Raw genomic sequence first — 55,499 nt, 5'->3', positions numbered from 1 at the left:
GTCTCGGCGTCGGGGTCGCCCGGCGTGTCCACGACCGCGCTCGGGATGTCGCTGCAATGGCCCCGGCCGGTGCTGTTCCTCGAGGCAGACCCGACCGGCGGGTCAGGTCTCCTGTCGGGCTACTTCCGCGGCACTCGCCCCTACACCCGCGGGATGATCGAGCTCGCGCTGAGCGCCTCATCGATGAGTGATGGTTTGGCCGAGGTGGTCGGGAGGATTGAGAACACCGACGTGTCGTTCGTCGCGGGCACCCGTACCCACGCACAGGCTCCGGCGCTGCGTGGTTTGTGGTCTCCATTGGCCCAGGAACTCCTCGAACTTGAGGGTCGAGGCCAGGACGTCATCGTCGATGCCGGCCGGTTGGGCATGGTCGCCTCCCCCCGGCCGCTACTGGCGGCAGCGGACCTGGTGCTGCTGACGATACGCACGGATCTCCCGTCGGTCTCGGCGGCACGGTCATGGGCTGATGCGGCCGTACGCGGGGATCTCGACTGGCCCGCCACCGCACTGCTGCTCGTCGGCAAGGGACAGCCATATGCACCTCGTGAAGTGTCCGGAGTGCTCGGGCTACCGGTCGCCAGCAGCATCGTGTGGGATCCGACCGCGGCCGCCGTGATTCACCGTGGCGCTCCCACGCCCAAACGGTTCGACACGGGGCCGTATGTACGCAGTCTCGGCGCCGCCGTCGCTGCCGTTCAGGCGATCGTGACTCGGCGCCACGACGATCTCGCCGGCACTGATACCCATGGTGTCGGGGTCACCGAAGGGGTAGTCCCATGAACACGCCCACCTCATCCTGGACCAACTCCCCCGATGGTGCTTCCACACCGGACCTGACGTCGTTGCCGTTGCTGACGCAGCCCCTGCCCGCGTCCGAGCCGCCGTCTCGGGAGCAGAAGAGCGTCCGTCGGCCGCGGTTGGTCACCCTGCTCGACGAGTTCCCAGCACCAGCACACGAGGACGCGGCAGTGGACTGGGCTTTGGTCGCAGCACTGCGGGCACAGGCGTCGGATCAGTTGAGTCAGGCGGCAACTGCTGGACGTGTCCGCCACGACAAGGCGACGCAGGAGGAATTGGGTCGCGCGATCGTGCTGGATCTGATCGACACCACGGTGACCGAGCGGGTCGATGCTGGTGAAGAAGCCTGGTCACAGGCGACGCAGGAGGCACACGCGCGGGCGGTGTTCGATGCGTTGTTCCGACTAGGTCGGTTGCAGCCCTTGGTGGACGACGATCGGATCGAGAACATCGTCATCACGGGCCACGACCGCGTGAAACTCGAACTCGTCGACGGTTCGCTCATAGCTGGCCCCGCGGTAGCGGACTCAGATGAGGAACTGATCGACTTCCTGGTCTTCCTCGCCTCCCGTTCCGAGGTGAATGCGAGGGGGTTCTCCGAAGCCCAGCCGCGATTGCACCTTCGGCTCGATGGCGGCGCGCGACTGGCGGCTGCAGCGTGGGTGACGCCCCGCCCGTCGGTGGTGATCAGACGGCACCGGTTGATGGAGATCACGCTGGACGACCTGGTTGAACGGCAGATGATGAGTGCCGTGGCTGCTTCGTTCTTGGCCGCAGCAGTGCGGGCCCGCAAAAGCATCGTCGTCTCGGGCTCGCAGGGCGCGGGGAAGACGACGTTGGTCCGCGCACTGTGCGCCGAGATCGACCCGCTCGAGGCCATCGGCACGTTCGAAACCGAGTACGAACTGCACCTGCACGAACTGCCGGAGCGGCACGAGATCGTGCATCCGTGGGAGGCCCGTCCCGGTTCCGGCGAGCGGGGTCCTGACGGTCGCCAGGCCGGGGAGTTCACCCTCGACGAGGCGTTGATCGACTCCTTCAGGTTCAACCTGTCACGTCAGATCGTCGGCGAGGTCCGGGGCAAGGAGATCTGGGCGATGATCAAGGCAATGGAGTCCGGCACCGGATCCATCTCCACCACGCATGCCACAGATGCGGTCGCCGCGGTCCGCAAGCTCGTCACTTGTGCGATGGAGTCGGGGTCCCACGTGACTCACGACTTGGCCACCAGCAAGCTGGCCGCCACGGTCGACGTGATCGTTCATCTCGACTTGTCCACCCACCACAAGATCGGGCGGTCGCAGCGCACGCGCCGGGTCGCTGAGATCGTCACTATCTCGCCGGGTGAGCGTGAAACCGGGTACGCCGCCACCCACGTCTTCTCCCCCGGCCCGGATGGTGTCGCGGTCCCCGGTGTGCTGCCAGAGGAGTACCGGTCGCTGTCGACCCTAGGCTTCGATCTGAGTGGCTTCTTGGCGGGTCAGGGGGAGCTGTCGTGATCCTCGTCGCTGCCCTTGCCGGGGCCCTGGTGGTGGCTGGTGTCATCGGGCTCGTTATCGGGTTGCGCCCGGTCGAGCAGGTCCCGGTGAGCGGGCGACCTCGGCTCCCCCGACGTTTCTCGGCCGATCGCCGTACCCGCATGGTGCTGGCTGCCAGCATCGGTGCCGCGGCGGTGGTCTGGTGGGTCACGGGCTGGATCCTTGCGCTGGTTGCTGTCCCGCTGCTGGTCTTTGGGTTGCCCAAGTTGTTGTCCGCCGGTCCTGCTGCCACGCAGATCGAGCGGCTGGAAGCGATGGAGGAGTGGACTCGCTCGCTGTCCGGGGTGCTCACCGTTGGGGTGGGTCTGGAGCAGGCGTTGGTGGCCACGTTGCGGTCGACGCCGGCGGCGATCTCTCCCGAGGTCACACGGTTGGTGGCCCGGTTGCGGTCACGGTGGGCGACCGAGGAAGCTCTGCGAGCGTTTGCTGAGGACCTGGACGATGCGACCGGCGATCTGATCGCGGCGAACCTGATCCTGGGGGCCCGCCGGCGTGGGGCGGGGTTGTCGTCGGTGTTGGAAGGGCTCGCTGAGTCAGTGGCCGCCGACGTACGGGCCAGGCGTCAGGTCGAGGCCGACCGGGCGAAACCACGGGCGACCGCGCGGTGGGTGACGCTGATCAGCATGAGCGTCCTGGTCGTGCTGGCGTTGACCGGCTCCTACGTCGAGCCCTACCGCTCGCCCGTCGGGCAAGTCATCCTCGTCGGACTGCTGGCGGCCTACGTCGCCACGCTGGTGTGGATGAAACGAATGTCGATCGGCCGCCCGTTCCCTCGGTTCCTGTCGGCGACACCGGCGGGCGGTGCGTCGTGATCACCGCCCTGCAACTCGCGGTCCTTGCCGGGGCGCTGATCGCAGCGGGTGTCGTGTTGGTGGTGGTGCGCTTCCTCCCTGCTGAACCGGATCTTGAATCTGCATTGGCAAACCTCGCCCCGCAGCGCGCCCGACTGACAACCACCGACGCAGACACCCCAGCAACCGGCAAGGACCGGCTCGGGGTGTGGGCGATGCGGGCGTTACCAGCTGGATTGTGGGCTCGTACGCCGACGCGAGAGCTGGCGTTGCTTCGGATCCCACTCTCCCGTTTCTACGCCGACAAGCTGATGTTCGCTGTGTTGGGGTTGGTGATCGCCCCTGTGCTGGGCCTCTTCTTCACGTTCATCGGGCTGAACATCCCGTTCGTCGTCCCCGCGGTCGCCTCACTCTCCTTGGCAGCGGTGATGTTCTTCGTCCCCAACTACAACGCGGTCGACGACGCCAGGAAGGCTCGCCGTGAGTTCGCGCGGGCCTTGGGTGCCTACATCGACCTCGTCGCGCTGGAACGCAACAACGGCGCCGGCGTACGCCAGGCGATGGAGGCTGCAGCGCAGGTGGGTGATTCGTGGGTGTTCACCAGATTGGCCGAGGAGCTCGGTCGGTCGCGCTGGTCGGGTCTGCCGCCGTGGGACGCGTTGCATGCACTCGCCGACGAACTCGGGTTACCGGAGTTGGACGACTTCGCCGACATCATGCGGCTCTCAGGGCAGGAAGGCGCCGCCGTCTACGCGCACCTGCGCGCCCGCGCGGCGGCCATGCGTACGGCGATGCTCAACGACGAGATCGCCGAAGCCAACGCGACTGGTGAGCGGATGACCATCCCCGGGTCCTTGCTCGGCGTCATCTTCATGGCCCTGTTGGTTGCCCCGTCGCTCCTGCGGATGTTCACGAGCACCTGACCAACACAACGGAAGGAAAACCCGTCATGGACAAGTTCACCGGCGCACTCCTCGTGCTCCACCAACACCTCACCTCTCCCCCTCAACGCGGCGAGCGAGGGTCAGTCACCACCGAGCACGTGCTGTGGGCGGTCGCTGTCATCGCCATCGTCGGCATCGTGGTCGCCGCGGTACGGACCTATGTCACGACCCAAGCCGGCAACATCAACTAGCAGGCCCAGGAGCGAGGCCGGCTCGGTGAGCATCGAGTTGGTGATCCTGCTCCCGGCCCTGTTCGCCGTCCTGTTCCTCGGGATGCAGGCGGCGCTGCTTCACCACGCCCAGACCGTGGCCATCGCCGCCGCCCAAGAGGGGGCCCGGGCGGCCGCGGTACAGCACGGACGTGAAGCCGATGGCCACAGCGCCGCCCGCGACTTCATCCACGATGCCGGCGGAGACGGCGTCCTGGCCGACCCGCGTTTGAACGTGACCCGTACGACGACCACCGTCACCGTCGTCGTACGCGGCCACTCGTTGAGCGTCATCCCCGGGTGGTCACCAGTAGTCCGCAAACAGGCGTCCCTGCCAGTCGAGAGAGTGACAGCACCGTGATGACCCGCCGGCCCTGGGCCTGGTCCCGAGCCCGCTCCTGGGGGCCCGGGGCCAGCAGTGAGCGTGGTTCTGCTGCGATCGAGGCAGCGGTCGGCGTTCCTGCGTTCGCGCTGTTCGTCGGGCTGATCCTGTTCGGCGGCCGTACTGCAGTCACCCACCAAGCGGTGGAGTCCGCGGCCGCGGACGCTGCTCGGGCCGCGACGATCGAGCGCACGGGCGCGGCGGCTCGTACCGCGGCTCAGGACGCTGCGAGCGTGAGTCTGGCCAACCAGGACATCGATTGTCTGGCTATTGATGTCGCCGTCGACGTCAGCGAGTTCGCGCGGCCAGTAGGGCAGCCGGCTTCGGTCACGGTCAGCGTCACGTGCCGTCTGGACCTGTCGGATCTCTCGGTCCCGGGCGTGCCAGGGAGCAGGGCGGTCAAGGCCACGATCACCAGCCCCGTTGACACGTGGAGGCAACGCCAATGACCAGTCGGTCCGCCCGGGCCCGGGCCGGGGCGCGCGATGAGCGGGGATCCATCTCAATCTGGCTCGTCACGGCCAGTTTCGTGATGATCCTGCTCGTTGGCCTGGCCGTCGACCTCGGTGGGCAGGTCCACGCCCAGCAACGTGCCCACCACTTGGCCGCCCAAGCCGCACGTGCGGGCGCCGACCGGGTCCAGGCCTCCCCCGCCATCGAAGGCCATGAGCTGCGCGTCAGCACCGTGACCGCACGTGCCGCCGCAGCGGACTACCTCGCAGCAGCCGAGGTGGACGGGAGCGTCGAGATCGTCGGCGGTCACACCGTGCGAGTGCAGGTCCACGACACCTACACGCCCGTGTTCCTGGGAGTCATCGGGCTCGGTGCACGCACCGTGACCGGTGACGCCTCGGCGCGCATCATCCGCACACTCGGAGGGAGTGAACAGTGACCACCACCCGCCAACGCCTCGCCGGTCTGGGCGCCACTCTTGTGCTGCTGGCCCTTGTCGTCGGGGCACCGTTGATCCTGCTCGGGATTGGGGCCCGCCCCTGGGAGACACCGTTCGATGAGCTGCGCGTGCTGTTGTTCAGCCCCGACGACGGACACCTCGCTCTCTTCGTGATGACCGTCGTGGCGTGGTCTGGCTGGGCGTTCACCGCGTTCTCGTTCGTGGTGGAGATTGTGTCCCGCGCCCGCGGCATCCAGGCGCCCCAACTGCGCGGGTTTGCCGTCCCTCAAGATGCTGTCGGGAGGCTGGTCGCCGCAGCCGCGCTGCTGTTCACGATCGCGCCCATACCCACCCCGGCCTCCACGCCCCTCACGGCCCACGCTGCCCCCTTGTCTCCCGCCCTGGCCCACGACGACATCCCGGGCCCTCCCGGGGCACCCGACACCGTCGAGACAACGGAGACCCCTGCGCCCATGGGCTCGCCCATGGCAGCGCCCAAGCCCGTCAGCGCTTCCATCACCACCACTCCCGGGCCCGCCCGTGGGCAGGGCACCATCGCCTACACAGTGCGGAGGGGCGACAGCCTGTGGCGCATCGCCGAGCAGCGCCTCGGGGACGGAGCCCGGTTCACCGAACTCGTCGACCTCAATGCCGATGTCCTCAACGGCCAGGCCGACTTCATCCGTCCGGGACTGGTGTTGCGCCTTCCTGCAGAGGCCGCCATCGCGGAGCAGGACACACACCTCGTCGTGCCTGGGGACACGTTGTGGGATGTCGCCGACGAGCACCTTGGGGACCCGGAGCGCTATCCCGAGATCGTGCAGGCCTCCCAGGCCACGGTGCAGAACGACGGTCGGAAGTTGATCGACCCAAACCTCATCCGGCCGGGCTGGAGCCTGACTCTCCCGACGCACACCAACCCCGCTGGGGTGCCCGGCCCCGCAAGGGAGACAGAACCCCACACGACCCAGAAGGTACGCCCCGTCCCCGGCCAGGACCCCGTCGTCCCGGCCTCACCAGATTCCGACCCTGATGCCGGTGCCGAACGGGCTGAGGACCCAGCGGTTGAGGTGACTCAGGAGCCGCCCGCCGAAGCCGACGACGAATCAGTCCCAGTGGCACAGTGGCTCGTGCCAGGGCTGCTCGGAGGTGGAGCACTGCTGGCCGGTGGGGTCCTCATCGCCCTGCGGGCCCACCAACGCACCCAGCAGCGGCACCGACGACCAGGATTCACGATCGCTCCCCCTCCCCCGGTACTACGCAACGTCGAGAAGACCGTCACCGTGACGGCCGGCCCTGCGGCCAATGCCCTGGAAAAGCTGAACCTTCTCCTGATGCACCTTGCCCAGGACGTCGGAACGGCCCCTGCCCTCCACGGAGTCGAGTTGAGCCGCACCAGAGTGACTCTGCACCTGGTCGAGGCGAGGACACCGGTGGCACCCTGGACAGGCACGGGGATGGCGTGGTCGTGCGATCTCGACACCGACGTGGACGACCTCGACCGCATCCCGCCCTACCCACTACTGACAAGCATCGGGCAGGCCCCGGACGGGAACCTGTGGCTCCTCGACCTCGAGTTGCCTCGCATCGTGACCCTCGGCGGCGACCCGGATCGCGCCCTGGCCCTGGCCCGTCATCTCGCCGCTGAGTTCGTGCTCAACCCTTGGGGGATGGTGAACCAGGTCCACACAATCGACCTGGCCCCCGAACTCAGCCCGATGTCAGAGGGACGCTTCCAGCACCACGCCCAGGAAGATCTCGACTTCCTACGTTGGCTCAAACGAGCCGCGGACTGCGACGGCGACCCCGAAGGGTTCCACGTCCTCCTCGTCCCGGCGAGCGTGTCCGCTACTTTCGTGGACGACTTCGCCCAATTCACGAAGACACATCCCGACCGCACTGGCTGCACCGTGATCAAGGTGGGAGAGCCCACCGACCGGGCGTCGATGCCCCTTCGGCTGGAGCTCACTGCCGACGGGCACCTCCTGGTGCCACACCTGAGCCTGACCCTCACCGCAGCGGGACTCAGCGCAGACGAAGCCGCCGCCTGCGCGGCCCTGGTCGACATCACCCACTACGCCCAGCAAGCTCCCATCCCCCACGACGCGAACGCCACTGGTCGACGTGCCCTCGCCGACCAAGCCGGAGCGCTACGCGAAGAACTCACCGAACCCCGACCCGAGACCGGGGAGGCCGGCCCGCAGTCGCTTCTGCCAGCTACGGCCGAGGAGTACGAGGCGATCGCGGACACAACGATCGACGACATCGGCGTGCTCGCGCCCCTCGTTCCGACTCAATCGCGTCGCCAGGTGGAGGACGCCGACCCGGACCTCGACCGCGATGTGGCGGACTGGTTCGACGCCCAGTGCCCGGTGCCGCGACTGATACTGCTTGGAGCAGTCGACCTGCGTGCTCCGACCGAGCGGCAGCGCCCCTTGGAGCGGCGACCGTTCTACTGCGAGCTCATGGCCTACTTGGCGCTGCACCATCCCGGTGTGCGCGGTCCGGCAGTACGCGCCGCCTTCAGCCTGACCCCCAAACGGTTGCGCACCGACATCGCGTTGCTGCGCGATTGGCTGGGCGTCAGCCCTCGCAGCGGAGAACTCCACCTTCCGCTCGCCACCGACACCGCCCAACATCGCGCCCACGGCACGAACGGGTACGTCCTGCATGACGTATTGGTCGACTTCGACCTCTTCACTCGACTCCGCGCCCGAGGCCAGGCCCGTGGCGCCGAGGGAGTGACGGACCTTGTGACGGCACTGGAACTCGTGAGGGGAACACCATTCAGCAACCTGCGGCGAGAGGGTTGGCAGTGGCTCCTCGACGATGAACGGACCCATGACACCGCGCTGCAAGCCGTGGTCGACGTCGCCCATCTCGTGGTCGTCGACGCCCTGGCTCGGGGCGACCTCACCGTGGCTCGCGCCACCGGTGAGAAGGCCTGCCGAGTCGCCCCCGACCACGACTCCTGCACCCTCGACCTCGCTCGAGTTCTGGAGGCCCAAGGCGATGCCGACGCCGCGCAGCAACTGCTCAAGGACCGGATCCACAACCGCACCGACGACGAACTCGGGCCCATTGACCTCCCTCGTCGCACCGCCCTCCTCGCGGAGCGCCGCGCACGCCGGTAAGTCCGAGACCCGGGACGACAACGGAGTGGCTTTGGGGAGAGCACCTGAGCCCTTCGCCCGAATATCGCCACAACTTTCCCCGGGCCCCCTCCTGACCAGCACAAACGCTATTTCCCGGGCCCCTGGCGTGCCTCCCCGGGCGGGGGCCCGGGGGCGCTTTCACGGGCCCCCGCTGGCGCATGGTCGAAGGCATGAACACCGCTACCTCACCTTCGGCTTCACCGACCCGATGGACCACCGAGTTCGTGCACGCGTTCCGGCAGTGCACCGAACCAGGGGTAGCGGCGCGCGTCTTGGCCGGGCGGGGTGTCGCGGTGTTTCCGTGCGTGGCGGGGGCGAAACAGCCGCTGACCCGGCGCGGGTTCCATGACGCCACCACTGACCCCGCCCAGGTAGATCGTTGGTGGCGCCGGTGGCCGGAGGCGAACCTTGGTCTGCCGACCGGCACGCCTGCGGGGGTGGACGTGGTCGATGTGGACGTGCACGCCGAAGCCAGTGGATACGGGCGGTTCGCTGAAGCCACGACCGAGCAACTCACCGACAAGTGGGCATGGCTCGTGCGTACCCCCTCCGGCGGGTTGCACGCCTACTTCCTGCACGCGGGCATCGAGCAGCGGTCCTGGCAGGTGCCCAGCGCTCACATCGACTTCCGTGGTGACGGTGGATACGTCATCGCTCCCCCTTCGAGGCTCACCCAACCCGACGGGTCGAGCCGTGCCTACCAGGTCATCGCGATCGCCCAACACTCTCCCACGAGCGTCGACGCATCCGCGCTGCGAACGTTCTTGGAGCCCCCGCGCGCTCCCCGGCAACGGCTCGAGACTCCAACGCGCGATCTCAACCCCCAAGGCTTGCTCCGGCACGTCGCCAGCGCGCCCGAGGGCGGACGCAACCAGGCCCTGTTCTGGGCGGCGTGCTGCATGGCCGAAGAAGGTCACCAGTTCCAGGCCGCCCTCAGTCAACTCGGCGAGGCCGCGCACCTCGCGGGTCTGCCCGACCCCGAGATCGAGTCGACGATCCGCAACGCCTATCGCCGCACCCAGCCCACAACCGGCGCGGCGTCCTCCCATTCGTCCCGAACCTTGTCGAGAGCCGTGAACCTGTGAACGTCTATCAGCCGTACGAGCTTCGCACGGACCGAACCCTCGCCCCCGTCGCCGTGACTGAGAGCGGAACAGCTGTAGCGAGTGAGGAGCGATCAAGACTCGCCACGCATGGGGATCCCTCGTTGGCGCCGCAGCCGACCGCGGGAGAATCTGGCGCCGGAGGACCCGGAGTGGCGTGGGTGCGTCCTACCGACCTGGCCACACGTGCGGGAGCCTCGCTCACCGGTCGGGCCATCGATCTCGAGGTCGCGTTGGTCCGCCGGGTCCGGCGTGTGCCGGTCTCAGCCACACGGGCGGTGTACGACGCGGCGCAGCGCCCCAACGCTCATCGCCATCAACAGGGCACTGGTCCCGCGGCTGCTCCAGTCGTGCCCGCGGTGACCGAGGAACGGGGGCTGTGATGAGCATCGAATCGTTCATGACCGCGGAGGGGCTGCGCGAGCTGTTGTGGCGCTTGCAGTTCCGTGAAGCCGATTGGCACGGCCCCGAGGTGCGGGCCCTGCTCGAGTTCACGATGGAGAAGTACGCGGGGTTGGCCGCCAAGTACGGCTACGAGCCCGAGGAGGTCGCGTCCGCTGCCTTCGAGATCCTGGTCTCCCGGCCCGAACTTGAATCCGACGACCCGTGGGGCATGTTGACCCGAGCGTTGCACCTCACCTTGATCTACCGCCATCGCGCGGACGGATTGCTGTGTTCCACCGACACCGCACGACGTGGCGAGTTGGCCTCCTTCCACGACCCCGATCGATTCTGCGACCACGACCCGCAGTGGCACACCTACCTGCACGCTCTGCAAGTCGGCTTCCAAACACCGGCCGAATCCGACGCGCAGGTCCCGGAGGAGCATGCCGACCCGAACGGCAGGCCGACCAGCGCGCGGCAGGCACGCGAGGACGCTGTGAACGTGTTCATCACCCTGGGCTGGCCGCCCGACGTGGCGCGCAGCGGTGTGGAGTACGTGTGTGCCCGTCTCGAGCAGTCGGGCAATCGGCCGCGGGCACATGAGTATCTGCGCCGCGACCGCTTCGCGCTCTCGTATCTCGACGTTGACCAGCGTCACTGGTTGGCCATGCTGCGCGTCCTCTTGGGCCACCTGGATCCGGACCGTCAGAACACCAACGCCGGACGAGGAGTCCTGCTGCTGCTTGTCCTGGGATTCACCGCCGACGACATCGTGCAGATGCCGGAGTTCGAGAACACCCTGCGTCCTGCGGCCAGGACTCTGACAACGGGAGCCGGCCATGAATGACCACCACGGCACCATCGAACTGGGTCGTAGCGTCGACTCGATCGTCATCGGCATCCGCCACCGTCAGGAGCTGGGCGACATCGATGCGCTGATGAAATCCATCGCGACGCGTGGTCTCCTCCAGCCGATCACGATCACCCCGGACGGGATCCTCGTGTGTGGACGTCGGCGTCTGGAGGCGGTCAAACGGTTGGGCTGGCGCACCTTGAAGGTGTGGGTCCGTTCGGGGTTGTCGGATGACTTGTCGCGCATCCTGTCCCAGTGCGACGAGCAGACCCTGCACAAGCCGCTGACTCCGATCGAGGAAGGCAAGCTCTATGAGGAGCTGTCCAAGGTGCTGGCCGAGGACGCGCACCTCCGCCAGGAGGAATCGCGCTTCGGGTCGTCGGCGCCCAGCGGAGGAATGAACGGTGGTGCGGACTCCGCACCACCGTCGGGGGCAGGAAGAACTCGTATCCAGGCCTCCCAGCTCGTCACCGGCAAGCAGTCTCACCAGCGCCTCGAACAGATCAACGCGGTACGCCGGGCGTCCCGCGACCAGCACCTGCCCGAGCTCGTGCGTGAACTGGCCAAACGGGAGCTGCGTGGCATCAACGACGGAGCCGACGTCAACCCTGCCTACTTGCGGGTCAAGGCAGCTATCGAGCTCGTTGGGCAGGAGCCACGGCTTGAGCCGCCCACCAACGAGGAAATCGCTGAGATGGGGGAAGACGCCCTTCAACGCGTGAGTCAGGAACGCACCGAGCGTCCGTCGCCGCCCCGCCAGCCTGGCGCTGCTGTGCGCCGATCTGTTCGGGCATTCGTCCATACCTGGAGCGACCTCGACGGGTGGACCCGGTTCTACGACCCGCACTCGTTGGCAGCCGAGCTGACGGACAGGGATTGGGAGATGTTCCAGCGTGTGGTCGCCGAGACAGTGGCCTTCGCCACGGAGGTCCATCAGCTCAGGTCTTCCAGCCGCTCCGGCTCACCCCACCCGTCTGCTGCCTCATGAGCCGTAGTCCAGGGCCGCGCCGGTAGCTCTTCCATCTCTTCGCTATCGAGGTGATCGTTGTGAAGTCTTCAGCAATCCGCCACCCGCGTCGCCGTGTGCTGATCGCACTGGGAGCGGCCGTGGTCCTCGTGGTCGCCATGTTGGCGGCGACGGTCGCCGGCTACCGCACGAGCGGGCCTGCTGCTGAGCGTGCGGCGCCTGTTGCTTCCGGTCCGGTGTCCCCGGATCCGGGGGTCGCATCTGGCCCGTCGAACGAGTTGGCCCCCATCCTCCAGACACCGGACGCGAACCAGTTCGCTCGCGAGGTGGCCTCGGCGTTGTTCGCCTGGGATACCCGCTCCCTGGTCCCCCGTGCCGCGCACGTGGATCACTTGGTGGCCGTGGCCGACCCGACAGGGGAATCCTCGCCTGGCTTGGTGGGCGATCTCGACACCTACCTGCCCTCGCAAGAGATGTGGGTGCAGTTGGCCCAGTACGAGACTCGACAGTGGCTGGTCATTGAGTCCACGGAGACGCCTGAGGCGTGGGCGGTAGCCGAGGCCCAGGCCAGGGACACGTTGGCGCCGGGCACGGCCGCGGTGACCGTCCGCGGCGTACGTCACCGCGCCGGGGTCTGGGAGAACGAGTCTGTCACGTCGACGCACGACGTCGCGTTCACGGTCTTCGTGGTGTGCGGCCCCTCGTACGAGCAGTGCCACCTGCTGCGGTTGTCGATGCTCGACCACCCGTTGGAGTGAGCGGTCGTGATGAACAAGGCCATCCTGACCGGCTGTGTGTTGATCCTCCTCGCGCCGTTCTGCGCGCTGCTGGGGGTGGTTGTGCTGTTCAACCCCGCGGCCCAGGCGGCATGCCCTCCCATCTCGACCCAGACGAGCGGTGATGCCCAGGTGCCGGAGACATCTCGCGTCGTACGCCCCCTCCCGGACGACGTCGGAACCATCACCAGTCGGTACGGGATGCGCCGGCACCCCACCACCGGAATATGGAAGCTGCACAGCGGGCTCGACCTCGCTGCCCCTGCCAGCACCCCGATCCTCGCGGTCGCCGATGGCGTGGTGGCGTTCGCCGGGCCCGCGACGGGCTACGGGAACCTCATCCTCATCACCCACACTGTGGGCTCCAAGGTGGTCGGATCTGGCTACGCGCATATGCATGGCGACGACGTTCTCGTCAATGCCGGTGACCCAGTGACGGCAGGGCAACTCATTGCCCGGGTGGGGTCATCGGGGTACTCCACCGGTCCGCACCTGCACTTCGAAATCCGCGCCGGCGGGGCATCCGGTACGACGGTCGACCCCGAACCGTGGCTCGCCGCTCAGGGCGCGATCGCCGCTGCTGTCACAGAGGAGACATCAGCGACTACCTGCGGGACTCCGAAGGCGACGGCCTACACCGGCGACGACCCCAGCGCGCTGGTCGACGACCCCACCAGTAGCGGCCAGATCACCCGCCGGACGGCTCGTGTTCTCGCCCTGGGTCAGGCGAACTTCCCGGGCTCAGCCTGGTCCTGCTGGTCCCCTCGCTCTGGGCCCTCCGAGCACCCGCTCGGTCGTGCCTGTGACGGCACCTTCGGCAACAGCATCGGCACCGCCGCCTCCGGCCCAGCACTCGCGCTCGGGTGGCGGGTGACGAACTGGCTCAAAGACAACGCCGTCGCGCTCGGAGTGGACTACCTCATCTGGCAGGGCAAGATCTGGTCTGTCGCCAGGCGCGACGAAGGGTGGCGGCCCTACAACGGCGGCGGCATGCACGACCCTGGCGACGTCACCGGCGGACACTTCGACCACCTGCACTGGAGCGTCGGGGACTGATGTCGGCAATGCCGTCGAGTCAGCTGTCCAGTTCCTCGGCCCACGCATCGAAGTAGGCACGTAGTTCGGACACGTCGACTGTGGTTATGGGGAAGTCTTCGTCTGGAGCCGACGGTGTGAACGGAGCATCTGGACGAAGACGCTGGCATCGAATCCGGCATCAGCTCGAGACGCTTCCGCCAGGATCTCGTGCGCGAAGTGCTGGTGGATGGCGTGGACATCGGTGAAGTCGCGCGGTTCTGCACGGCTGAACAGGGCGAGAGTCTTGCGGATCGCGAGCTCAAGCGGAGGCAGCGTCGGTCCGGCGATAGTGACGGTCGGCGTCCCGGTCGGGGGGGGGGGGGGGGCTGTCAACGGCAAGATCGACGTAGACCACCTCATCGTCGACATTCTGGGACCCCGCACGACGTACGAGCGCGATGCGCCTGAAGTCGGGTCCACTGCGGAGCACCTCGGCGGACCACGACTGTGCCTGAGCTGCGGCGATCAGAGCGGTTGCGGCCGCATCAACGTCTCCTCCACCTCGCTGGGTGAAGAAGTCAAGGTCATCGGTGTCACGCACGACAATCCCTTGCGCGATGAGCGCACCACCACCGGCGAGGAGGAATCCCACGGAATCCGGCAGGGAGAAGAACATCCCGGCTGCATCGAGCTGGAACTGCGTGAGTCGACTCGCGGCCGGATCGCTCACGCGACCGGCCCTCGGCATCGAGCGATCGTGGGCTCCCAGGCCGACCTCAACGCGCTGGGAAGGATCAGGTCTTCCCAGAGGTCGATCAGGAAAGCGCCGTCGACATAGGTCAGCAGGTCTTCCTCGGTGCCCTCGCGCAGGACGATCTCGTACACCCGGGCACGCTCAGCACGGTCCGCCAGATGGTAGGTCCGCGAAGGGCCGGACCAGTAGAGATGACCCGGCAGCACGACTGATGCGATGGCATCCTCCACGTCGAGGCGCCACAACCGGTCCGGGACGACATACGGCTCCCCCCGAGGCCCAGCATGTTGGGCGAAGCTAACACGTGGCGCGAGATCCAAGTCGTAACCGATGCTGCGCACGATTCTCTCGGCGACCGCCAATGTTGGTGACTTACCGCCACGCTCGTACTCCGACAGCGTGGGCTGCGATGTGCCCGACCGTTGCGCCAACGCCCGCTGCGACAGCCCACTGCCGTGGCGTGCACGCGCGATGATCGTCCGCTCAGTCATAGCGAGATGACATCTGACTGAATATCGCGACGCAACGAGTTGATCCGCGCAACCGTGCCCGTCACCGGAGGGCTGGTGCACCTGCAGTACGTGAACACAACGTCGAGTCTTCTCTTTGCTGTTGGTCCAGACTTCAGCGCCATCCACGGGCCAGGCTCCTTGAGCCAGATCGTGGGTGCGCTGCTGACGTACGGCCTCATCCTCGCGGTGCTCATGGTGATCATCTGTGCCGCAACGTGGGCACTGGCGTCCTCGTCAGGCAGTTGGCACGCCGTGGCGAAGGCCAAGGCCGGACTGTTCGTCGCCTTGGCAGGCGCGGTTCTCACCGGCGGCGCGTTGGCGTGGGCCAACTGGCTCCTGGGTGTCGGGGGTTCGTTGTGAGCGAGGAGCAGTTGCCTTCGACATCGAAGGCATGCTCCACCGGGCAGCTGTCGCGACTGCTCCGGACTGGTCGGGCGCTCCCCTCCACTTCACCACCGACTACCACTCGCCACTCGACCTGGACGAGGCCTTCGCGCCCTGGAAGTTCCTACACCACCTCGACCGGTCGGGCCACGGGAGTCGGATGTGGCATCGCGGCGTCACGGTCTCCGGCGGGAACGGGCACGACTTCGACTTCTTCAACGCGGATCTGCGGTGCGGACCGTGGGAGCACCCCGCCTCCGATCAGGGCTGCCAGTGCGTGGGCGAACTGATGTACCAAGCCATCTGCAGCCCGTGCGAGTGGCACGTCATCACCGCCGCGGAGAACCTCGCCGTCGAGGTGTGGCACGACCACACCTTTCCCGGGTGGCGGGAGTTGCCGCCGGTCCCGCTACGGCTACGCGACGTCGAGAAGCCGGAGACCACGAGGTCAGCCGCCGCGTGGATCCACGACCACTACCCGCCGTCGATGCAGGTGCCGGGCGCGCCGGTAATCACCGAGCGAACGCCGAAGCGCACCCGTCACGTCCCGGGACGTTCACCGTGGGGTGGGTACGACATCTCCCACACGGCCGTGGATCCCGAGCGGGTGGTGGAGCAACTCGTTCGCCGTGTCCGTCCTGCTCCTCGGCCGCCCGCCGCGGTCCGCGTCGATGAACTCGCGCGCGGGGTGGAGATGTGACGAGCACGGGGCGTGCACCTGAGTAGCGAGGCAACTTCGCCGCAGACTCCGGAGGAAATCGTGATCACTCTTGGCTTCCCGCGCAACGTGTTCTACCTGTTGCCCACCGACATCACCATCAACCCGAACTCCAACGGGTTGCCCGGCATCGGTCAACTCCGCTCCCTCGTGGGCGCGGCCATGACAGTGGGGCTGATCCTCGCGGTGCTCGCCATCATCATCTCCGCAGTCGTGTGGGCACTGGGTGCGAACTCCTCGAACCCGCATCTGGCTGGGCGCGGCAAGGTCGGGGTGCTGGTCGGCGTGGGTGCGGCGATCGTCACCGGCGCCTCAGTGGCGCTGGTGAACTTCTTCTGGAACGTCGGCCAAGCGGTCTGACCGCGCGGCCACAGGACTTCTGGAGAGCTGTCATGACTGATGTGTGCGACATCCCCGTCATCTCCTCGATCTGCACCCAGGCCGGCGACACCGCGGGGGCACTGGTCGCAGCGCCGTTCGAGTACTTCGCCTCCGCAGCCGGCGGAGCCGCAGCGCACATGTTCAAGGGCGTGTGGCTGCTCATGGACACCACCACGATGGTCGACATCACCAGTGGAGAGTTCACCCGGGTCTACAACATCGTCTTCGGCGTCGCAGTCTTCGTGATGCTCGGGTTCTTCCTGCTCCAGGTCATGGGATCCATGATTCGCCGCGAACCCGCCGGCCTGTCGCGTGCGCTCCTGGGCCTGGCGAAGTCGATCCTGGGATCATTCGTCGTCCTCACCTTGCTGGCTGCCGCACTCGAGATCACCGACCGCATCTGCCTCGGCATCGTCTACGCGGCCGGGACCACGATGGATGAGATGGGCGAACGCCTCGCCCTCCTCGTGGGTGGCCTGGGCGTGACCACGTTCGCCTCACCCGGGGTGGGCGTGGTGATCACCATCTTCCTGGCCTGCCTGGCCATCAGCGCCGCGACGATCGTGTGGATCAGCCTGCTGGTGCGCAAGGCGTTGCTCTTGGTGGCCATCGTGTTCGCACCCATCGCCCTGTCAGGAGCATCGTGGGACACCACCCGTGGCTGGATCGGCAAATGGGCTTCGCTGGTCGTGGCGCTCATCGTGTCCAAGGTCGTCCTGGTCGTGATCTTCCTCCTCGCCACCGCCCAGGTTTCGGCACCGATCACCACCGACCTGGCCTCGATCAGTGACCCGATGGCCGGCATCGTCCTCATGCTGGTCGCGGGGTTCGCGCCGTACATGACCTACAAAGCCATCAGCTTCATGGGCTTCGACATGTACCACTCGATGTCGACCGAACAGGAAGCCAAGACCGCCCTCAACCGCCCGATCCCCCTCCCCACCGGTGGCCGCGGCGGATCACTGATCCCCAAGATTCTCGGCGGCTCCTCCAACGGTTCAGCTCAAGCTGCCCCCACCGGCGGGGCACCGGCGCCTGCGGCTCAGGCTGGAGCTGGAAGTGCTGCTGGCGGCGGGGCAGGTGCGGCCGCCGGTGGTGGCGCTGCGGCCGGTGGGGTGTTGGCCGGAGCCGTGGTGGGCGCCCAGGTGGCCAAGGGGGCAGCGACCGCGGGGGTTCGTACCGGGCACGCCACCGGCGCTGCTGTCTCGGGGCAGGCGCAGGCCGCCCAGCAGTCCGGGGCGACCGGGCAGGCGCCGCCACCTCAGGCCCCTCCGCAACGGGTGCCTGACCCGATCGCGTCGGCGCGGAGGAGCAGGTCATGACTACACCGGGCTGCCCGGGTGCTCCTTCGCCCACAAGTGAGTACGGCTTGGCGCCGGTGAAGTTCTCCCGGCTGGCGCGTCGCGGGGTGCTGCTGGGGCTCAGCGCGTCACAGCTGGTGGTGGTCGGATTCGGTGCGGTGACGTTGGTTGGCGCCCTGTACACCGGTGGCCGGGCTCCGCTGCTCTACGTAGCACCGATCCTGTTGCTCTGTGCCGCGTTGGTGTGTGTGAGTGTGAGTGGACGCAAGCTCGTCGAGTGGTTGCCGGTGGTCGCCAAATGGGGTTGGCGACGAGCGGGCGGGCAGCTCGTCTACCGACGTCGCATCACTGCGCCACGTCCGGCCGGGACGTTGGCCCTGCCTGGGGACGCAGCACGATTGCGTCAGCTCGTCGACACCGACACCGACGCCGTGTTCGTCCACGATCCATATCGGGCCACGCTCACAGCCGTGGTCGGTCTCACCCACCCTGCGTTCATCCTGCTCGACCCCACCGAACAACACCGGCGCGTGAGCGCGTGGGGAAGGGTGCTGGCCACTGCGTGTCGATCCGGCCGGATCGCCTCGCTCCAGGTGATGGAACGCACTCTCCCAGACTCCGGCAAGGGACTGGCCGAGTGGTGGAGCGCCCACGGAACCCACGACCATTCGTGGACGTCACGCACGTACGCCGAGCTCATCGACCGCGCAGGACCCGCCAGCGAGCGCCACGCCTCGACGGTGTCGATCTCGCTGGACCTCAAGGCCGCTGCGCGGGCAATCCGCGCCGCAGGTGGCGGGAACCGCGGCGCCGCGGCCGTCCTGCGCCAGGAAATGTCGACCCTCACCGCCGCACTGCGCGCAGCGGATCTGACCCCCTCGTCGTGGCTGGGCGCCGGGGAACTCGCGCTGATCCTGCGCACGGCGTACGAGCCCAGCATCAGCGGGGCACTGGAACGCCAAGCGGGCTTGGGGGGCGACCTCGCCACCGCAGGCCCGGTTGCGGTGAACGAAACATGGTCCCAACTCCGCAGCGATTCGGCCCACCACTGCGTGTTGTGGGTCAGCGAGTGGCCTCGCTCGCTGGTCTACCCCGGCTTCCTCGCACCCGTCTTGCTCTCGTCCGGCGTACGCCGCTCGTTCAGCCTGCTCTACACACCGCTGCGCACTGACCAGGCTGCCCGCGACATCCGCAAGAAGAAGACCGAGTACATCTCCGATGCCGCCCAACGCCAACGGATCGGGCAGATCGAGGACGCCCAACAGTCCGCGGAGTACAACGACGTCCTCCAGCAGGAGGCCGACCTCACCGCCGGCCACGGTGTCCTACGTGTCACGGGGCTGATCGCGGTCAGCGCGACCGACGCAGACGAACTCGAGCGCGCCGTCGCCGAAATCGAACAAGCCGCCATCCAATCCTCCTGCGAGACCCGCCGCCTGTGGGGCCAGCAGGCGCAAGCGTTCACCGCAGCCGCGTTGCCGCTGTGTCGCCCCGTCTGAAGCACACCGCCTGACGCACCACCGACCACTCCCCACCTGGAGAAATGATGTCCACTCCCGAAGCTCCCACCGGCCCGGCCTCCTGCGCGGACCAGGTCCAAATCGCACTGCGCCAACTGGCTCATCTCACCCGAGTCATCGACGATCCCCGCGAGGTCTACTCGGTCCTGGGCTCCTTGACCTCCGCCGTCGCTTCCCTGCGCCAATCCCTTCACCAGGTCGCCACCGTGCACGAGCGACCGGCCAGCACCCGCGAATGGCGTACAGAGAACTCCCGCGCCACCCGGGTGGCTGCGCACGAAGCCGCATGGCAACTTCACCGCGCAGCGGCGATGCTGCAGCACGTCAACACCGCCCTCGGCAACGCCCACAACGCGGAAGCCCGCATCACCTACATCGCCCTCGTCGACTCTCCCGCCTCCACCTCGCCGCAGCGCGCGCCTGAACAGGGGCTGGGATTGTGAACGGATCCCGCAACGATCGGCTCCTCAGTTCGGTCCTGCTGACCCCCCGGCGTGAGAAGCGAGGCGATCGTCGTACGCGGCGCGCAGCTGCCCAAAGCCTCCTCGCCCACGACCAGCAGGCCCGCAAGGCCGCCAGACGGGCTCGGGCAGATGAGCTCAGTGCAGAACACCGCGCCACCGTGACGCTCCCTCGTGCAGGTGAACCCGGCCCGGCCGCGTTGCGAACCCCAGGCCGCCTACGGCTCCCGCGCCACCAGGACACCTCCGCCACGCTGGCCGGTGCGTATCCCTTCCTGGCCGAAGGCGGCCTGGGCGCGGATGGAGTGTTCGTGGGCCAGGACCTCTACTCCGGTTCCTCGTTCGTGTACGACCCGTGGGTGCTGTACGCCCGTGGGCTCATCACCGCCCCCAACCTGGTCGTCGCCGGCATTGTCGGGTCCGGAAAGTCGGCCCTGGCCAAGAGCCTCTACACCCGCTCGATCGGCTTCGGCCGCCGCGTCTACGTCCCCGGGGATCCGAAGGGCGAACACACCGCGGTCGCCGAAGCGGTCGGCGGCCGCGCGATCGCGCTGGGACACGGGATGCCCAACCGGCTCAACCCGCTCGACGAGGGCCACCGCCCCGGTGGCGTCGACGACAGCCAGTGGGCTGCTCAGGTCATCGCCCGGCGGCGGGATCTCGTCGGGGCGCTCACTGAAACCGTTCTCGACCGACGTCTCACACCACTCGAGCACACCGCGATCGACGTCGCCTTGACCGACACGGTGCGCTCCACCGCGGTGCCAGTTCTGCCGATGGTCGTCGACCGACTCCTCACCCCCGCTTCCGGAGCCGACGCCGACGGGCGACTCGCCGAGGACGGGCGCCTCGCCGGTCACGCCCTCCGGCGTCTGGTGGCAGGCGACCTCGCCGGACTCTTCGATAGCCCATCCACGGTCTCGTTCGATCCCAGCCTGCCGATGATCTCCCTTGACCTGTCGAGGGTCACCGAGAACGCCACCCTCGTCTCGGTGCTGATGACCTGTGCGTCCGCGTGGATGGAATCAGCACTCCTCGACCCCGCAGGGGGCCAGCGATGGGTGGTGTACGACGAGGCCTGGCGCCTGATGTCCCATCCCGCGCTTCTGCGTCGCATGGACGCCCACTGGCGACTCGCACGTCACTATGGCATCGCGAACATGTTGCTCTTCCACAAGCTGTCCGACCTCGACAACGTCGGGGACTCCGGTTCTGCCATGCGCGCGCTGGCGTCGTCGCTGCTCGCGAACGCCGAGACTCGTGTGGTCTACCGGCAGGAGTCCGACCAGCTCGGGTCCACCGCCACCACACTCGGACTCACCGGGACCGAGCAGTCCCTGCTCCCCACGCTGGGCACCGGACAAGCGTTGTGGCGGATCAAGAACCGCTCGTTCGTCGTCCAGCACCAACTCCACCCGGACGAGCTCGAACTGTTCGACACCACGGGGCGCATGTCGTAGCTCTATTCAGCGGTGCGTCCACGCGTCAGTCGGCCTACGTGCGTTACCGACCGCAGGCCATTCGCGTCGTCGTAGTCATATAGGGCCCACTCGACGCCGGCTGCGTAGGCGTCGTCGCCTCTGGCTCGCACTTGGAACTGCAGGCGGACCGCAGCAGAGGAGCCCGTGTTCAGGCACGCGGCGTACCCGTCCCGGTACCCCTGGTCGAACCGCTGCGTGCCCTGACGTTGCCCCATGCACCTAGTCGAACACCTGTTCGATCAGTCAAACGGTGCTCCTGCTGTCAGGGCCTCCGTGCACACCTTCCTGACACAGACCAGGAGAGGTGGCCGGCGATGCGCAACAGTCTTGAAGAGCGTGAGGCAAAACTTGAGGCGCTGCACGAGAAGCTCGCCGCGTCAGTCGCAGCGCTGGTGACGGGCGAGGACTGGAAGCGGGCGCTGGAGTTCGCGGCCAGGTTCCGGTCGCGGTCGTTCAACAACACGCTGCTGATCCACGTGCAGCACTATTCGGCGCACGTCGAGGGGCGGGTACCCCACCCCTCGCCGACGTACGTGGCGGGGTTCAAGCAGTGGTTGTCGGTGAACCGGCACGTGATGAAGGGCCAGTCCGGGTACGCGATCCTGGCGCCGGTGACGGCGCGGTTCGCGTCCACGACTCCGGATGACCCGGGTTCGTGGCGCCGACTCGGGCCGGGCGAGAAGCATCGGCCGGGTGACACGGTGCGGGCCAAATTGATCGGGCTGCGTCCGGCGTACGTGTGGGACGTGTCCCAGACCGACGGGGATCCGCTCCCCGAACCACCTCGCCCGGCCCTGCTGCTTGGCGAGGCGCCTAAGGGGTTGTGGGACGGCCTCGCGGATCAGATCACCGCGCAGGGGTACGAACTGCGCCTGGTGTCTGACGCCTCCCACATCGGTGGCGCAAACGGGCTGACCGATTTCCTCACCCGCGAGGTGTCGGTCCGCATGGACATGGACGACGCAGCCCAGGTCAAGACGCTGGCCCACGAACTCGGTCACGTGATGCTGCACTCCCCCGCGTCCTCGGTGCAGGACCAGACCCGAGCCGCGGCAGACGCGACGCTGCACCGCGGGATCGCCGAGGTAGAGGCCGAGTCGGTGGCGCTGATGGTGGCAGCCGCGCATGGGCTGGACACGAACGACTACACGGTCCCGTACGTGTCGACGTGGGCCTCCACCGTGCCGGGCAAGTCTCCGGTCGAAGTCGTCCAGGCCACCGCAGACCGCGTACGAGGGGCGGCGATGAAAATCCTCGATGACCTCGACACCGCTCAGGTCAACGACGGTAACCCTCCGGGACTCGACCGCGAGGCACTCGCGGCTAACCGGCGGGTACCTAGCCCACGACGGAACGCGACACGCTCCCCCGTGCCCAGTGGAGCGGGAGTCGAACGATGAGCATGATGAACGCTTCGTACCGCCGTGACCATCCCACCGTCCGTGTGCCGGTGGTGATGCCACTAGTCGAGGTCACCATCGGCCAAGACGGCCACGCGGCCGTGCGGTTGAACGGGGAGCCGTACAGCGTCGACGGATCCCTCACCCGCTCCGATGTGAGCACGGTGCTGGACCAGATCGCCCTGGAATTGGGCACCGCGGTGCGCGCCGAACTCATCGAGAGCGACGGCGAACGATTCACCGATTACGTCACCCCTGGCTCTGCCCCTTTCAGCCCTGCCTTCACCAACGACGTCGACCCGGCATCTACACCCACTCACCCAGAGCCTGACGGGGTGAGACCGCTGTTGTTGTCCGCGTTCGGCATCACGGGCAGCGGGTTCACTGCGGGTGAAGAGGTCGAAGTCTGTGTGGTGGTGACGACGCAGGTCGCGGACGCCGACGGCCAGGCGTTCGTCCGGGTGCCCCCAGCACTTCTGGCCAACCACCCGGACGTGTTGTTGGTTGGACGGTCGTCGGGAACGGTCGCCGCGGGATCCCTGCCCCCGGACGCCGACTCCGCGTAAGCGAGACAAGCCATGAACCCCGGAGGCCGCAGCGCCGATGACACCTTGGCCAACGCCGGCCTGCTCCTGATCGTCGCCGTCGCCGGTCTCGCCGGCCTCCTGCGCCTGACGGGCACCGTTGCAGCGTGGGTTACCGGCGCCGAAGATCCCTATGGAAGTTGGGCTGGCGGCCTCTCCGTCCTGACCGAACCCACGGATCCGGCCGCTGCACTCGGCACCGCAGGACTGTCTGCGTGGACCTACTGGTTGACCCTAACCATCCTGCTGACCATGGTCCTTCTCCTAGCGTGGGCGGGATGGCGTCTCTTCGACGGCGCCAGGCACCGTGCACGACTTGATCCCTCCCGGCTGTCGGGAACAGCGACCAGACGCGACGTACGCGCGACCGCGTCGCGACACTCCTTGTTGAAACGCGGCCGGACACTGCGCCCGTCGCTGCTTTCCCCGACTGCCTCCGACGTGGGATATCTGCTCGGGCATGCACACGGCACGGAGGTGTGGGCCTCAGTCGAGGACTCGATCCTGCTGCTCGGTCCGCCGCGGTCGGGCAAGGGACTGCACATCGTCATCAACGCCATCCTCGACGCCCCCGGCGCGGCAATCACCACATCCACCAGGCCCGACAACATCAGCGCCACCATCGACGCCCGCCGGGCACGGGGGCCCGTCGCGGTGTTCGACCCCCAACGTCTGGCGCAATCGATGCACGCTGGCCTGCGCTGGTCGCCGGTACGCGGGTGTGAAGACCCGCTGACCGCGATGATCCGCGCCACCGGCCTCGCCTCCGCCACGGGGCTGTCATCTGGTGGCGTGGAGTCGGGTGGGTTCTGGGAAGGCAAGACCCGCACCGCCCTGCAGGCACTGCTGCACGCGGCCGCGCTGGACAACCGGTCCCCAGCAGAACTGTTCGCGTGGACCCTAAATCCTGCTGCCGCGGCCGACGCGGTGACGATCCTGTCGAGTCACACCGGCGCTGCGCCGGGATGGGCCGAATCGTTGGAGGCCATGATCAGCACGGATCCTCGTACCCGCGACTCGATCTGGATGGGTGTCTCGCTGGCCTTGTCGAGCCTGGCCGACCCACGGGTGCTGGACACCGTCACCCCCAGGGCCGGAGAGCACTTCGAGCCCGAGCAGTTCCTCCGCGACAACGGCACGCTCTACCTGCTCGCGACCGGTTCCGGCGCCGGGGCGTCGTGGCCTCTGGTGGCGGCATTCATCGAAGACCTCGCCGAGACCGCCCGCCACCTCGCCGCAGCCTCGCCCGGTGCACGACTCGACCCGCCGCTACTCCTGGCACTCGACGAGATCGGCAATCTGTCCCCCCTCCCCTCGCTGCCCATGTTGATGGCGGAGGGCGGCGGGACCGGGATCACCACGATGCCCGTCCTGCAGTCGCTGTCCCAGGCCCGTGACAAGTGGGGCGACCACGCCGCTGGCGCGATCTGGGATGCCTCGATCGTGAAGATCGTCCTCGGCGGCGCATCCTCGGCGAAGGACCTCCAAGACCTGTCGGCACTCATCGGTGAGCGCGACGAGCTCACCGACTCCACCTCGATCGGTGACTACGGATCGCGCAGCGTCCAACGCTCCACCCGCCGCGTATCAATCCTGCCCCCGGAGAAGATCCGCACCCTGCCGTTCGGCACTGCCCTGGTGCTGCTGCGCTCCACCGCCCCGCTCATCACCCGGCTGCGGCCGTGGACCACGCGCCACGACGTACAGCCGTCGACGAGGCCGCGGTGGGCGCCCATCTGGCGACGGCCTCGGGGGTCAGCGCGCACCTGAGAGACGAGAGCGGTTGCCACCCAGGCACCGCGTCGGTGTCAGGAGCACGTGATGACGATTCCTACCCAGATGAGCCTGCCCGGGTTCATCGCCACCACTCCGGAGCTGACCCACACCCAGACCGGGACCGAGCGGTTCTACGCCCGCGTCGGGGTGGAGCACTACCGCAGGGAGACCGACGGCACCTATACGCAGCTCGAGACGAGCTTCCACAGCCTGGTGGCCTACAACAAGACCGCGCTGCACGCGTACGAGCAGTTCCGGGTCGGCGACTCCATCGTCGCTTCGGGCTACATCAACGAGTACGAGGTCGAGCGCCACGGTCACGTTGAGATGCGCGAGGAGTTCGTCGCACGGCGCCTGGGCCACGACACCGCGCGTACCCGCTACGAAGTGGACCGGTCCCCACGGACCGAGCCCGCGGCACCCGGCGTCGAGGTCCCGCAGCAGCAACCCCGTGTCACCCCTGCGGCCACGGTCGCGAGCCCCTCCGCGAACTCCGTCCCGGCCGCTCACGGCATGGGCATCTGAGCGGGCCTATCGCCATGACCTCCCACGACCCGTCATCGACCTTCGCCTCGCGCATGGGCGCCGTCGACAGCCAGGACGCCGTGTCGGTCGATGACGGCTTGGTCCGGCCGATCAACTGGAACGTCCTCACCGCGGCCGAGGCGGAGAACGAGTGGCTTGACCTCAACGCTTGGGTCCACTGGCTGCGCTTCGCCTACGGACTCTCCGTCGCGATCATCCCGCCGCTGTGGCATCGCCACAACGCCATGGTCCTCGAACTCTCCGCGCTGCACCGGGCTTGGCTCGCCTCCGTCGACCCCGACGGCCCACCGGGCGGTCAACTCCAGTGGCACGAACAGTTCGCCAACAGCCGTCACCGGCTGCGTGAGTGGGTGCAGATGGCCGGCACCAAGCTCGACCGCGACCGGCCCACCCGCATCACCACCTGGCCCGGGGATGAGCCCCAACCGCCGGCCATCGAGGCCGAGATCACCGACCGCGAAGCCGACTTCTACAGCTTCGTCGCCCTGGATCTCGCAGCCCGCCGGAGCGTCGAGGAACGCGTTGCCCGCCGCCGCGCCCTCCACTCCACCTGACCAGTCCGACGCTTCAGGAGCCCCGATGAATCGCAGCGACGCCATGGCCATCACCCGCGCGAGAGTGCTGATCACCGCGCTGGCCGACCACCCCGAGCATGCGTTCCCGCCCATGGCCAACAGCGACTACGAGCGAGCCCTCGTCGACTTCGACACCATCTGCGGTCCACGAGCACCCGGGCTGCCTGCCCTGCGGCCTGCGGGGCAGGCCAGTGAGCTGTACGACCAAGCACTCAACGCCATCACCATCCTCGGAGACCTCGGGATCCTCGACGGCCTGCAGGTCGAACTCGTCCTCGATGTCCTCGACCAAGCGTTCAACGGGCCCTGGTGATGTACGGCCACTCCAGTGCAGCAGTACGCGACGCGGTCGGCGACCTGCTACACCATCAACGCCTCACCAAACCGATCGGCGCCGTGCACCTCCTCGACGAGCCCAGGTTTGACAGCTACCGGGACGATCTCGCCCTGATCACCCGATACCGGCAGGTGCTGCTCGGGTGGTGCTGTCAGTTGGCGCGAATCTCCACCGCCTACTCCCTGCCAGGCCCCAGCGGGGAAACGTCCTCAAGCCCCGCGCGGGATCTCCACGACCAGCTCCGCAGCGCGTACGCCCACTCCCCCACACGCGCCCCCAGCATGGACGACCTCACCACTCCCGACTCCACCGCGGTAGTCGAGCTCTGGCGCACCGCCGCCCGGGCAGCAGTCCTCGCCGAGGTCGACTTCAACCCGACCCTGGCGCCGGCCGCGCTCAGCGCAGGTGAACGCATCGTCATGCTCAAAGACGTCGCCGACGTCACCCACGCCCTCGTGTCCCTCGAGCGGCGATACCGAACCCTCCCCGGCTGGCTGCCGCTCGACAACACCCGCCGGTTGGGACGCAGCGCGCAGTTGGCTCGCCTCTTCGCCGACGACCAACAGGTCGACTACGCGATCGACCATCGAGGACAACGCCCCTGTCCCGGACTCATGGCCGACGGCGAACGCACCGGCATCGCAGGCCTCCTCGCCGCCGAACACAACCTGTACGTCCAGCTGGTGCGCCACTTCCCCGACGCCACCAGCCTGCGTCTGGTCCTGGACTCCCAACGCCTGATCTCCACCGCCGCATCAGAGACCGTCTACGAAGCCGACCCCGAACTGGCTCACGCATGGTCGGCTCGCGCAGAGACCTACCGACTGCTGACTCAACACGCTCGTGACCTGGGCGGGCAAGTCGGCCGCGGCGCACCTGCAGCCCGCGAAGCGCTCCGCCTCGCCACGCGCCTGCGCATGCTCGGACGCCCTTCCATGACGTCGGCCCAGGCGGACGGATTCACCGACCTCTTCAACCGGGTCGACGCCCGCATCGCTGAGATCGTGAAGATCGGCGCCCGCCAAGACCTCTACTTCCTCCGCATCCCGATCCCCCGCATCGACAACAGCGCCCCTGGCCTCACCAAACCAGTCCGACATCGGTACACGCCGCTCAGTGCGGTAGGCAGCGACCTCGTCGACGTGGTCACCAGTCGGCTCCCGACCCACGGCGCCCAGACCAACCACTCCGCCCACGCGCCGCAGCCCACACTGAGATCGGACCGGAAAACGTCCATCGCACATGTCTCGGAGCCCTGGGCCGTCGAACGCTCCCTGGAACTCTGAGAGATCGCGTGCCTGTGCCTCCGGAAGGCGCCCCCATCCACCCAGTAGGACGTACGAGCCGCGTACCGACGGTTGGTAATGGTGGGTCTTTCCTAGCCGAGCGGGTGTTCGTGGAAGTGAGGCCGGTTTCGATAGTGCCGATTGCGGGCGGCCAGCACGCAGAGCGCTGCCACCGCGGAAGTCAAGGACCCGACGAGGACCCCCACCTTGACAGTCTCTTCTAGCGCGGACCCGGCACCGAACGCGAGTTCGCCGACGAGCAGAGACACGGTGAAGCCGACCCCGGCCAACAAACTGACGCCGAACAGGTCGGGCCACCGCAAGGTCGGGTCCAATCGAATTCCTGGCAAGCGGGTAACGAGGAAGGTGGCGGTGGTGATCCCCAAGGTTTTGCCGAGCACGAGCCCGGCCATGATGCCGAGGGCCACGGGGGTGGTGGCCGAATCCACGAGGCCGGAGAACCCTCCGATGGTTACCCCTGCGGCGAAGAACGCGAAGAGCGGAACCGCCACGCACGAGGACCAAGGCTTCAGCAGGTGTTCGAAGCGTGCAGTGGGTCCGTGTGCGGCGGCCGCCTCCTTCTCGGCCAACGAACCCATCCTTGAGGTTGGGGCGTTGAACACCGGGACAGTGAGTCCGAGCAGGACCCCCGCGATGGTGGCATGGACACCAGAGGCATGAACAAAACCCCAAGCCACGACCGCGATCGGCACGAGCAACCACCACGCCGGCCGTCGTCTCAACGCTACTGCGAACAAGGCGATGCTCACTGCGCCTAGCAGGAGGAACAGCAGATCAATGTGCGCGGTGAATCCGACAGCGATGATCGTGATCGCGATGAGGTCGTCAACGACTGCCAGAGTGAGCAGAAAGGCCCGCAGTGCCGGTGGAAGGTGGCTTGAAACGGCTGCAAGGACTGCCACTGCGAACGCAATGTCGGTGGCCGCCGGAACAGCCCACCCGTTGAGCGCCCCCTTGCCTCCACCAGCCGCGGTGACGACGGCGAGGTAGACGAGTACCGGGACCACGACGCCGCCGACGGCAGCGGCGACGGGCACCAACGCGCGGCGCGGATCGCTCAGGTCCCCGGCCAGGAACTCACGCTTGAGCTCCACACCAACAACGAAGAAGAACACCGCGAGCAGGCCGTCCGCTGCCCACTGACCCATCGTCAGATCGAGGTGCAGTGCTGCCGGACCGATCCTTAAGTCGCGCAGCGACGCGTAGAGCTCGGCCCCGGGAGAGTTGGCAAGGGTCAAGGCCACGAGGGTGGCGACACCAAGCAAGACCCCACCGGCCGGTTCCAGTCGGGACCAGGCACCCAACCGCTCGCGGCGGGTGCGCTGATGGGGATCCAGGGGTGCATGGGCATGAAGATGCGACGACAAGATGGAGTCCAGACGTGAGTGTCCAGCGGTCCAGGGACCACCGAGCGAACAAAAGGAAACACTGAAGAGTGGTTCCGCACTTCGTCCCGATAGGGACGGCGCACAGAAGCCTCAGCGTTCTGTCTGGGGACAACCCGTCTGCCACGCACCCCACGTGGAGATGTAGCCATTGGTCCCTATTGCGGTCATCGTCTGACCCTGCGTGCGCACATCAGAGGACCCCGCAAGGAACTCGGCCGCACGGTGGATGATCACGTCCCCCACTTTACCGTTGCCTCCCCCGACAGCGCGAGCCAAGGAAGTACCGACACGAGGTCCGTCACGGCACCTCTTGCGCGAGGAGCTCGATGAACTCGTCCGCCATCTCGAGGTGGCGTACCAGTTTCGCGCGCCGTTCCTGGACGTCAGCTCGAATGGCGCCCAGACGGTCTACGGCCGGTCGGCGGGACGATTCGTCACCGCCATGATCGCGCAGCGTCTCAATGTCAGCCATGACTGCCTTCATCTGGTCAAGGGTGAAACCCAACGGCTTCATCCGTCGGATGACCATGATCTTCTCCACGTCCTCCTCGGTGTAGAGGCGAAAACCGCCCTCGCTACGCCCGGACGGCCGCAACAGACCTACCTCTTCCCAATGACGCAGGCTCCGCAGTGACAGCTCGGTTCGGGCGGCGACCTCACCGATCTGCATCACCGCCACGGGTGCGTCCGCGGGTGTCGGAGGGTGGGATTCAGTGGGCATCGATGGGGTCCTCACGTCATGACGATTACAACCCTCACGTTACGTGAGAGTACGATCCTGCTCAGACTTCGCCGGCAGGACGCCGGCACGCGCACCCATGGTGCGCACCAACCCCATCCAGATCCAAGCCGTCCGAGCCTGCCACCGCGACGTGGCCTTCGCGCGGACGACTGCCTCCCAGAACGGAACGCCGCCCTTGAGCGCCACCACCCTGCCCCACGCACCCGAACCGAGCGTCATGGCCGCGCTACGATCCCCCAAACTGTTGCGCACCGAGGTGCTCGCCGGCCTGGTGGTCGCACTGGCGTTGATCCCCGAGGCGATCTCGTTCTCCATCATCGCGGGTGTCGACCCACGCGTCGGCTTGTTCGCGTCGTTCACGATGGCGGTGTCCATCGCGTTCCTCGGCGGTCGCCCGGCCATGATCTCGGCCGCAACCGGCGCCATCGCCCTGGTCATCGCGCCGGTGATGCGCGAGCACGGCTACGACTACCTCATCGCTACGGTCCTTTTGGGTGGCCTCATCCAGATCGCACTCGGCCTGGGCGGGTTCGGCAAACTGATGCGCTTCATCCCGCGCTCGGTCATGGTCGGGTTCGTCAACGCCCTCGCCATCCTCATCTTCATGGCACAGATCCCGTACATGGTCGACGTGCCGTGGCTGGTCTACCCGATGATCGCCGCCGGCATCGCCATCATGGTCGGCCTCCCGCGCGTCACAAAGGTCATCCCGGCTCCCCTGGTCGCGATCGTCGCCCTCACCGCGTTCACCGTCATTGCCGCCCTCACCGTCCCCAACGTCGGCGACGAAGGCGAACTGCCCGACAGCCTCCCCGCCCTCTTCATCCCCAACGTCCCGTTCAACCTCGACACCCTCCAGATCATCGCCCCCTACGCACTCGCGATGGCACTGGTCGGCCTGCTCGAGTCGCTACTGACCGCGAAGCTGGTCGACGACATCACCGACACCCACTCCAACAAGACCCGCGAGTCCTGGGGTCAAGGCGCGTCCAACGTGATCACGGCCTTCTTCGGCGGCATGGGCGGCTGCGCCATGATCGGCCAGACCCTCATCAACGTGAATGCCTCCGGTGCCCGCACCCGCATCTCCACGTTCCTCGCCGGTGTCTTCCTGCTCATCCTGGTGGTCGGATTCGGCGACGTCGTGGCCATCATCCCGATGGCCGCACTCGTCGCGGTCATGATCATCGTCGCCGTCGGGACCTTCGACTGGCACTCCGTCCATCCGACCACCCTGCGCCGGATGCCGAAGTCAGAGACCACCGTCATGGTCGCCACCGTCGCAGTCACCGTCGCCACCCACAACCTCGCCATCGGCGTCGTCCTCGGCGTGCTGGTCGCCATGACGCTGTTCGCCCGCCGGGTCGCCCACCTCACCGAGACCCGCCGCGAGGTGGTCGAGGCCCGCGACGGCGTCGCCACCGCCGTCTACCACGTCACCGGCCAACTGTTCTTTGCCTCCTCCAATGATCTCTACACCCAGTTCGAGTACGCCGACGACCCCAACCACGTCGTCATAGACCTCACCCAGTCCCACATCTGGGACGCCTCCACCGTCGCCTCACTGGATGCCATCACCACCAAGTACCAGCGCAAGGGCAAGACCGTCGAACTCATCGGGCTGAACGACGCCAGCGCAGAACGGCATCTCCGACTCAGCGGCTCCCTGCCCTCACACTGAACGCCATCGAGAGACACCAAGAGTGCGTCGGTACCGCACAAGGAAAGCAGCTATCTTGGCGTGTGTTTGGGGTGAAGGGGCGCTGCTGCCCAGCCGTCTGCGGGTCCCCCGGCATGCCTGAGTCGATCAATGGGCCGATGCAGGGCCACCACAGATGAACGATCTTCGTCTTGGTCGCGCCGCACCGCGCCGCCTACATCACATGGAAAAGGCAGCGGTCTCGGCGGCCGAGCCCGCGGTCGAGGCGGCGTGGTCGAGAGCAGCGATGTAGCGCTCGGCGTCCAGGGCGCCCGCGCAGCCGGTGCCGGCGGCGGTGATCGCCTGCTGGTAGGTGTGGTCGACCAGGTCGCCCGCGGCGAAGACGCCCGGCAGGTTGGTCGCCGTCGAGGGCGAGGCGACCTGCACGAAGCCCTCGTCGTCGAGGTCGACCTGTCCCTTGACGAGCTCGGAGCGCGGGTCGTGGCCGATGGCGATGAAGAGGCCGGAGATCTCCAGGTCCTTGGTCTCGGCGGTGACGGTGTCGCGCAGGGTCACCTTCTCCAGGGACTGCTCGCCGTGGATCTCGGCGACCTCGGAGTTCCAGACGATCTCGAGCTTGGGGTCGGCGAAGGCGCGTTCCTGCATGACCTTGGAGGCGCGCAGCTCGTCGCGGCGGTGCAGCAGGTAGACCTTCGAGGCGAAGCGCGTGAGGAAGGTGGCCTCCTCGATCGCGGAGTCGCCACCGCCGACGACGGCGATCACCTTGTCGCGGAAGAAGAAGCCGTCGCAGGTCGCGCACCACGAGACACCACGGCCCGACAGCTCGTCCTCACGGGGAAGGCCGAGCTTGCGGTAGGCCGAGCCGGTCGCCAGGATCACCGAGCGGGCCGTGAAGGTGCCCTCGTAGGTCTTGACGACCTTGACGTCCCCGGTCAGGTCGACCTCGGTGACGTCGTCGGTGACCAGCTCGGCGCCGAAGCGCTCGGCCTGGGCGCGCATCTCGTCCATCAGGGCCGGGCCCATGATGCCGTCCCTGAAGCCGGGGAAGTTCTCGACCTCGGTGGTGTTCATGAGTGCGCCACCGGCGGTGACGGAGCCCTCGAAGACCAAGGGCTCAAGGTTGGCGCGGGCGGCGTACACGGCGGCGGTGTAACCCGACGGGCCGGAGCCGATGATGATCACGTTGCGCAGCTGGTCCGACATGTTTCTCATTCCTTGACGGGCGTTCGGGGGCCCAGCCCCGCGGCCGACATCGTCCACCGCGGGGCGTGGATCTCAGACGGGTGCGATCTCCGTCAGCAGCGTCTTGACGCGGGCTTCGATCTCGTCGCGGATGGGACGTACGGCTTCGATGCTCTTGCCCGCCGGATCGAGCAGGGCCCAGTCCTCGTAGCGCTTCCCCGGGAAGATGGGGCAGGCGTCGCCGCAGCCCATGGTGATGACGACATCGGAGGCGGCCACATCTTCGGTGAGCAGCTTGGTCGGGACCTCGGCGGTGATGTCGATGCCGACCTCGGCCATGGCCTCGACCGCGGCGGGGTTGATCACCTCGGCGGGAGTTGAACCTGCCGAACGGACGATGACACGGCCTCCGCCATGGTGGCGCAGGAAGCCGGCGGCCATCTGGGAACGGCCGGCGTTGTGGACGCAGACGAAGAGGACCTCGGGAACGGTGGTCATGATGATGTTCTTCTCCTGACGAGCGAATCGGACGAGCGCCTCGCGGGCGATCTTGGCGGTGAGAGCGGGAAGGTACTTCGAAATCCGTGCCTCCGACGCGATCCGCTCGTAGGCGTCAACGACGTAGGCATGGACAGTCTCGGAGCCGAACACACCAACGAACTGCGGCGTCAGGTCGTCGGCGATCCGGTGGAGCAGTTCCTCAGGGGTCATCAGCTCTCCTGCAGCGCAGTGGGAGTGAAGAAGCGGCGTCGGGCCCACAGGGAGACGTAGACCAGCCCGACCAGGACCGGGACCTCGATCAGCGGCCCCACGACGCCGGCCAGGGCCTGGCCGGAGGTGACCCCGAAAACGCCGATGGCCACGGCGATCGCGAGCTCGAAGTTGTTGCCAGCCGCGGTGAAGGCCAGCGAGGTGGTCCGTTCGTAACCCAGGCCGATCGCGCGTCCCAGGGCGAAGCCGCCGATCCACATCACGGTGAAGTAGGCCAGCAGCGGCAGCGCGATCCGGGCCACATCGAGCGGCTGGGAGGTGATCGCGTCGCCCTGCAAGGCGAAGAGCACGACGATGGTGAAGAGCAGCCCGTACAGGGCCACCGGCCCGATTCGCGGCAGGAAGGCGTCCTCGTACCACTCCCGGCCCTTGGCCCGCTCCCCGAAGAAGCGGGTGAGGAAGCCGGCCACCAAAGGGATACCGAGGAAGATCAGCACGGACTTGGTGATGTCCCACGCCGAGACGTCCAGCGTCTCTCCGTCGCCCAGGCCCAGCCAGGTCGGCAACAGGTCGAGGTAGAACCAGCCCAGTGCACCGAACGCGATGATCTGGAAGACGGAGTTGATCGCGACCAGCACGGTCGCGGCTTCGCGGTCACCGCAGGCCATGTCATTCCAGATCATCACCATCGCGATGCAGCGGGCCAAGCCGACGATGATCAGACCGGTGCGGTACTCCGGGAGGTCTGGCAACAGCAGCCAGGCCAGAGCAAACATGAGTGCCGGGCCGAGGACCCAGTTGAGCAGGATCGAACTCCACAGCAGCCGCTTGTCAGCGGTGACGTGGCCGAGTTCGTCGTACCGGACCTTCGCCAACACCGGGTACATCATCACGAGCAGGCCCAGTGCGATGACGATCGAGACCTTGCCGATCTCAACTGCGGCCAGGGCTTCGTCCAGACCCGGCACGAGACGGCCCAGTCCCAGTCCGGTGACCATCGCGATCGCGATCCACACGGGGAGCAGACGGTCAAGGGTGGACAGTCGCTCCAGGCCTGCCGCCGACGCTGGAGAGGTCTGGACACTCATGCCGGCACCGCCACGTCGAACAAACTGCCCAGGGCACTCAGCGCCCCCGGACGCGCGGAGTAGTAGACCCAAGTGCCGCGACGCTCTCGGCTCACCAGGCCCACGTCATGCAACACCTTGAGGTGATGGCTGATCGTGGGCTGGGACAGGTCGAAGCAGGGCAACAGGTCGCAGACGCATGCCTCTCCCCCCTCGTGCGAGAGGATCAACGACATCAACCGCAGACGGGCCGGGTCGCCGAGCGCCTTCAGCAAGGGAGCGATCGTCTCGGCCTGTTCGGCATCGATCGGTTCTGCCGCAAGTGACGTGCAGCATTCGAGCGCGTCGGTCGGCGCACACTCTGATTTCGACATGTGTCTATATTGACAGATGTGGAAACGCGCGTCCCGCCGGGACGGGTGAACGATGGGTGAACACTCGCTGATCACCGCGTCGGAGTCGGCGAGCCGGCCGGCGCTACTGAGGTGGTCGCCGCGCTCGTTTCCTTCGCGCCCGTAGCCGCGAGGCTCGCCAACCCGGTCGCCACAGTCGCGACGGCGGCGAGGACGGCAAACAGACCGACATAGCTCCCCGTCGCCTCGACGATCAACGCGCCCAACAAGGGTGCAAGGGCGCTGGCGGCGAGGACGGGGGCGTTGTACACGCCGCTGACGGCGGCGTACCTTTCTCTGCCCCAGTGGTCGCTGACCAGAGTGGCGCCCACCAGAGTGAAGAGACCTCGCGACGAGCCCGCAAGCACGGCGAGCGCGATGAGCACCGGGGCGGGCCCGGCGAGAGTGGCGAATCCGGTCACAGCAACGCCCATAGCGCCGATCACCACGACGGCCCGGACTTGCGCGGTCAGTTGGCGCGTCATCCAGGGGTAGAACACACGCCCCAGGACTTGTCCCGCTCCCCCGAGCCCCAGGGCCCAGGCAGCACCCGTGGAGGTCATTCCCCGGTCAATCAACAGGGGAACGAGGTAGACCATGGAGGCGTACGAAGCGAGCGCCATGAGGGTCCCGGCTGTGGTGGCGAGCAAGAACGTACGGCTGCGGAGGATGTGGCGATCACTGACACGTGGCGGCGGGCCGGGGATTCCACCTGGCCCGGACGTTCGGCGCTGCCTGGATCCTGTTCCCGCGTGCCGTTCCCGTCCGGGCCAGGGGTGGCGCAGCACGAGCAGATGGATCGGCAGGGTGATGGTGACCAGTGCGACGGCGAGGACGAGATAGGTCTGGCGCCAGGACAGATGCAGCGCAAGGGCATCCGTGAGGGGCGCAAAGATGGTACTGGAGAACCCGGCCGCCAGCGTCAGTGTGGTGATGGCCTGGACGCTGCGCGGCCCGAACCATCCAGTGAGGGCGGCAAATGCCGGAGGGTAGAAGAGGCAGGCGCTGGCCGTGCCGGCGAGCACCCAGGCCGCTAGGAAGAGTGCGTAGTTGGGGCTCCAGGCCAGCATCAGGATCGCGGCAGTGCCCACGAGGCTTCCCGTGGTCATGACCAGCCACGGCCCGCGATCCTGCAGGATCCGACCGACGACGATGCCGACGGCTCCACCGATGACACTCCCGATGGAGAAGGCGGCCGTGATCGCGGTTCGACTCCATCCTGTTTCGGCCTGGATCTGGGGCAGCAGCACGGTGAAGGCGTAGAAGATCACCCCGTAGCTGACGATCTCCGTCACGCACAGCCCCACCAGCACAGCGCGCAGGGAGCCGCGGCCCAGGGCCGGGCTCCCTGCAGCGGGAGTCTCAGGGGAGGACAGGTCCCGCACCCACCTGCACGAACTCCGGAGCAGCTCCGCAGCAACCGCCTTCGGCTGTCGCGGCGGGCTCGTCGTAGAGGCCGGAGCCACCACAGACGCCGGTGTCCGGCAGTGCCAGCTCGACCCTGGCCGCGGCCTCGGGGTCTCCTGCCACCATCGCGACCACACTGCGCACCTGCTCGTACCCCGTCATCGCGAGGAAGGTCGGGGCACGGCCGTACGACTTCATCCCGACCATGTAGAAGTTCGGCTCGTCGGGGTGAGCCAGGTCAGCGGCTCCCGTGGCCTGCACGGAGCCGCAGGAGTGGAGGTTGGGATCCACCTCGTCTGCTACACGCCTGGGTGCTTCGAGCGTGGAGTCGAGGTCGAGACGCAACTCGGAGAGGAATGACAGATCGGGACGGAATCCGGTCAGGGCCACCACTCGGTCGACGCCTGTGAGCACCCGGCCGTCCTCGGCCACGACAACGACCTGCTCGCCCGCACGACGGAATTCACTTGTCCTGAAGCCAGCCACGAGGGCGACCCGTCCGGCCTCGACGGCCTCGCGAGCCCGTGTGCCCAGTGCCCCGCGACGCTCGAGCTGGTCAGCGGCCCCGCCGCCGAAGGTGTTGCTCGTCGTGGCGCGGCGCAGGGCCCAGGTGATCGTGGTTCCGGGGTGGTCCTGGGCGATGCGGTCGAGTTCGAGGATTGCGTTGAGCGAGGAGTCTCCCGCACCCAGCACGACGGTGTGCTTGCCCGCGTACCGCTCGGGGGCCTTCCTGTCCGGGACGCCGTAGTGGATCTTGTCAGCGTTCGCCTTCTCGCCCAGGGCGGGCAGGCCGTCGGCGCCGGCCGGGCTCGGCGTACGCCAGGTGCCCGAGGCATCAATGACCGCACGCGCCTCGATCCGGCACTCGCGTCCGGCCGCGTTCACGGCATGCACGGTGAACGGCTGGTCTCCGCGGTCAGCGTCCACCAATCGGTCACGGCCCACGCGGGAAACCCCGGTGACCCGTGCGTCGTACTGGATCCAAGGCGCCAGCGCCTCCCCCAGCGGGGCCAGGTAGGACTCCACCCACTCCGCGCCGGTCGGGTAGCCAGTGGTCGGCGCGACCCAGCCCGTCGACTGCAGCAGGTCCACCGCGGCGCGGTCCATCAGTTCGGGCCACGGCGAGAACAGGCGTACGTGCCCCCACTCAGCCACGGCCGCGCCAGCAGCGGCGCCCGACTCCAGCACCAGCACCTCGAGGCCCCGCTCACGCAGATGCGCAGCAGCGGCCAGCCCTTGCGGTCCGGCACCGATCACAACAACAGGCAAGTCATTCATGCCCCACTCCTCACATTCACGTTTATCGATGTAAGAAACAGTACTCTCGCATCGACAACTGTCAATACGTAGGCGATGATGGGGTCATGTCCCCCCACGTGCCCCTCGTCGATTCCGAGGCCATCGTTGCGTGCTGCTCCCCCGTGACCGACGGCGTCGTCACCGACAATGCCGCCGCCGCCCTGGCCAAGATGTTCAAAGCCCTCAGTGATCCAGCCCGGGTCAAGCTCATCTCCCTGATCGCTGCTTCACCCGACGGGGAGGCATGCATCTGTGACCTGACGGAGCCGGTCGGGCTCAGCCAGCCGACGGTCTCCCACCACATCAAGCTGCTTGTCGACGCTGGTCTGGCGACTCGGGAGCAGCGCGGGAAATGGGCCTACTATCGCGTGGAGGGCAACACCCTGACCGCGCTGGCGTCCGCGCTGACGCAGACCCACTAGTCATCAGCCCAGCGTCTTCGGCTGATCCATCAGCTTTCGGCAATGGCCGCTACCGTGGCCCGGGCCGAGGGGCCCACCCCGGCCAGCGTTGCGGAGGCCGGGCCCGTCCAGTCGCCGTATCCGACCAGGTACAGCCGTGGTTCATCGCGTGCTTGGGTGCCCGAGGGTCCGGCCACGGGCACGTGGCCACCCACGGTACGCAGTCCGAGCGGACGCAGGTGCCGCAACGCCGGACGAAAGCCCGTGCACCAGATGATGGCGTCGCACTCCCACTCCGTGCCGTCACCCCACGCCACCCCGCCGAGGGTGAGGCGGGAGAACATCGGTTCGGCCCGGAGAACTCCTCGGTCACGGGCGCCCTTGACGCTCGGCACCATCACGATGTCGCCGAGTCCTGCGACGCCACTGTGTTCACGGCCTTCGGCGAGCGCCTCGATGCGGGCACGGGCGGTGGCGAACAGGGCGCGCCCGTCCACGTCGTCGGGCAGGAACCGCGGCGGTCGGGTGGTGACCCAGGTGGTGTCGGCCACTGTGGAGATCTCGGCAAGGATCTGCGCAGCAGAGTTCCCCCCGCCGACGACCACGACCCGTTGCCCGGCAAAAGCGTCCGGGACCCGGTAGTCGACCGTATGCAGCTGGCGCCCGGCGAAGTCCCGCATGCCCGGGTACACCGGCCAGAAGGGCCGATCCCAGGTGCCGGTAGCGGAGACCACGTGCCGAGCCGACAGCGTGCGATCTCCCGTGGCGACGTGCAGTCGACCGTCCGGGCTGTCGTCGGCTCGCGACACGCTTTCGACCCGCTGGGGGCGCTGTACGCGCAGGTCATACCGCTCCTCGTAACGCGTGAGGTAGTCGACCACGTGGTCACGGGTGGGGAATCCCCGAGTGGCATCGTCCCAGGGTGGCATCATCCAGCCCGGAAGCGAGGAGAAACCAGCCGGCGAGAACAACCGCAGACCATCCCAGGTACGCGGCCAAGCGCCGCCCGGCCGTTCGGCCGCATCAAGCATGACGAAGTCACGTCCCGGGACCAGCCCGGCTCGCCGCAGGTAGAACGCGGTGGACAGACCCGCCTGACCAGCACCAACCACGACGACGTCCACCTCGACATCAGAAGCCCCCCGAACCGGGATGGCGTCCACGTTGTCCACCATCAAAGGCGCTCCTTGGCTCACGTGAATCACGGGTCCAATGGACCGTACACACGTGCGCGGGCTTTTCCTCGCACCAGCACCCTGCCAGAGACACAGCGCTGGCGTTTGACCCCTTTGGAACCGCAACGACTCGGACGTGGAGACCTGTGCACCTACTCAGACAGGAGTGGTCATCCGGGCCCCCTCGTCTCCAGGAGTGAGTCATGGCCACCACCTCACGACGCCTCGTGTCCCTGAGCGAAGCAGCAGAGATCCTCGCCGTGTGCCCCAAGACAGTCCGCCGCTATGTCTCCGAGGGGCACCTCGAAGCCGTTCGTCTGGGCAGCAAGACCTTGCGGATCAGGGTCGAGTCCATCGAGCGGTTCATCGACGCCTGCCCCGTCGGGGGCGGCTCGAAGCGGCTCTCGCGATGATGCCAACCGCCGCGATCCGACTTCAAAGTGAGGGGTGTGAGCGACCTCACGAGAGGGTCAAACGGGGACATCTACGCCTGATCCTTGTTCCCCGTATGTTCCCCGAAACGGAAAGAGCCCCTCGAAAGGGGCTCTGACCTGCGGTTTTGCGGTGGGCGATACTGGGTTCGAACCAGTGACCTCTTCGGTGTGAACGAAGCGCGCTACCACTGCGCCAATCGCCCGTGTGGTTGCGGCGGAAACACTAGCGCATCCCGAGCGTGGACTCACACTCGGGCCGCGATCACATGCCGGGAAGCTCCGGGACGACCCCGCTGAGGTCCTGCACCCAGTCCCACCCGTCGACCGCGATCCGCGGCCAGTCGTAGGCGACGAGGTAGGCGATGAGCGCTCCCCCGACCACCAGAACGGCGAGCGTGGTGAGCAGGATCCGACGTCGCCGTACGGCGGGATCCACGGCGCGGGCCCGCTCGGCAGCCTCGTGAGCCTTGGCCCGCGCGGCGTGCATCCAGCGCTCGGCCCAGTCCCACTCGGTGGCCAGGATGCCGAGACCGACGACGATGGCGACGATCCCAGGCCCCGGGGTGACCATCATCACGAATCCTGCCGCGATGACCGTGGCGCCGAGAAACGTGACAACGACCTTGGTCGCCAGCGAGGTGACCGGGTTGCTGTGCATGCGGGCGTGCAGCCTCTTGAAGAAGTGCGGCTCCTCGACCGATCGATCCTCACGACCGCCGGCGATGGACCGATCCGCGTCGGCCTGGCCGGGGGCCGCCTCCTCGGTCGGACGCATCGGCTCGGCAGTCATCGCGCCGTCCTCGTCGGTCACCCTGCCTCCAACTCTGCTCCGGGCGCCCACGCGGCGCTGTTCTGTCGAGCCTAGCCGCCCCCTGATCTGCGTGACGGGTCGATGCGACGGGTGCGGGGGCGCTCTCAGCACCGTCTCAGCCCGGCCACCTAGGGCCGTCACGGGCCCGCGGACCCGCGGACGCCAACCCCTGACCCCAGACCCTTCCGGCGCCTCAGCGGACTCCCCCACCCGACGCCCGGGCGACACGCTCACCGGGGACCCGATTTGGCAGCACCTGTCCCCTGTGGTTAATGTTCTCTCCGTCGCCCTGACCGGCCGAAAGCCGGGAAGAGCAGCAAGCGGACGTAGCTCAGTTGGTAGAGCGCAACCTTGCCAAGGTTGAGGTCGCGAGTTCGAGCCTCGTCGTCCGCTCGGAGAGAAAAGTTTGAGCCTCCACGGTGGAGTGGCCGAGAGGCGAGGCAACGGACTGCAAATCCGTCTACACGGGTTCAAATCCCGTCTCCACCTCGACAACCTCGGCCCCTTCACCGGGATCGTGGCTCGTACGGGCGATTGGCGCAGTGGTAGCGCGCTTCCTTGACACGGAAGAGGTCACTGGTTCAAACCCAGTATCGCCCACCAGAGCATCACCGCAGGTCAGACCCCGTTTCCCGGTCCTCGGGAGGCGGGGTTTTTGCATGCCCGGACACCTCATGAGGTTCTGGTGATGGCTCACTCGAACCACTCAGTCGAACCACTCGGTCTTGGTGGCCAGCTCGACCAGTTCGGCAGCGTCGAGCACCGGGTCGGTGCGGGTCGGCTCGCCCCCGCGGTTCGCCTGCAGGGCGTTGTAGGCGATGAGGTTGACGATGGTCCCGTCGCGAAGGATGTACACCACCCCCACACCCGCCAGCTCTGGGTGCTTGCCCGAGACGTCGGGCAACGACGGACCGGTGAAGACCCAGCCGGCGCCGTTCTCGACACAGTCGTCGGGGGCCGGCGAGGCCGTGACCCGGTCACACCTGGCGTCTTGTCCACGAACGCTTCCGGGAACGTCGGAACTGATGACCGCCACGATCTCGCCGAGACCGCGCCCGTCGGGGTCGTAGTCGACCGTGGTCATATACCCGGGGTCCGGCATCTGCTCCGGGAAAGCGTCGAGCAGAAGCTTCTGCGCCCGCTGGAGGTGGGGCGCGAGCGCGTCCGGCTGGGACGCCGGCTCTCGTGTCCGCCCAGCCGCGGTGCTGGGGGCCTCATCGGCTGGGCTGCTCGCCGCCGAGGATCGGCGATCGTCCTGGTCACCGAGCAGGGACGGCGCCGCGATCGTCGCCACCGTCGCCAGCGCCGCGACCGCGCCGATCCCCACCGCCTGAGCCGAGCGCCGGCGACGGGCGGCGCGCCGCCCTCGGCTGAGGCCACCGGCGACGAGCTCCTCGCTCGCGGTCACCGAGTGCATGGCGTGCTGCATCAGCCGGGTCATCTGGTCATCGCGCAGGGGCTTGTCGTGTGTCATGTCGTCGCCTTTCAACGGCTGTTCTCGTGGAGATCGATGAAGTCGGCTCCGAGGTGCTCCCGGATCCGGGCGAGAGAGCGTGAGGCCCTGGTACGAACTGCGTTCTCGGTGAGCGAGAGGTCGCGGGCCACGGTGGCTACATCGGCGTCGAGCAGGTAGCGGTGCACCACCACCGCACGATCCAGCGGCGTCAGCTCGCGCAACGCCGCCACCAGCACCTGCCGTAGGTCACTGTCGGGCGTGGCCACCTGGCCATGCGGCGGCTCGGCCACCGGCACCTCGGTCGAGCTGCGGCGCCGTACCGAGTCGAGATAGATCCGGGTCAGAATCGTGCGAGCGTAGGCGGCCGGGTTGTCGGCCGCACTGACCCGCGACCACCGTGAGAACACCCGGGCCAGCGTCTCCTGGGCCAGATCCTCGCCACGGTGTCTATCGCCGGTGAGCAGCCACCCGGCTCGTAACAGCTCATGGGAGCGGGCCCGAGCGAACTGCTCGAAGTCGCCCCGATCGGTGTGTCGCACATGGCCTCCTGCGCCGGTGAGGACCACGTCCCTGGGCGTCGGTGCCCCTCACCCCTACGACGAGACCAGCGGCGAATATGTGTCACCGGGCTCGAGGATCCGCCAGGATCCTCGAACCATGAGGGTCTTGGCCTCCTGCAGCGCGATGCCGTGGTGTGCGACCCCATGGTCGTCGGGGCCCTGGCATCTGTCGAGGAACTCTGTCTCGAGGCGCGTGGGGTCGAGCGGCCAGGCCCCCCGTGCCGCACCATGGTCCCGTGACCTACCTCCACATCCTGTTCCCCGGTCGCCACCATGCCGTGACCGCGTTCCAGGTCGACTACCTGACCCGGCTGCTGGCCGGCAAGGAGTGCGACACCACCGGTGAGCCGATCGCCTTCGCCGAGCATGCCGACGTGGTCTGGGCGATCACCTCGGCGAGCCACGCGAACACGCGCCGCAACCCCGTCCCCGGGCATCGGCGCGTCGGTCTCGTCGAGCGCGTCGCGGCTGCCGCAGGCATCCCCAGCCTGGTGGTCGAGGTGCCGGACGTGACCGCGCACCCGCGGTTCGCGCAGCTGGTCGCGACGACCGCGACGACCGAACTGCCCCATCTGAGCGAGGTGAGCCCCCAGACCACGATCGTGGCGTGCTCCACGCCGACCGTGGCCGCCGAGTACGAGGCGCTGGGGTACCGGATCGCGCCCGTCGAGGCCGGCGCCGATCCCGTCCCGCTGGGGCCGTGGCAGGTCGTGGAGCTGTGCGCCACCGGCGACCCCCAGTGGGTGCAGGCCGCGCACCCCGAGACCGTCTCCTACTGGCGCAGGTACGGACTCGACGCCCGCATCCGCGACCTGTTCTCCGACCCGGTGATCTCCGACGAGGGCGACCTCACCGCCACCCGCGATTACCGCACCTACGCCGCGTCGTTCGAGCAGGCGTCCAGCCGCAAGTGGGACATCGTCGCCGAGCACCTGCGCCCCGGCCGGGTCCTCGACATCGGCTGCGCGACCGGTGGCCTGCTCGAGCACGCCGCCGCCGACAAGCGGTTCGCCGAGTCCGACCTGTTCGGGGTCGACATCGCTCGGCCGCTGCTCGCCGAGGCCGAGCACAAGAAGGCAGCCGGCGTGTTCGAGAACCCCAACATCTGGTTCATCCGCTCCAACGCCCTCACCGGCCCCGTGATGGCCGAGCGCAGCGTCGACTCGACGGTCACCGTCGCCCTGACCCACGAGATCTCCTCCTACGGCGAGGGCGTGAGCTCGCTGCGCACGTTCGCCGACCGCATCTACGCCCACACCCGGCCCGGTGGCGTGTGGGTGAACTCCGACGTCCTCGGCCCCGCCGACCCGGACAGGGTCGTGGTGCTGCAGCTGAACACCGACGACGGCACCGGGATCGAGACGCCCCACACCGGGCTCGACGCGCTGCCCAGCGACGAGGTCGCCGTACTCGTCGCGGCGCTGAGCACCGATGCGCGGATGACGCAGTTCGCCTACGACTTCGCGCGGCTCTCCGGCGCCCGCTTCGCACCGAAGCGGCTCACGCCCGGCCGTTGGGAGCTCACGCTGCGCGAGGCGATGGAGTTCATGACCCGCAAGGACTACGTCGACAACTGGCTCTCCGAGTGCCACGAGCGGTTCTGCGACCTCTCCTACCGCGACTGGGAGACGCTCCTCACCGACGCCGGCTTCGCGCTCGCGGCCGCGTCCACCGAGGTGCGCAACGACTGGCTCGTCGAGCACCGCTTCGAGCCGACCGCAACCCTGCGTGATTCGCAGACCGGCGACCCCCTCGAGTGGCCGGCCACCCACGTGCTCACCGTCGCGGTGCGCGGCACCGCCGAGTAGCCCCCAGGCCCCGGCCTCAGGCGTCCAGCCGTCGCAGCGACTCGACGAGCCACGCCTGAGGACGGGCGCCGGGCAGCACCGCCGTGACCTCGCTCAGGGCCTGCTCCAACGGGGTCCCGTCCAGTACGGCGACGCGCGCGGCGACGGTCGGCGTGCGGCTCTGCCCGGCGACGCAGTGCAGGAAGACCCGCTTGCCCTGGTCGCGCAGCCGCAACACAGTCCTGGCCGCGTCGTCGATGACGAAGTCGACGTTCGGGTTGTCCTCGGCCATGCTGTCGATCAGCCGTACGGCGTGGCGGGCGAGACCACCTGGGATCTGCTCGGTCCCGATCCGGCACATGCTGACCACGGCGTCGATCTCGGCCGGCAGCTTGTCGAGGGCGAGTGCGTTCCCGATCCACACGTCGGCCACGCACGGGTGCGGGACGCAGACGCCGTCCAGTCCCCAGGTCCGGTAGTCCACGCGCGGTCCGGTGGGCCATCCGTGGGAGTCCGGGTGTCCCTTGCCGACCGTCAGCGCGGCCAGGGCCACCAGCGCCGCGGCGCCACCGGTCTGCGGGTCGTACCCGGCGGGGCTCCCCCATCCGTGGAGCAGCTCCTGCCACTCCTGCGGGACCGCGCTGGCACCCCAGCGGGCGCCGAGCAGGGCGCCGGCGATCGCGGCGACGGTGTCGGTGTCGTGTCCGATGCCGATCGCGGTCGCGAGCGCGTCCTGGAGGTGGCGACAGGCCATGTCGTCGGGCACCGGCGTGTGCACGATCGCGGACCAGGCGGCCTGCAGGGCACCCACCACCCACCCGTTCTCGGTGAATCTCGACGGCGGACCGGTCTCGGCCTCGGCGAGCACCGCCGCCCAGTCGCGGGACGTCTCGCCGAGCAGCGGCAGCACGTCGGCGGCCACCGGGAACGCGCCGTGGAGCACCGCGTGCCGGATCATCAGGCACCACAGCGCGGCACCTTCACCGGCCATCGGGTCGTGGTGCGTCAGCGCGCTGACCGCTTGAGCCGCGGTGACCAGCGCAGCCGGATCGTCGAGGTGGGCGAGCGCCACCGGGGCGGTGCGCATCAGCGACCCGTTGCCCGCGGACATGCCGCCGCTGCGCTGGTGCTCGCTCGCCGCCGCGTCCGTCATCTGCGCCGCAGTGGCATTGCGACCCGCCATCCGCAGCACCGCGCCGGTCTGCATGCCGACGTCGGCCGGCCCACCGGCGTACCACTCGGCGAAGCCGGCCGCGACGGCGTCGAGCGCGGCCGTGGTGCGCAGGTCCGCACCGGTCGCGGCGACCCGGGCGATTGCCATCGCCTGCGCGGTGTCGTCGGTCCACTCCCCCGGCTCGAAGTTCCCCAGGCCCCCGCCGATCATGGCCGGCCAGCCGCCGTAGGGGGCGGAGCCGAACTCGTAGCCCGCGCCGAGGGCGTCACCGACCGCGGAGGCGAGCAGCACCCCGCAGGCACGGTCCATCTGGGAAGTGGTGAGTCTCATGCCTGGTCCTCTCATGCCGCCAGCATCGGGTGGCGGACGTTGGTGATCGTGCTGTGCACGTCGCTCCCGCGCCAGCGCAGGGTGGTGACGTCGAGGTACTCCGTGACCCCGCGGCCGCGTTCGGCGACACCCGCGGGCTCGACGTGGTCGAGCTTCACGTGGTCGAGGCGTTCAACGAAGCGGCGTGCCCGACGTGACGGGGTGGCCTCCGGGGCTGCGAGGCGCGCGTCCAGCGCGGCGGCCTCGAGCAGCACGGGCAGCTGACTGCGCAGGCTCCCGGGGTTGTCGAACACCTCGGCGACGTAGGGCTGCCCGCCGATCCCGATCAGCACCCCGATCTGCCCGGTCAGTGGGCGGTGGACGGACCACGCCTGCCGCTCCCCCTCGGCACCGTCGAGGCGGTGCACCAGCGACCCGGTCGGGTTTGCCTCGCCCCGGTTGTGCACCGCGACGCGCTGCCAGACCTCGCTCTGCAGGCCAGCGCCGCCGCGGCGCACCGAGTCCCGCACGTACGGCGTCGCGCGGCGGCCCCGACTGTGCTGGCCGGTGGCGCCTCCCCAGCGTCCCTGCTCGACGCACGCCACCTCGACCGGGATGCGCTGGTGCACCCCGACCAGCACCGAGCGGCGGGCCATCCGGTGCTGCCACCCACCCTCGAAGAGCAGGCCCTCGAGCACCAGCGCAGGCCGGTCGCCGGGGTTGCCGACCATCAGCGTGCCGACGTCCGGGGCGCCCTCGACCTCACTCACATCCAGGACGCGGCTGTCCATCGTGTAGCGGCGGTAGCCGCCTGCCGTGCCCCACAACGGGAACACGGTCATCGCGCCGCGGGTGGTGCCCCGGCCTACGTGCAGCTCGTTCATGATGATCCCCCTTCGCGACCCCGGGCGGGCCGACACGAGGAGCATGCACGGAAGCACCGATCCGGGCGCGTTACCCGGGTAACCCCCTGGCCGGAGAAGCATCGACGGCTAGGCGATCCCCAGACGCGACGCGACCTGGTCACCGCCCACCCGCCGTACGACGTCGGGATCGCCCACCACCACGAGCATGTCGGTCGCCCGCGACATCCCGACGTACAGCCTCTCCCGCGCGCGATCGCGCTCGCCGGTCTCGTTGAGGCAGAGCACGACGGCGCGCCGTTCCAGGCCCTTGCTGCCCAGGACGTGTCCGTAGAAGACGTCGTCGCCGTCCCAGAAGCTGCGCCAGTAACCGATCTGACCGTGCCGCTCGGTCTGGGCCTCCTGCTCCGGATGACGGTGACCGGTCGTCAGCAGACAGATGTTCCCGGGCTTCCAGCCCGCCTCGATCAGCGCGTCGACCTCGTCGTCGGCGACTCCGAGGGCGTCGGCGGGGGCCGCCGGCACGAATCGCACGTCGGGCCCCTCACCTCCGCTGGCGTACATCCGGCTCGGCGCGAGGGGTCCGAAGCAGTCGTGGATCTGCCGGGTGTTGCGCAGGTTGTGGTCGAGAACCAGCGGGACCAGCTGCACCGGGGGGCGCCCGAACCGGGCGAAGATCCGCTGGTTCTCGTCGGAGTAGACGTAGAGCCCACTCGTATCCTCGTCGCGCAGCGACTTCAGCACCGGACGCCACCAGGAGTCCGCGAAGTCCTGCGCCTCGTCGACGACCACGGCGTCGTACTTGTAGTTGTCGGTGAGACCCTCCGCGAGGCCACCCATCAGGTCCGGCAGCGTCTCCTCCCAGAAGGCACTGTCCTGGCGGTCCCCCTCCGGCGCCCCCCACTGCTTGCCGAACTCGTGGAAGGTGCCCACGAACTTCGGCCGGTGGTTGCGGGGCCACCCCGCCACCTGGCGCTTGAGGTACTCCGCCAGACCGATCGAGTAGCAGATCAGGGCGACCCGCTGAGCCTTCCGCTCGCCGGAGTGACCGCGGGTCAGCTCCTTGGCCTGCTGCAGTGCGAGGACCGTCTTGCCGCTCCCGGCGCCGCCGCGCACCTCCACCCGGTTCAGCAGCCGGGTCACCTTGAGCAGCGTCGCCTGCTCCTGGGTCAGTCGTTCCGCCTCGGCCGCTCGGTCCTCGGAGTCGGCGTTCACGTCGTAGGAGGTGTGCAGGCGCCCCGCCAGGATCTCGACGATGAGGTCGACCTCCTCGTACGTCGGGGCGAGCTTGCCGTGCCACGACAGCTTCGCGTTGGCGGCCAGTCGCTCGACCAGGTCGGCCTGGTCGCGCCGGTCGTGCAGCGACCAGCGCGGACAGTCAGGGGCCTCGGCGTCGGCGGCGAACTCGGCATACGGCGTCACCACCGCGTGCGCCCAGGCGACATGGTTGCGACGCTGCCAGCGAGGGTCGCGGGCGACGTAGTCGCGAACGGCGTACTTGCAGGTCCGCACCTGCTCGACGGGGTCGATCCGGACGTGCTTCCCGCGCCGGGTCTGCCACCAGCCGTCCTCGTCGTGCCACACGCTGCCGCCCTTCACCTCGAGCACGACGATGCCGATGTCGGGGCGCAGCACGATCAGGTCGGCCTCGTAGTCCTTGTCCCGGTCGGTGAGCCGGACGTTCGCCAGCAGCACGTCGTCGGGGCCCAGCCCGTCTTTCAGCAGCTGCCAGACCTCTTGCTCCGAGGTGGTCGTGAACCGCGGCTTCTCAGGAACCAGTCGAACCATGTCCGGCACCCTGCCACGACCTACCGGCGTCCGCAGGCGGAACGCCCAGCCCGCCGACTCGGTGTCGCGCGTGCCGATTCCGCTAGCGACGTCGGCGGCGTCTGGGAGGCTCGGTGCATGGAAGACGAAGGGACCGCCATGCTCGCCGCGACTCTCGGCCTGCCGACGAGAGAGTTCGTGGAACTGCTCGGCGCGGGGTGGCAGGTCCACGAGGTCGACTCCCCGGACGACCTCGACCTCGACCCGGAGCGGAGCAGCGGTCCCCTCGGCGGTCTCACGCCCTGGCACATCACGGGCAGCCCGCCGCAGCTGATGGTGAGGGCCTCGCCCGAGGGCGTGTTCCTGGCCAAGCCGCTGGGTCGATGGGGCGGCTCGCCCATCCTCGAGTACCTCCCCGACGGCGAGCAGTTCGTCGGGGTCCTCGAGCTCGAGGACAGGGGCCCGGACGTCGCCCGGCAGATCCTCCGCGCTCGACGGCGCAGCTTCAGGTACTGCCGCTACTGCCGCCTCCACACCCCGCCCGAGCTTCGCATCGACACCGACGTCTGCATGGGCTGCGCCAGCACCTGGCACGGGGTCATCTACTAGGCGAGCGCTCCTAGCGGTCGTGGAACTCCACCGGGAGGTCATCCCAGGTGAGGTTGCGGCTGAGGTGCACGAGGTAGTGCCCGAGCTGCTCGGTGGTGGCCAGGTGCAGCCACCGCTCGCTGTTGACCTTCTTCTTCGCCTTCACCAGGGCGTTCTTGACACCCTGTTCGCTCATCCCCAGCTTCGCTGCGGCGGTGGCGGCCACGTTCGCCGGTGCCGGGCGTCCCTTCAGGAGGTGCTCGTACGCGACGGCCAGCACCCTGCGCTGTCCCTCCGGCAGCTCGACACGGGCGGCTGCGTACGACGTACGCGCGCTCTCCTCATCGCCACCCTCCTGGTTACGGGCCACGGCCAGCCCGTCTGCCTGCCCGGCGCCGATGACGACCGCGAGCAGGCAGGCGTCGTCCAGCTCGGGGAACGAGACGAGCGTCCGACCAGGCTGCAGCGCGACGATCGTGCGGGGAGCGAAGGTGAGATCGCCGAGGTACTTGTTGGCGACACGACCCCTCGCCCGACCCAACTGGACCAGCCAGCCCATCTCGTAGGGGATGAAGCGACACAGCCGCGAGGGCACCCACGAGTGGGGCACGTGGATCCCCGCGCCCGGCACTCGCCCCACGGAGACGTTCTCCGACCTCGGTAGCGCCCACGTCCCCCGGACGGTGTCGGCGACCTTGAGACGTACTCGGCCGTCGTAGAGGGGCTCCATGGCGCGAGGGTAGTCATCTCGGCCGGGAGTTACCCGGGTAACCGGCGAAGTCCACCCCCTCCGCCTAGGTTCGATCTCGTGAGAGGCAGGACCGGTATATCGGACAGGGAAGCCAGGTAGGCCACGTGAACATCGAACACCTTCCAGAGCCGGCACGAGCCTCGTTGCTGCGAGGCTACGTCGAACACTCGTCCCGGATGCCGTGGCTGGCGGAGGATCACCCGAACCTCGCCGGCGCCGTGATCGGGGACCAGCGCGCCTATGAGGACGGGAAGCGGCTGCGCCACGCGCTGGACATGGTCTTCTCGGCGGACACGCTGTCCGAGCTCGCCAGTGACAGCGCTAGCTACGACCTGCTCGCCACCGAGCTGAACGCCAGGTACGGCGAGGGCCTCGTGGTGTTGTACTCGGAGGCGGGCACACCGGGCTTGCGCGGATTCCGCAGCGGCCCCTTCAGCACGGAGACGACGGGAACCCTCGACGAGCACGGCGAGGAGGTGGTGACCATCCGAGATCTCCGCGCCGAGGATGCGGCCCAGAACGTCCACGACCTCGCCGAAGGCGAGCAGTAGCGCCCTTGCGCCCGAACCGCCTGCCGACTCAGCCGGAAAGTGCTAAGAATGACCACCCGGCGCCCAACAGCATGTGCCGGAGGACACCGACACGGCGAGGGGGGCCACGCGTGCGGACCGATCCGGCGAGGGCTGTGCCTGCGCACGAGCGCGCGCTGGTCGAGACCAGCCAGCGCCACCGCTCGCTGTTCGAGTACAACCCGCACGCCGTGTTCTCCCTGGACCTGGCGGGGCGCTTCACCGCCGCCAACCCCGCCTCCGAGCGGGTCTCGGGCTACACCGAGGACGAGCTCCGGTCGATGGAGTTCGCGCGGATCATCGCCGAGGAGCACCTCGACGCGACGATGACCGCCTTCCTCAAGGTCGTCGAGCAGGAGCCCCAGCAGCTCGAGGCGCTGATCCTGCACAAGTCCGGCCGCCGGATCTGCGTGCGGATCACCGGCCTACCGATCGTCGTCGACGACGAGGTGGTCGGCGTGTACGGGATCGCCGAGGACGTCACCGAACGACTCCAGCTGCAGAACGACCTCGACCTGACCTGGGCCGCGGTGGCGACCGCGATGGACGGCATCTGCATCATCGACGCCGAGCAGCGCATCGTCTCCATCAACGACGCCCGCACCCGGATGCACGGCTTCGAGCACGGCGAGGAGCTGATCGGACAGGACTTCTCGGTGCTCACCGGCCCCGACCAGCCCCCCTGGCCGGCGTCGTTCGTCAGCGACCCGCGGGGGCGCTGGCAGGGTGAGGTCACCGGCCGGCGTCGCGACGGCACCACGTTCCCGCTCGAGTCGTCGGTCTCCCGGCTGCCCGGTGGCGAGGTCATCTCCATCGCGCGCGACATCACCTCGCGCCGTGCCGCGGAGCGCGAGCTGCGCGGCAGCGAGGAGCGCTATCGCACGATCCTGGCCGAGATCGCCGAGGGGTACTTCGAGGTCGACCTGTTCGGCAACATGACGTTCCTGAACAAGTCCCTGACCACGCTCTTCGGCGGGCCGGCCGACAGCCTGATCGGCACCAACCACCGCGAGTTCACCCACCCCGACAGCCTCGCCAAGGTCCACCACCACTTCGCCGAGGTGCTGCGCACCGGACAGACCGAGCCCGGCTTCGACTGGAAGTTCATCTCCCCCGACGGCAGCGAGGGATACGTGTCCACATCGGTCTCCCTGGTCCGCGACGAGGACGGCGAGCCGGTCGGCTTCCGCGGGATCTCCCGCGACGTCACCGAGCGGGTCATCGCCGAGGATGCCCTGCGCCGCAACGAGCAGCGCCACCGGCTGATCACCCGCGCCACCCGCGAGGTCATCTGGGACACCGACCTGCTCAGCGAGGTCACCATGTGGTGGGGCGCCACCCACGCCATGTTCGGCATCGACGGCGACGGCCTCGAGATCGACAACGACTGGTGGACCGAGCGCATCCACCCCGACGACCGGGCGGCGGTGCTGGACTCGATGCGCGACGTCTACGCCTCCGACGAGGACATGTGGATCGCCGAGTACCGCTTCCGGGCTCTCCACTCGCACGAGGTGACCGTCTTCGCCCGCGGCTACGTGGTGCGCGACGAGGAGGGCACCGCGGTGCGCTGCGTCGGGTCGATGATGGATATCTCCGAGCGCAAGGAGGCCGAGCGCCAGCTGAGCGAGGCACGCCTGGCGGCCGAGGAGGCCAGCCAGGCGAAGTCGCTCTTCCTGGCCAACATGAGCCACGAGATCCGCACCCCCCTGACCAGCGTGCTCGGCGGCACCGAGCTGCTGCTGGAGACCGAGCTCGCTCCCGCCCAGGCCAAGCTCGCCGGGTCGATCGACCGGTCCGGGCGCCGGCTGCTGGCGCTGGTCAACGACATCCTCGACTTCTCCAAGATCGAGGCCGGGATGGCCCGCCTGGACCTTGCCGAGTACGACGTGCGCGCGGTCGTGCGCGACTCCGCCTCGATGCTGGAGCGCACCGCCGCCGACAAGGCGCTGACCTTCGAGACCGCGGTGGACGGCGCCGTCCCCGCCCAGGCCTGGGGTGACCCGGCCCGGCTCTCCCAGGTGCTGACCAACCTGCTGTCCAACGCGGTCAAGTTCACCGAGGCCGGCCACGTCCGGCTGCGCGCCGAAGTGGCCGGCGTCCCCGGTGCGGGCCCCGAGGAGCAGCGGCTCCGCTTCGTCGTGGAGGACACCGGGATCGGCATCAGCGACGAGCAGAAGCCGCGGCTCTTCCACTCCTTCAGCCAGGCCGATGGCTCGATCACCCGCCGCTACGGCGGCACCGGCCTGGGCCTGGCGATCTCCAAGCAGCTGGTCGAGCTGATGGACGGCAGCATCCACGTGCACAGCCGGGCCGGTCACGGCAGCACCTTCACGGTGACCCTGCCGCTACGGCGTCACGCCTGAGCGCGGACGCTCACTCGCGCTCGTCGATCGCCAGGTCCTCGCCGTGGGTGCCCGGACGCGGCGCCCACGGCCGCTCCCGGGACGGGCGTACGACGATCAGCCGGTCGCCGCGGGCCAGCCGGGTGACGACGGGGTCGAAGTAGCGGTGCACCTTCTCGTCGCGCACCACCGCGATCACCTGGTCGGGCAGCGACTGCGGGGGCTTGCCCACCTCGCTGACCAGCAGGTCGCGCTCGGCGACCTCGAGGCCCTCGCCGTAGGTCAGCAGGTCCTCCATCACCGAGCCCAGCTGCGGCGAGACCGAGGACAGCCCGAGCAGCCGGCCGACCGCCTCGGAGGAGGTGATCACCGAGTTCGCGCCGCTCTGGCGCATCAGCGGGACGTTCTCGGACTCCCGCGCCGAGACCACGATCCAGGTGTCGGGGTTCAGCTGACGCACGGTGAGCGTGGCCAGCACGTTGGAGTCGTCGCGGTCGGTGGTGATGATGACCTGGCTGGCGTTCTCCACGCCCGCGCGGCGCAGCACCTCGCGACGCGTCGCGTCGCCGGTGACCACGGCGAGCCCGTCGGCGTGCGCCTCGTGCAGGGCCGGTCCGCTGGGGTCGACGATCACGATCTCGTCGCGCTCCCGGCCGTTGCTGACCAGCGTCTCGACCGCGCTGCGGCCCTTGGTGCCGTACCCGATGACGACGACGTGGTCTCCCATTTTTCTCCTCCACCGGGCGACCCGGAACATCTCGCGGCCCTGGGAGGCGAGCACCTCCAGGGTGGTGCCGATCAGCAGCACCAGGAAGGCGATGCGGGCCGGCGTGATGACGAACGCGTTGATCATCCGGGCGGTGTCCGAGACCGGCGCGATGTCGCCGTACCCGGTCGTGCTCAGGGTGACCGTCGTGTAGTAGATCGCGTCCAGCAGGTCGACCTTGCCGTCACTGGCGTCGCTGTATCCGGTGCGGTCGAAGTAGACCAGCAGCACCGTGCCGACCAGGATCCCCGCCGCGGCGAGCAGCCGCCGGCCCAGCTCCCACCACGGCGAGCGCTCGGGGTCGGGGAGCGCGACGTCGGCGTAGCCTCGCGGACGCGTCGTAGGGGACTCCGGGTCTGACACGTGAGGAACCTAGTCCACGACGTCGCCGTAGATGTACACCTTGCCGCCAGCTGTCTCGTCGTCCTCGTCGCGCTCGTCCTCAGGCGCCTGGGGGGTCTGCACCGACACGAAGCGGAAGCTGTCGCCCTCGTGGGGCGTGGTCGAGCCGGAGTCACGACGCCACACGCCGCACAGGACGCCCTCCTCGGCGCCCTCCTGGTCGGCGACCGCGTCACCGGACAGGCACAGCTCGTTGGAGGTCGAGTTGAAGGAGTCGACGGTGCCGGTCGTCTGCGAGACCATGTCCGGTCCGGTCACGACACCGATCAGGTAGCCGCCCAGCACGCACAGGGCGCCACCGGCCACGATCAACGGGGCAGGGAGATTCACATTCGCCACGTCGCCGAGTCTTTCACGACGCCTCGCGGACCCCGCGCCGGGACCTCAACCGCTGGGCGAGCTCGAAGCGGGCCCGGCTGGTCGACAGCTGCGGGAACACCGCGTCGCACGCCGCGTTGACCGCCGCCCCGATCAGCACCGCGATCGAGACCAGGTAGAGCCACAGCAGCACCGCGATCGGTGCGGCCAACGGCCCGTAGATGCTCGCCGACTCCGCCGCGGTCACCGTCAGCACCCAGCGCAGCACGTAGGAGCCGAGCACCCACGACACCAGCGAGAACGTCGCCCCCGGCAGGTTGAACGACCAGTTCGTCCGCACCGGCACCGACACGTGGTACAGCGTGGCCAGGAAGCAGATGCCCAGCACGAGGACCACCGGCCAGTACAGCGACTCGATGGCATCGAAGCGCTCCGGCACCCAGCGCCCGACCAGCGTCGGACCGGCGACCATCAGCGGGAGGCTGACGATGCCGATCGCCAGCCCCATCACGTACAGGCCGAACGACAGCGCCCGGGTCTTCACGATCCCCCGCTGCCCGCCCAGGCCGTGCATGATCGTGATCGTGTCGACGAACACGTTCAGCGCCCGCGAGCCCGACCACAGCGCCAGCACGAAGCCGATCGAGATCACGTCGTAGCGCCCGCCGGCCAGCACCTCGTCGATGGTGGGCTCGATGATCGAGCTCACCGCGTCCTCGGTCAGCGCCTGCGAGGACAGGTCGATGACCGCGGCCCGCACGTCGGCCACACGCGCCTCGGGGAACCCCTCCGAGACGTACCCGATCGCCCCGGCCAGTGCGAAGACCAGCGGGGGCATGGACAGCACCGCGAAGAACGCCGCCTCGGCCGCCAGCCCGGTCACCCGGTAGCGCATGCACGAGGCCACGGTCGCCACCACGACCCGCCACAGCAGGTCACCGATCCGGCGCAGCTGCTCCCCCGCGATCGGCATGGCGCCTACGGTATCCACATGCGCACCGACAGCCGGGCCGACATCCGCACCGTCATCAATCAGGTTCCTGTGCTGGCCGGGTACAACGTCGTCACCTCCGACCTCGCGCTCACCGAGGCGGTCACCCGGCACGCCGCGCCCGAGGTGGTCGAGGACCTGGCCGAGCTGGGCGCGCAGGCCGGCAGCGCGGAGGCCCGTGAGCACGGCATGCTCGCCAACGAGCACCCGCCGCAGCTGGTGCCCTACGACCGCTACGGCACCCGGGTCGACGAGGTGCGCTTCCACCCCTCGTGGCACTGGCTGATGGAGCGCGCCGTCGGCCACGGCCTGCAGGCGGCCCCGTGGGAGTCGGACTC

At 68.4% G+C, this 55,499-nt stretch carries 58 protein-coding genes and 4 tRNA genes (2 of these 62 cut by a window edge); 39 read left to right on the top strand and 23 right to left on the bottom strand.

Features of this window, described 5'->3' with window-relative positions:
* The 14 genes from AC6EH9_RS14125 to AC6EH9_RS14060 all read left to right on the top strand — a co-directional run.
* Positions 1-780 carry the 3' portion of a CpaE/TadZ family protein gene (locus tag AC6EH9_RS14125; RefSeq protein WP_498424006.1) on the top strand. 18 nt of this gene lie to the left of the window's left edge, so the window shows 780 of its 798 coding nt (coding positions 19-798); its start codon lies off the left edge, out of view; it ends in the stop codon at positions 778-780.
* The gene (locus tag AC6EH9_RS14120; RefSeq protein ID WP_498424004.1) at positions 777-2,297 is read left to right on the top strand and encodes a TadA family conjugal transfer-associated ATPase; all 1,521 of its coding nucleotides are present in this window, start codon (positions 777-779) and stop codon (positions 2,295-2,297) included. The genes AC6EH9_RS14125 and AC6EH9_RS14120 overlap by 4 nt, the downstream gene beginning before the upstream one ends.
* Complete coding sequence (locus tag AC6EH9_RS14115; protein ID WP_498424002.1) at positions 2,294-3,148, top strand: type II secretion system F family protein; 855 nt, start codon at positions 2,294-2,296, stop codon at positions 3,146-3,148. The genes AC6EH9_RS14120 and AC6EH9_RS14115 overlap by 4 nt, the downstream gene beginning before the upstream one ends.
* Entirely contained in the window at positions 3,145-4,050 is a 906-nt protein-coding gene (locus tag AC6EH9_RS14110; RefSeq protein ID WP_498424001.1) for a type II secretion system F family protein, read from the top strand. Before AC6EH9_RS14115 ends, AC6EH9_RS14110 begins: the two co-directional genes overlap by 4 nt.
* Before the next feature lie 26 nt (positions 4,051-4,076).
* Positions 4,077-4,262 carry a hypothetical protein gene (locus AC6EH9_RS14105; protein WP_498423998.1) on the top strand — a complete coding sequence of 62 codons (186 nt, stop codon included), beginning with the start codon at positions 4,077-4,079 and terminating at the stop codon, positions 4,260-4,262.
* 25 nt (positions 4,263-4,287) lie between these two features.
* Positions 4,288-4,641 (top strand): TadE/TadG family type IV pilus assembly protein, encoded by a 354-nt coding sequence (locus AC6EH9_RS14100; protein WP_498423997.1) that lies wholly within the window; start codon positions 4,288-4,290, stop codon positions 4,639-4,641.
* A complete protein-coding gene (locus AC6EH9_RS14095; protein ID WP_498423996.1) occupies positions 4,641-5,111 on the top strand; it encodes a TadE/TadG family type IV pilus assembly protein in 471 nt (156 codons plus the stop codon). The genes AC6EH9_RS14100 and AC6EH9_RS14095 overlap by 1 nt, the downstream gene beginning before the upstream one ends.
* Positions 5,108-5,554: a pilus assembly protein TadG-related protein gene (locus AC6EH9_RS14090; protein WP_498423995.1), complete on the top strand. Its 447-nt coding sequence runs from the start codon at positions 5,108-5,110 to the stop codon at positions 5,552-5,554. The genes AC6EH9_RS14095 and AC6EH9_RS14090 overlap by 4 nt, the downstream gene beginning before the upstream one ends.
* Positions 5,551-8,688 carry a LysM peptidoglycan-binding domain-containing protein gene (locus AC6EH9_RS14085; RefSeq protein WP_498423993.1) on the top strand — a complete coding sequence of 1,046 codons (3,138 nt, stop codon included), beginning with the start codon at positions 5,551-5,553 and terminating at the stop codon, positions 8,686-8,688. The genes AC6EH9_RS14090 and AC6EH9_RS14085 overlap by 4 nt, the downstream gene beginning before the upstream one ends.
* A gap of 191 nt (positions 8,689-8,879) precedes the next feature.
* Positions 8,880-9,794 (top strand): bifunctional DNA primase/polymerase, encoded by a 915-nt coding sequence (locus tag AC6EH9_RS14080; RefSeq protein WP_498423991.1) that lies wholly within the window; start codon positions 8,880-8,882, stop codon positions 9,792-9,794.
* Between the two features lie 400 nt (positions 9,795-10,194).
* Positions 10,195-11,043, top strand: a complete 849-nt coding sequence (locus AC6EH9_RS14075; RefSeq protein ID WP_498423990.1) for a hypothetical protein — start codon at positions 10,195-10,197, stop codon at positions 11,041-11,043.
* Positions 11,036-12,037 carry a ParB/RepB/Spo0J family partition protein gene (locus tag AC6EH9_RS14070; RefSeq protein WP_498423988.1) on the top strand — a complete coding sequence of 334 codons (1,002 nt, stop codon included), beginning with the start codon at positions 11,036-11,038 and terminating at the stop codon, positions 12,035-12,037. The genes AC6EH9_RS14075 and AC6EH9_RS14070 overlap by 8 nt, the downstream gene beginning before the upstream one ends.
* Before the next feature lie 50 nt (positions 12,038-12,087).
* A complete protein-coding gene (locus tag AC6EH9_RS14065; protein WP_498423987.1) occupies positions 12,088-12,774 on the top strand; it encodes a cell wall protein in 687 nt (228 codons plus the stop codon).
* Positions 12,775-12,783: 9 nt separating this feature from the next.
* Positions 12,784-13,848 carry a M23 family metallopeptidase gene (locus tag AC6EH9_RS14060; RefSeq protein WP_498423985.1) on the top strand — a complete coding sequence of 355 codons (1,065 nt, stop codon included), beginning with the start codon at positions 12,784-12,786 and terminating at the stop codon, positions 13,846-13,848.
* A gap of 84 nt (positions 13,849-13,932) precedes the next feature.
* Here AC6EH9_RS14060 and AC6EH9_RS14055 read toward each other — a convergent pair whose 3' ends face one another.
* Genes AC6EH9_RS14055 through AC6EH9_RS14045 form a run of 3 tightly spaced genes read right to left on the bottom strand, consistent with a single transcriptional unit; the run spans position 13,933 to position 15,054 of the window.
* Complete coding sequence (locus AC6EH9_RS14055) at positions 13,933-14,229, bottom strand: nucleotidyl transferase AbiEii/AbiGii toxin family protein (protein ID WP_498423984.1); 297 nt, start codon at positions 14,227-14,229, stop codon at positions 13,933-13,935.
* The gene (locus AC6EH9_RS14050; protein ID WP_498424026.1) at positions 14,129-14,539 is read right to left on the bottom strand and encodes a hypothetical protein; all 411 of its coding nucleotides are present in this window, start codon (positions 14,537-14,539) and stop codon (positions 14,129-14,131) included. Before AC6EH9_RS14050 ends, AC6EH9_RS14055 begins: the two co-directional genes overlap by 101 nt.
* Positions 14,536-15,054: a helix-turn-helix domain-containing protein gene (locus tag AC6EH9_RS14045; RefSeq protein ID WP_498423982.1), complete on the bottom strand. Its 519-nt coding sequence runs from the start codon at positions 15,052-15,054 to the stop codon at positions 14,536-14,538. Before AC6EH9_RS14045 ends, AC6EH9_RS14050 begins: the two co-directional genes overlap by 4 nt.
* Before the next feature lie 75 nt (positions 15,055-15,129).
* Here AC6EH9_RS14045 and AC6EH9_RS14040 point away from each other — a divergent pair, with 75 nt between their 5' ends.
* The 14 genes from AC6EH9_RS14040 (at position 15,130) to AC6EH9_RS13975 (ending at position 27,825) form a co-directional block, all read left to right on the top strand.
* Entirely contained in the window at positions 15,130-15,435 is a 306-nt protein-coding gene (locus AC6EH9_RS14040; RefSeq protein WP_498423981.1) for a DUF6112 family protein, read from the top strand.
* 31 nt (positions 15,436-15,466) lie between these two features.
* Positions 15,467-16,159, top strand: a complete 693-nt coding sequence (locus AC6EH9_RS14035) for a DUF6349 family protein (RefSeq protein ID WP_498424024.1) — start codon at positions 15,467-15,469, stop codon at positions 16,157-16,159.
* A gap of 60 nt (positions 16,160-16,219) precedes the next feature.
* Positions 16,220-16,537 carry a DUF6112 family protein gene (locus AC6EH9_RS14030; RefSeq protein ID WP_498423979.1) on the top strand — a complete coding sequence of 106 codons (318 nt, stop codon included), beginning with the start codon at positions 16,220-16,222 and terminating at the stop codon, positions 16,535-16,537.
* A gap of 32 nt (positions 16,538-16,569) precedes the next feature.
* A complete protein-coding gene (locus tag AC6EH9_RS14025; RefSeq protein ID WP_498423977.1) occupies positions 16,570-17,880 on the top strand; it encodes a conjugal transfer protein TrbL in 1,311 nt (436 codons plus the stop codon).
* Positions 17,877-19,358 (top strand): SCO6880 family protein, encoded by a 1,482-nt coding sequence (locus AC6EH9_RS14020; protein ID WP_498423975.1) that lies wholly within the window; start codon positions 17,877-17,879, stop codon positions 19,356-19,358. The genes AC6EH9_RS14025 and AC6EH9_RS14020 overlap by 4 nt, the downstream gene beginning before the upstream one ends.
* 47 nt (positions 19,359-19,405) lie before the next feature.
* Positions 19,406-19,822, top strand: coding sequence for a hypothetical protein (locus AC6EH9_RS14015; protein WP_498423974.1), 417 nt, complete (start codon positions 19,406-19,408; stop codon positions 19,820-19,822).
* A gap of 329 nt (positions 19,823-20,151) precedes the next feature.
* Positions 20,152-21,300 (top strand): putative type IV secretion/conjugal transfer ATPase, encoded by a 1,149-nt coding sequence (locus tag AC6EH9_RS14010; protein WP_498423973.1) that lies wholly within the window; start codon positions 20,152-20,154, stop codon positions 21,298-21,300.
* 335 nt (positions 21,301-21,635) lie between these two features.
* A complete protein-coding gene (locus AC6EH9_RS14005) occupies positions 21,636-22,721 on the top strand; it encodes an ArdC family protein (RefSeq protein WP_498423971.1) in 1,086 nt (361 codons plus the stop codon).
* A complete protein-coding gene (locus tag AC6EH9_RS14000; protein ID WP_498423970.1) occupies positions 22,718-23,287 on the top strand; it encodes a hypothetical protein in 570 nt (189 codons plus the stop codon). Before AC6EH9_RS14005 ends, AC6EH9_RS14000 begins: the two co-directional genes overlap by 4 nt.
* A 12-nt stretch (positions 23,288-23,299) precedes the next feature.
* The gene (locus AC6EH9_RS13995; protein ID WP_498423969.1) at positions 23,300-25,075 is read left to right on the top strand and encodes a type IV secretory system conjugative DNA transfer family protein; all 1,776 of its coding nucleotides are present in this window, start codon (positions 23,300-23,302) and stop codon (positions 25,073-25,075) included.
* 51 nt (positions 25,076-25,126) lie between these two features.
* Positions 25,127-25,606, top strand: coding sequence for a single-stranded DNA-binding protein (locus AC6EH9_RS13990; RefSeq protein WP_498423967.1), 480 nt, complete (start codon positions 25,127-25,129; stop codon positions 25,604-25,606).
* 14 nt (positions 25,607-25,620) lie between these two features.
* On the top strand, positions 25,621-26,181 hold the full coding sequence (locus AC6EH9_RS13985) for a hypothetical protein (protein WP_498423966.1): 561 nt from the start codon (positions 25,621-25,623) through the stop codon (positions 26,179-26,181).
* A gap of 25 nt (positions 26,182-26,206) precedes the next feature.
* Positions 26,207-26,515 carry a hypothetical protein gene (locus AC6EH9_RS13980; protein ID WP_498423965.1) on the top strand — a complete coding sequence of 103 codons (309 nt, stop codon included), beginning with the start codon at positions 26,207-26,209 and terminating at the stop codon, positions 26,513-26,515.
* Complete coding sequence (locus tag AC6EH9_RS13975; protein WP_498423964.1) at positions 26,515-27,825, top strand: hypothetical protein; 1,311 nt, start codon at positions 26,515-26,517, stop codon at positions 27,823-27,825. Before AC6EH9_RS13980 ends, AC6EH9_RS13975 begins: the two co-directional genes overlap by 1 nt.
* A gap of 92 nt (positions 27,826-27,917) precedes the next feature.
* Here AC6EH9_RS13975 and nhaA read toward each other — a convergent pair whose 3' ends face one another.
* The gene (gene nhaA / locus AC6EH9_RS13970; RefSeq protein WP_498424023.1) at positions 27,918-29,150 is read right to left on the bottom strand and encodes a Na+/H+ antiporter NhaA; all 1,233 of its coding nucleotides are present in this window, start codon (positions 29,148-29,150) and stop codon (positions 27,918-27,920) included.
* Between the two features lie 382 nt (positions 29,151-29,532).
* Positions 29,533-29,904, bottom strand: coding sequence for a MerR family transcriptional regulator (locus tag AC6EH9_RS13965; protein ID WP_137066061.1), 372 nt, complete (start codon positions 29,902-29,904; stop codon positions 29,533-29,535).
* Between the two features lie 148 nt (positions 29,905-30,052).
* Here AC6EH9_RS13965 and AC6EH9_RS13960 point away from each other — a divergent pair, with 148 nt between their 5' ends.
* Positions 30,053-31,657, top strand: a complete 1,605-nt coding sequence (locus AC6EH9_RS13960; RefSeq protein ID WP_498423963.1) for a SulP family inorganic anion transporter — start codon at positions 30,053-30,055, stop codon at positions 31,655-31,657.
* 198 nt (positions 31,658-31,855) lie between these two features.
* Here AC6EH9_RS13960 and trxB read toward each other — a convergent pair whose 3' ends face one another.
* The 6 genes from trxB to AC6EH9_RS13930 form a co-directional block, all read right to left on the bottom strand.
* The gene (gene trxB / locus AC6EH9_RS13955; protein ID WP_498423962.1) at positions 31,856-32,839 is read right to left on the bottom strand and encodes a thioredoxin-disulfide reductase; all 984 of its coding nucleotides are present in this window, start codon (positions 32,837-32,839) and stop codon (positions 31,856-31,858) included.
* Between the two features lie 72 nt (positions 32,840-32,911).
* Positions 32,912-33,529, bottom strand: a complete 618-nt coding sequence (locus AC6EH9_RS13950; protein WP_498423961.1) for an arsenate reductase ArsC — start codon at positions 33,527-33,529, stop codon at positions 32,912-32,914.
* Positions 33,529-34,617 (bottom strand): ACR3 family arsenite efflux transporter, encoded by a 1,089-nt coding sequence (gene arsB, locus AC6EH9_RS13945; RefSeq protein ID WP_498423960.1) that lies wholly within the window; start codon positions 34,615-34,617, stop codon positions 33,529-33,531. Before arsB ends, AC6EH9_RS13950 begins: the two co-directional genes overlap by 1 nt.
* Positions 34,614-34,970 (bottom strand): ArsR/SmtB family transcription factor, encoded by a 357-nt coding sequence (locus tag AC6EH9_RS13940; RefSeq protein ID WP_137065750.1) that lies wholly within the window; start codon positions 34,968-34,970, stop codon positions 34,614-34,616. Before AC6EH9_RS13940 ends, arsB begins: the two co-directional genes overlap by 4 nt.
* Before the next feature lie 71 nt (positions 34,971-35,041).
* Entirely contained in the window at positions 35,042-36,283 is a 1,242-nt protein-coding gene (locus AC6EH9_RS13935) for an MFS transporter (protein ID WP_498423959.1), read from the bottom strand.
* Between the two features lie 67 nt (positions 36,284-36,350).
* Entirely contained in the window at positions 36,351-37,673 is a 1,323-nt protein-coding gene (locus tag AC6EH9_RS13930; protein WP_498423958.1) for an FAD-dependent oxidoreductase, read from the bottom strand.
* Positions 37,674-37,759: 86 nt separating this feature from the next.
* Between AC6EH9_RS13930 and AC6EH9_RS13925 the strand changes: the two genes are divergently transcribed.
* Positions 37,760-38,116, top strand: a complete 357-nt coding sequence (locus tag AC6EH9_RS13925; RefSeq protein WP_137065752.1) for an ArsR/SmtB family transcription factor — start codon at positions 37,760-37,762, stop codon at positions 38,114-38,116.
* 29 nt (positions 38,117-38,145) lie between these two features.
* Here the strand turns inward: AC6EH9_RS13925 and AC6EH9_RS13920 are convergent, their stop codons facing one another.
* On the bottom strand, positions 38,146-39,270 hold the full coding sequence (locus AC6EH9_RS13920; protein ID WP_498423957.1) for an ArsO family NAD(P)H-dependent flavin-containing monooxygenase: 1,125 nt from the start codon (positions 39,268-39,270) through the stop codon (positions 38,146-38,148).
* A 203-nt stretch (positions 39,271-39,473) separates the two neighbouring features.
* Here AC6EH9_RS13920 and AC6EH9_RS13915 point away from each other — a divergent pair, with 203 nt between their 5' ends.
* Positions 39,474-39,683, top strand: a complete 210-nt coding sequence (locus AC6EH9_RS13915; RefSeq protein ID WP_137065772.1) for a helix-turn-helix domain-containing protein — start codon at positions 39,474-39,476, stop codon at positions 39,681-39,683.
* 152 nt (positions 39,684-39,835) lie between these two features.
* On the opposite strand, the gene AC6EH9_RS13910 is transcribed toward AC6EH9_RS13915, so the two are convergent.
* Positions 39,836-39,907, bottom strand: a tRNA-Val gene (locus AC6EH9_RS13910).
* 59 nt (positions 39,908-39,966) lie between these two features.
* Positions 39,967-40,515 (bottom strand): PGPGW domain-containing protein, encoded by a 549-nt coding sequence (locus AC6EH9_RS13905; RefSeq protein ID WP_498423956.1) that lies wholly within the window; start codon positions 40,513-40,515, stop codon positions 39,967-39,969.
* 320 nt (positions 40,516-40,835) lie between these two features.
* Here AC6EH9_RS13905 and AC6EH9_RS13900 point away from each other — a divergent pair.
* From AC6EH9_RS13900 to AC6EH9_RS13890, 3 genes are all read left to right on the top strand, one after another.
* Positions 40,836-40,908, top strand: a tRNA-Gly gene (locus tag AC6EH9_RS13900).
* A gap of 25 nt (positions 40,909-40,933) precedes the next feature.
* Positions 40,934-41,004: transfer RNA gene (locus tag AC6EH9_RS13895), tRNA-Cys, on the top strand.
* A 39-nt stretch (positions 41,005-41,043) separates the two neighbouring features.
* Positions 41,044-41,118: transfer RNA gene (locus AC6EH9_RS13890), tRNA-Val, on the top strand.
* Between the two features lie 103 nt (positions 41,119-41,221).
* Here AC6EH9_RS13890 and AC6EH9_RS13885 read toward each other — a convergent pair.
* Complete coding sequence (locus tag AC6EH9_RS13885) at positions 41,222-41,989, bottom strand: hypothetical protein (protein WP_498423955.1); 768 nt, start codon at positions 41,987-41,989, stop codon at positions 41,222-41,224.
* An 11-nt stretch (positions 41,990-42,000) separates the two neighbouring features.
* A complete protein-coding gene (locus AC6EH9_RS13880) occupies positions 42,001-42,537 on the bottom strand; it encodes a SigE family RNA polymerase sigma factor (protein ID WP_498423953.1) in 537 nt (178 codons plus the stop codon).
* 230 nt (positions 42,538-42,767) lie between these two features.
* Here AC6EH9_RS13880 and AC6EH9_RS13875 point away from each other — a divergent pair, with 230 nt between their 5' ends.
* Positions 42,768-44,339: an SAM-dependent methyltransferase gene (locus AC6EH9_RS13875; protein ID WP_498423952.1), complete on the top strand. Its 1,572-nt coding sequence runs from the start codon at positions 42,768-42,770 to the stop codon at positions 44,337-44,339.
* 16 nt (positions 44,340-44,355) lie between these two features.
* On the opposite strand, the gene AC6EH9_RS13870 is transcribed toward AC6EH9_RS13875, so the two are convergent.
* From AC6EH9_RS13870 to AC6EH9_RS13860, 3 genes are all read right to left on the bottom strand, one after another.
* Positions 44,356-45,822, bottom strand: a complete 1,467-nt coding sequence (locus AC6EH9_RS13870) for an ADP-ribosylglycohydrolase family protein (RefSeq protein ID WP_498423951.1) — start codon at positions 45,820-45,822, stop codon at positions 44,356-44,358.
* An 11-nt stretch (positions 45,823-45,833) separates the two neighbouring features.
* Positions 45,834-46,685 (bottom strand): ARPP-1 family domain-containing protein, encoded by an 852-nt coding sequence (locus tag AC6EH9_RS13865; RefSeq protein WP_498423950.1) that lies wholly within the window; start codon positions 46,683-46,685, stop codon positions 45,834-45,836.
* A gap of 108 nt (positions 46,686-46,793) precedes the next feature.
* Positions 46,794-48,452 (bottom strand): NERD domain-containing protein, encoded by a 1,659-nt coding sequence (locus AC6EH9_RS13860; RefSeq protein ID WP_498423949.1) that lies wholly within the window; start codon positions 48,450-48,452, stop codon positions 46,794-46,796.
* 117 nt (positions 48,453-48,569) lie between these two features.
* Between AC6EH9_RS13860 and AC6EH9_RS13855 the strand changes: the two genes are divergently transcribed.
* Positions 48,570-49,040 (top strand): hypothetical protein, encoded by a 471-nt coding sequence (locus AC6EH9_RS13855; protein ID WP_498423948.1) that lies wholly within the window; start codon positions 48,570-48,572, stop codon positions 49,038-49,040.
* Between the two features lie 10 nt (positions 49,041-49,050).
* Here AC6EH9_RS13855 and AC6EH9_RS13850 read toward each other — a convergent pair whose 3' ends face one another.
* Entirely contained in the window at positions 49,051-49,749 is a 699-nt protein-coding gene (locus AC6EH9_RS13850) for a hypothetical protein (protein ID WP_498423947.1), read from the bottom strand.
* Positions 49,750-49,874: 125 nt separating this feature from the next.
* Between AC6EH9_RS13850 and AC6EH9_RS13845 the strand changes: the two genes are divergently transcribed.
* Both AC6EH9_RS13845 and AC6EH9_RS13840 read left to right on the top strand, forming a co-directional pair.
* Positions 49,875-50,321, top strand: coding sequence for a hypothetical protein (locus tag AC6EH9_RS13845; RefSeq protein WP_498423946.1), 447 nt, complete (start codon positions 49,875-49,877; stop codon positions 50,319-50,321).
* 134 nt (positions 50,322-50,455) lie between these two features.
* A complete protein-coding gene (locus AC6EH9_RS13840; protein ID WP_498423945.1) occupies positions 50,456-52,705 on the top strand; it encodes a PAS domain-containing sensor histidine kinase in 2,250 nt (749 codons plus the stop codon).
* Between the two features lie 10 nt (positions 52,706-52,715).
* On the opposite strand, the gene AC6EH9_RS13835 is transcribed toward AC6EH9_RS13840, so the two are convergent.
* The 3 genes from AC6EH9_RS13835 to AC6EH9_RS13825 are packed head-to-tail and all read right to left on the bottom strand — an operon-like array spanning position 52,716 to position 55,143.
* Positions 52,716-53,813 (bottom strand): potassium channel family protein, encoded by a 1,098-nt coding sequence (locus tag AC6EH9_RS13835; RefSeq protein WP_498423944.1) that lies wholly within the window; start codon positions 53,811-53,813, stop codon positions 52,716-52,718.
* A gap of 9 nt (positions 53,814-53,822) precedes the next feature.
* On the bottom strand, positions 53,823-54,191 hold the full coding sequence (locus tag AC6EH9_RS13830) for a hypothetical protein (protein ID WP_498423943.1): 369 nt from the start codon (positions 54,189-54,191) through the stop codon (positions 53,823-53,825).
* 13 nt (positions 54,192-54,204) lie between these two features.
* Complete coding sequence (locus AC6EH9_RS13825; RefSeq protein ID WP_498423942.1) at positions 54,205-55,143, bottom strand: YihY/virulence factor BrkB family protein; 939 nt, start codon at positions 55,141-55,143, stop codon at positions 54,205-54,207.
* A gap of 18 nt (positions 55,144-55,161) precedes the next feature.
* Here AC6EH9_RS13825 and AC6EH9_RS13820 point away from each other — a divergent pair, with 18 nt between their 5' ends.
* Positions 55,162-55,499, top strand: the start of a protein-coding gene (locus AC6EH9_RS13820) for an acyl-CoA dehydrogenase family protein (protein ID WP_498423941.1). Its footprint extends 1,309 nt past the window's final position; the window shows 338 of its 1,647 coding nt (coding positions 1-338); its start codon is at positions 55,162-55,164; the stop codon falls past the right edge of the window.

It is taken from the genome of Nocardioides sp. Z21_20 (assembly GCF_059766585.1).
Note: the sequence above shows the minus strand (reverse complement) of the source record. Positions and strands in the feature narration are given on the sequence as shown.

Excerpts from the sequence above, each read along its gene's own strand:
- AC6EH9_RS14120 (WP_498424004.1), top strand. The coding sequence starts at position 777 with ATGAACACGCCCACCTCATCCTGGACCAACTCCCCCGATGGTGCTTCC.
- AC6EH9_RS14105 (WP_498423998.1), top strand. The coding sequence starts at position 4,077 with ATGGACAAGTTCACCGGCGCACTCCTCGTGCTCCACCAACACCTCACC.
- AC6EH9_RS14095 (WP_498423996.1), top strand. The coding sequence starts at position 4,641 with ATGACCCGCCGGCCCTGGGCCTGGTCCCGAGCCCGCTCCTGGGGGCCC.
- AC6EH9_RS14090 (WP_498423995.1), top strand. The coding sequence starts at position 5,108 with ATGACCAGTCGGTCCGCCCGGGCCCGGGCCGGGGCGCGCGATGAGCGG.
- AC6EH9_RS14080 (WP_498423991.1), top strand. The coding sequence starts at position 8,880 with ATGAACACCGCTACCTCACCTTCGGCTTCACCGACCCGATGGACCACC.
- AC6EH9_RS14075 (WP_498423990.1), top strand. The coding sequence starts at position 10,195 with ATGAGCATCGAATCGTTCATGACCGCGGAGGGGCTGCGCGAGCTGTTG.
- AC6EH9_RS14070 (WP_498423988.1), top strand. The coding sequence starts at position 11,036 with ATGAATGACCACCACGGCACCATCGAACTGGGTCGTAGCGTCGACTCG.
- AC6EH9_RS14060 (WP_498423985.1), top strand. The coding sequence starts at position 12,784 with ATGAACAAGGCCATCCTGACCGGCTGTGTGTTGATCCTCCTCGCGCCG.
- AC6EH9_RS14055 (WP_498423984.1), bottom strand. The coding sequence starts at position 14,229 with ATGAGGTGGTCTACGTCGATCTTGCCGTTGACAGCCCCCCCCCCCCCC.
- AC6EH9_RS14045 (WP_498423982.1), bottom strand. The coding sequence starts at position 15,054 with ATGACTGAGCGGACGATCATCGCGCGTGCACGCCACGGCAGTGGGCTG.
- AC6EH9_RS14035 (WP_498424024.1), top strand. The coding sequence starts at position 15,467 with ATGCTCCACCGGGCAGCTGTCGCGACTGCTCCGGACTGGTCGGGCGCT.
- AC6EH9_RS14025 (WP_498423977.1), top strand. The coding sequence starts at position 16,570 with ATGACTGATGTGTGCGACATCCCCGTCATCTCCTCGATCTGCACCCAG.
- AC6EH9_RS14020 (WP_498423975.1), top strand. The coding sequence starts at position 17,877 with ATGACTACACCGGGCTGCCCGGGTGCTCCTTCGCCCACAAGTGAGTAC.
- AC6EH9_RS14015 (WP_498423974.1), top strand. The coding sequence starts at position 19,406 with ATGTCCACTCCCGAAGCTCCCACCGGCCCGGCCTCCTGCGCGGACCAG.
- AC6EH9_RS14005 (WP_498423971.1), top strand. The coding sequence starts at position 21,636 with ATGCGCAACAGTCTTGAAGAGCGTGAGGCAAAACTTGAGGCGCTGCAC.
- AC6EH9_RS14000 (WP_498423970.1), top strand. The coding sequence starts at position 22,718 with ATGAGCATGATGAACGCTTCGTACCGCCGTGACCATCCCACCGTCCGT.
- AC6EH9_RS13995 (WP_498423969.1), top strand. The coding sequence starts at position 23,300 with ATGAACCCCGGAGGCCGCAGCGCCGATGACACCTTGGCCAACGCCGGC.
- AC6EH9_RS13990 (WP_498423967.1), top strand. The coding sequence starts at position 25,127 with ATGACGATTCCTACCCAGATGAGCCTGCCCGGGTTCATCGCCACCACT.
- AC6EH9_RS13985 (WP_498423966.1), top strand. The coding sequence starts at position 25,621 with ATGACCTCCCACGACCCGTCATCGACCTTCGCCTCGCGCATGGGCGCC.
- AC6EH9_RS13980 (WP_498423965.1), top strand. The coding sequence starts at position 26,207 with ATGAATCGCAGCGACGCCATGGCCATCACCCGCGCGAGAGTGCTGATC.
- AC6EH9_RS13975 (WP_498423964.1), top strand. The coding sequence starts at position 26,515 with ATGTACGGCCACTCCAGTGCAGCAGTACGCGACGCGGTCGGCGACCTG.
- AC6EH9_RS13965 (WP_137066061.1), bottom strand. The coding sequence starts at position 29,904 with ATGCAGATCGGTGAGGTCGCCGCCCGAACCGAGCTGTCACTGCGGAGC.
- AC6EH9_RS13960 (WP_498423963.1), top strand. The coding sequence starts at position 30,053 with ATGGTGCGCACCAACCCCATCCAGATCCAAGCCGTCCGAGCCTGCCAC.
- trxB (WP_498423962.1), bottom strand. The coding sequence starts at position 32,839 with ATGTCGGACCAGCTGCGCAACGTGATCATCATCGGCTCCGGCCCGTCG.
- AC6EH9_RS13950 (WP_498423961.1), bottom strand. The coding sequence starts at position 33,529 with ATGACCCCTGAGGAACTGCTCCACCGGATCGCCGACGACCTGACGCCG.
- arsB (WP_498423960.1), bottom strand. The coding sequence starts at position 34,617 with ATGAGTGTCCAGACCTCTCCAGCGTCGGCGGCAGGCCTGGAGCGACTG.
- AC6EH9_RS13940 (WP_137065750.1), bottom strand. The coding sequence starts at position 34,970 with ATGTCGAAATCAGAGTGTGCGCCGACCGACGCGCTCGAATGCTGCACG.
- AC6EH9_RS13930 (WP_498423958.1), bottom strand. The coding sequence starts at position 37,673 with ATGAATGACTTGCCTGTTGTTGTGATCGGTGCCGGACCGCAAGGGCTG.
- AC6EH9_RS13925 (WP_137065752.1), top strand. The coding sequence starts at position 37,760 with ATGTCCCCCCACGTGCCCCTCGTCGATTCCGAGGCCATCGTTGCGTGC.
- AC6EH9_RS13920 (WP_498423957.1), bottom strand. The coding sequence starts at position 39,270 with ATGGTGGACAACGTGGACGCCATCCCGGTTCGGGGGGCTTCTGATGTC.
- AC6EH9_RS13915 (WP_137065772.1), top strand. The coding sequence starts at position 39,474 with ATGGCCACCACCTCACGACGCCTCGTGTCCCTGAGCGAAGCAGCAGAG.
- AC6EH9_RS13885 (WP_498423955.1), bottom strand. The coding sequence starts at position 41,989 with ATGACACACGACAAGCCCCTGCGCGATGACCAGATGACCCGGCTGATG.
- AC6EH9_RS13870 (WP_498423951.1), bottom strand. The coding sequence starts at position 45,822 with ATGAGACTCACCACTTCCCAGATGGACCGTGCCTGCGGGGTGCTGCTC.
- AC6EH9_RS13865 (WP_498423950.1), bottom strand. The coding sequence starts at position 46,685 with ATGAACGAGCTGCACGTAGGCCGGGGCACCACCCGCGGCGCGATGACC.
- AC6EH9_RS13860 (WP_498423949.1), bottom strand. The coding sequence starts at position 48,452 with ATGGTTCGACTGGTTCCTGAGAAGCCGCGGTTCACGACCACCTCGGAG.
- AC6EH9_RS13855 (WP_498423948.1), top strand. The coding sequence starts at position 48,570 with ATGGAAGACGAAGGGACCGCCATGCTCGCCGCGACTCTCGGCCTGCCG.
- AC6EH9_RS13850 (WP_498423947.1), bottom strand. The coding sequence starts at position 49,749 with ATGGAGCCCCTCTACGACGGCCGAGTACGTCTCAAGGTCGCCGACACC.
- AC6EH9_RS13825 (WP_498423942.1), bottom strand. The coding sequence starts at position 55,143 with ATGCCGATCGCGGGGGAGCAGCTGCGCCGGATCGGTGACCTGCTGTGG.